General features: G+C 72.8%; 53 protein-coding genes and 1 tRNA gene (2 of these 54 cut by a window edge). 33 read left to right on the top strand and 21 right to left on the bottom strand.

Going from position 1 to position 54,855, the window contains the following annotated elements:
• On the top strand, window positions 1–1,146 hold the 3' portion of the coding sequence (locus tag GGE06_RS15065) for a MalY/PatB family protein (RefSeq protein WP_116160193.1). 15 nt of this gene lie to the left of the window's left edge; the window shows 1,146 of its 1,161 coding nt (coding positions 16–1,161); the start codon falls outside the window, past its left edge; the stop codon is at window positions 1,144–1,146.
• Window positions 1,147–1,563: 417 nt separating this feature from the next.
• Window positions 1,564–3,036 (top strand): MFS transporter, encoded by a 1,473-nt coding sequence (locus GGE06_RS15060; protein WP_184931057.1) that lies wholly within the window; start codon window positions 1,564–1,566, stop codon window positions 3,034–3,036.
• A 51-nt stretch (window positions 3,037–3,087) separates the two neighbouring features.
• Here GGE06_RS15060 and GGE06_RS15055 read toward each other — a convergent pair whose 3' ends face one another.
• Window positions 3,088–3,504: a DUF3151 domain-containing protein gene (locus GGE06_RS15055; protein WP_116160195.1), complete on the bottom strand. Its 417-nt coding sequence runs from the start codon at window positions 3,502–3,504 to the stop codon at window positions 3,088–3,090.
• 93 nt (window positions 3,505–3,597) lie between these two features.
• Here GGE06_RS15055 and GGE06_RS15050 point away from each other — a divergent pair, with 93 nt between their 5' ends.
• From GGE06_RS15050 to GGE06_RS15015, 8 genes are all read left to right on the top strand, one after another.
• Entirely contained in the window at window positions 3,598–4,449 is an 852-nt protein-coding gene (locus tag GGE06_RS15050) for a DUF3152 domain-containing protein (protein ID WP_312883144.1), read from the top strand.
• A gap of 119 nt (window positions 4,450–4,568) precedes the next feature.
• On the top strand, window positions 4,569–5,420 hold the full coding sequence (locus GGE06_RS15045; protein WP_116160197.1) for a tryptophan 2,3-dioxygenase family protein: 852 nt from the start codon (window positions 4,569–4,571) through the stop codon (window positions 5,418–5,420).
• On the top strand, window positions 5,413–6,609 hold the full coding sequence (kynU, locus tag GGE06_RS15040) for a kynureninase (RefSeq protein ID WP_116160198.1): 1,197 nt from the start codon (window positions 5,413–5,415) through the stop codon (window positions 6,607–6,609). The genes GGE06_RS15045 and kynU overlap by 8 nt, the downstream gene beginning before the upstream one ends.
• 98 nt (window positions 6,610–6,707) lie before the next feature.
• Complete coding sequence (locus GGE06_RS15035; protein WP_116160199.1) at window positions 6,708–7,577, top strand: alpha/beta hydrolase; 870 nt, start codon at window positions 6,708–6,710, stop codon at window positions 7,575–7,577.
• Window positions 7,578–7,702: 125 nt separating this feature from the next.
• Window positions 7,703–9,925 carry an FG-GAP repeat domain-containing protein gene (locus tag GGE06_RS15030; protein WP_116160200.1) on the top strand — a complete coding sequence of 741 codons (2,223 nt, stop codon included), beginning with the start codon at window positions 7,703–7,705 and terminating at the stop codon, window positions 9,923–9,925.
• 86 nt (window positions 9,926–10,011) lie between these two features.
• Entirely contained in the window at window positions 10,012–11,337 is a 1,326-nt protein-coding gene (locus GGE06_RS15025; protein WP_116160201.1) for a histidine kinase, read from the top strand.
• Window positions 11,334–11,993, top strand: coding sequence for a response regulator (locus GGE06_RS15020; protein ID WP_116160202.1), 660 nt, complete (start codon window positions 11,334–11,336; stop codon window positions 11,991–11,993). Before GGE06_RS15025 ends, GGE06_RS15020 begins: the two co-directional genes overlap by 4 nt.
• Window positions 11,994–12,041: 48 nt before the next feature.
• Window positions 12,042–13,238, top strand: coding sequence for a cytochrome P450 (locus GGE06_RS15015; RefSeq protein ID WP_184931055.1), 1,197 nt, complete (start codon window positions 12,042–12,044; stop codon window positions 13,236–13,238).
• Window positions 13,239–13,240: 2 nt separating this feature from the next.
• On the opposite strand, the gene GGE06_RS15010 is transcribed toward GGE06_RS15015, so the two are convergent.
• On the bottom strand, window positions 13,241–14,122 hold the full coding sequence (locus GGE06_RS15010) for an alpha/beta fold hydrolase (RefSeq protein ID WP_184931054.1): 882 nt from the start codon (window positions 14,120–14,122) through the stop codon (window positions 13,241–13,243).
• A 166-nt stretch (window positions 14,123–14,288) separates the two neighbouring features.
• On the opposite strand from GGE06_RS15010, the gene GGE06_RS15005 reads away from it, so the two are divergent.
• Window positions 14,289–14,696 carry a MarR family winged helix-turn-helix transcriptional regulator gene (locus GGE06_RS15005; RefSeq protein WP_220378595.1) on the top strand — a complete coding sequence of 136 codons (408 nt, stop codon included), beginning with the start codon at window positions 14,289–14,291 and terminating at the stop codon, window positions 14,694–14,696.
• 224 nt (window positions 14,697–14,920) lie between these two features.
• On the opposite strand, the gene GGE06_RS15000 is transcribed toward GGE06_RS15005, so the two are convergent.
• Window positions 14,921–16,486, bottom strand: a complete 1,566-nt coding sequence (locus GGE06_RS15000; protein WP_116160206.1) for an ABC transporter permease — start codon at window positions 16,484–16,486, stop codon at window positions 14,921–14,923.
• Window positions 16,483–17,433 carry an ABC transporter ATP-binding protein gene (locus GGE06_RS14995; RefSeq protein ID WP_184931053.1) on the bottom strand — a complete coding sequence of 317 codons (951 nt, stop codon included), beginning with the start codon at window positions 17,431–17,433 and terminating at the stop codon, window positions 16,483–16,485. The genes GGE06_RS15000 and GGE06_RS14995 overlap by 4 nt, the downstream gene beginning before the upstream one ends.
• Window positions 17,434–17,508: 75 nt before the next feature.
• On the opposite strand from GGE06_RS14995, the gene GGE06_RS14990 reads away from it, so the two are divergent.
• Window positions 17,509–18,006, top strand: coding sequence for a GbsR/MarR family transcriptional regulator (locus tag GGE06_RS14990; RefSeq protein WP_184931052.1), 498 nt, complete (start codon window positions 17,509–17,511; stop codon window positions 18,004–18,006).
• Here GGE06_RS14990 and GGE06_RS14985 read toward each other — a convergent pair.
• Both GGE06_RS14985 and GGE06_RS14980 read right to left on the bottom strand, forming a co-directional pair.
• Entirely contained in the window at window positions 18,003–19,466 is a 1,464-nt protein-coding gene (locus GGE06_RS14985) for a hypothetical protein (protein WP_184931051.1), read from the bottom strand. The genes GGE06_RS14990 and GGE06_RS14985 overlap by 4 nt on opposite strands.
• Before the next feature lie 38 nt (window positions 19,467–19,504).
• The gene (locus tag GGE06_RS14980; protein ID WP_116160210.1) at window positions 19,505–20,335 is read right to left on the bottom strand and encodes a diacylglycerol kinase; all 831 of its coding nucleotides are present in this window, start codon (window positions 20,333–20,335) and stop codon (window positions 19,505–19,507) included.
• Window positions 20,336–20,445: 110 nt separating this feature from the next.
• Between GGE06_RS14980 and GGE06_RS14975 the strand changes: the two genes are divergently transcribed.
• The gene (locus GGE06_RS14975) at window positions 20,446–21,729 is read left to right on the top strand and encodes an adenylosuccinate synthase (RefSeq protein WP_116160211.1); all 1,284 of its coding nucleotides are present in this window, start codon (window positions 20,446–20,448) and stop codon (window positions 21,727–21,729) included.
• Window positions 21,730–21,790: 61 nt separating this feature from the next.
• Here the strand turns inward: GGE06_RS14975 and GGE06_RS14970 are convergent, their stop codons facing one another.
• Complete coding sequence (locus tag GGE06_RS14970) at window positions 21,791–22,624, bottom strand: oxidoreductase (protein ID WP_116160212.1); 834 nt, start codon at window positions 22,622–22,624, stop codon at window positions 21,791–21,793.
• Between the two features lie 90 nt (window positions 22,625–22,714).
• Here GGE06_RS14970 and GGE06_RS14965 point away from each other — a divergent pair, with 90 nt between their 5' ends.
• The 3 genes from GGE06_RS14965 to GGE06_RS14955 all read left to right on the top strand — a co-directional run bounded on the left by GGE06_RS14965 (window position 22,715) and on the right by GGE06_RS14955 (window position 24,695).
• Complete coding sequence (locus GGE06_RS14965) at window positions 22,715–23,620, top strand: LysR family transcriptional regulator (RefSeq protein ID WP_184931050.1); 906 nt, start codon at window positions 22,715–22,717, stop codon at window positions 23,618–23,620.
• A gap of 74 nt (window positions 23,621–23,694) precedes the next feature.
• Complete coding sequence (locus tag GGE06_RS14960) at window positions 23,695–24,357, top strand: DUF6232 family protein (protein ID WP_221518119.1); 663 nt, start codon at window positions 23,695–23,697, stop codon at window positions 24,355–24,357.
• Window positions 24,357–24,695: a hypothetical protein gene (locus GGE06_RS14955; protein WP_184931049.1), complete on the top strand. Its 339-nt coding sequence runs from the start codon at window positions 24,357–24,359 to the stop codon at window positions 24,693–24,695. Before GGE06_RS14960 ends, GGE06_RS14955 begins: the two co-directional genes overlap by 1 nt.
• A 16-nt stretch (window positions 24,696–24,711) precedes the next feature.
• Here the strand turns inward: GGE06_RS14955 and GGE06_RS14950 are convergent, their stop codons facing one another.
• Both GGE06_RS14950 and GGE06_RS14945 read right to left on the bottom strand, forming a co-directional pair.
• Window positions 24,712–26,631 carry a serine/threonine-protein kinase gene (locus GGE06_RS14950; RefSeq protein WP_184931048.1) on the bottom strand — a complete coding sequence of 640 codons (1,920 nt, stop codon included), beginning with the start codon at window positions 26,629–26,631 and terminating at the stop codon, window positions 24,712–24,714.
• Window positions 26,632–26,658: 27 nt separating this feature from the next.
• Window positions 26,659–28,185 (bottom strand): substrate-binding domain-containing protein, encoded by a 1,527-nt coding sequence (locus tag GGE06_RS14945; RefSeq protein ID WP_184931047.1) that lies wholly within the window; start codon window positions 28,183–28,185, stop codon window positions 26,659–26,661.
• A 172-nt stretch (window positions 28,186–28,357) separates the two neighbouring features.
• On the opposite strand from GGE06_RS14945, the gene GGE06_RS14940 reads away from it, so the two are divergent.
• Together GGE06_RS14940 and GGE06_RS14935 are read left to right on the top strand one after the other, a co-directional pair.
• Window positions 28,358–29,308, top strand: a complete 951-nt coding sequence (locus GGE06_RS14940) for an NADP-dependent oxidoreductase (protein ID WP_246532571.1) — start codon at window positions 28,358–28,360, stop codon at window positions 29,306–29,308.
• 104 nt (window positions 29,309–29,412) lie between these two features.
• Window positions 29,413–30,036, top strand: a complete 624-nt coding sequence (locus GGE06_RS14935) for an FMN-dependent NADH-azoreductase (protein WP_116160217.1) — start codon at window positions 29,413–29,415, stop codon at window positions 30,034–30,036.
• Here the strand turns inward: GGE06_RS14935 and GGE06_RS14930 are convergent.
• Window positions 30,021–30,212: a DUF397 domain-containing protein gene (locus GGE06_RS14930; protein ID WP_116160218.1), complete on the bottom strand. Its 192-nt coding sequence runs from the start codon at window positions 30,210–30,212 to the stop codon at window positions 30,021–30,023. The two genes, GGE06_RS14935 and GGE06_RS14930, sit on opposite strands and share 16 nt — an antisense overlap.
• The gene (locus tag GGE06_RS14925) at window positions 30,209–31,045 is read right to left on the bottom strand and encodes a helix-turn-helix domain-containing protein (RefSeq protein ID WP_116160219.1); all 837 of its coding nucleotides are present in this window, start codon (window positions 31,043–31,045) and stop codon (window positions 30,209–30,211) included. Before GGE06_RS14925 ends, GGE06_RS14930 begins: the two co-directional genes overlap by 4 nt.
• 157 nt (window positions 31,046–31,202) lie before the next feature.
• On the opposite strand from GGE06_RS14925, the gene GGE06_RS14920 reads away from it, so the two are divergent.
• The 4 genes from GGE06_RS14920 to GGE06_RS14905 all read left to right on the top strand — a co-directional run bounded on the left by GGE06_RS14920 (window position 31,203) and on the right by GGE06_RS14905 (window position 35,192).
• Window positions 31,203–31,628 carry a hypothetical protein gene (locus tag GGE06_RS14920; RefSeq protein ID WP_184931046.1) on the top strand — a complete coding sequence of 142 codons (426 nt, stop codon included), beginning with the start codon at window positions 31,203–31,205 and terminating at the stop codon, window positions 31,626–31,628.
• Between the two features lie 660 nt (window positions 31,629–32,288).
• Window positions 32,289–33,653: an aspartate aminotransferase family protein gene (locus GGE06_RS14915; RefSeq protein ID WP_116160221.1), complete on the top strand. Its 1,365-nt coding sequence runs from the start codon at window positions 32,289–32,291 to the stop codon at window positions 33,651–33,653.
• A gap of 69 nt (window positions 33,654–33,722) precedes the next feature.
• On the top strand, window positions 33,723–34,418 hold the full coding sequence (locus GGE06_RS14910; protein ID WP_116160222.1) for a GntR family transcriptional regulator: 696 nt from the start codon (window positions 33,723–33,725) through the stop codon (window positions 34,416–34,418).
• Between the two features lie 123 nt (window positions 34,419–34,541).
• Complete coding sequence (locus tag GGE06_RS14905) at window positions 34,542–35,192, top strand: putative DNA-mimic protein (protein WP_116160223.1); 651 nt, start codon at window positions 34,542–34,544, stop codon at window positions 35,190–35,192.
• 30 nt (window positions 35,193–35,222) lie between these two features.
• Here GGE06_RS14905 and GGE06_RS14900 read toward each other — a convergent pair whose 3' ends face one another.
• A complete protein-coding gene (locus GGE06_RS14900; protein WP_221518170.1) occupies window positions 35,223–35,927 on the bottom strand; it encodes an SLATT domain-containing protein in 705 nt (234 codons plus the stop codon).
• 260 nt (window positions 35,928–36,187) lie between these two features.
• Between GGE06_RS14900 and GGE06_RS14895 the strand changes: the two genes are divergently transcribed.
• From GGE06_RS14895 to GGE06_RS14885, 3 genes are all read left to right on the top strand, one after another.
• Window positions 36,188–36,523, top strand: coding sequence for a YbaB/EbfC family nucleoid-associated protein (locus tag GGE06_RS14895; RefSeq protein ID WP_116165441.1), 336 nt, complete (start codon window positions 36,188–36,190; stop codon window positions 36,521–36,523).
• A gap of 89 nt (window positions 36,524–36,612) precedes the next feature.
• On the top strand, window positions 36,613–37,212 hold the full coding sequence (gene recR, locus GGE06_RS14890; protein WP_030747474.1) for a recombination mediator RecR: 600 nt from the start codon (window positions 36,613–36,615) through the stop codon (window positions 37,210–37,212).
• Window positions 37,213–37,259: 47 nt separating this feature from the next.
• The gene (locus GGE06_RS14885; RefSeq protein ID WP_116160225.1) at window positions 37,260–37,922 is read left to right on the top strand and encodes a DUF5063 domain-containing protein; all 663 of its coding nucleotides are present in this window, start codon (window positions 37,260–37,262) and stop codon (window positions 37,920–37,922) included.
• Here the strand turns inward: GGE06_RS14885 and GGE06_RS14880 are convergent.
• Entirely contained in the window at window positions 37,912–38,322 is a 411-nt protein-coding gene (locus GGE06_RS14880) for a hypothetical protein (RefSeq protein ID WP_116160226.1), read from the bottom strand. The genes GGE06_RS14885 and GGE06_RS14880 overlap by 11 nt on opposite strands.
• 206 nt (window positions 38,323–38,528) lie before the next feature.
• On the opposite strand from GGE06_RS14880, the gene GGE06_RS14875 reads away from it, so the two are divergent.
• The 4 genes from GGE06_RS14875 (at window position 38,529) to GGE06_RS14860 (ending at window position 43,105) form a co-directional block, all read left to right on the top strand.
• Window positions 38,529–39,800 (top strand): aspartate kinase, encoded by a 1,272-nt coding sequence (locus GGE06_RS14875; protein WP_116160227.1) that lies wholly within the window; start codon window positions 38,529–38,531, stop codon window positions 39,798–39,800.
• Entirely contained in the window at window positions 39,797–40,864 is a 1,068-nt protein-coding gene (locus GGE06_RS14870) for an aspartate-semialdehyde dehydrogenase (protein WP_184931045.1), read from the top strand. Before GGE06_RS14875 ends, GGE06_RS14870 begins: the two co-directional genes overlap by 4 nt.
• Before the next feature lie 253 nt (window positions 40,865–41,117).
• Window positions 41,118–41,846: a SigE family RNA polymerase sigma factor gene (locus tag GGE06_RS14865; RefSeq protein WP_181924594.1), complete on the top strand. Its 729-nt coding sequence runs from the start codon at window positions 41,118–41,120 to the stop codon at window positions 41,844–41,846.
• Window positions 41,843–43,105: a hypothetical protein gene (locus tag GGE06_RS14860; protein WP_246532570.1), complete on the top strand. Its 1,263-nt coding sequence runs from the start codon at window positions 41,843–41,845 to the stop codon at window positions 43,103–43,105. The genes GGE06_RS14865 and GGE06_RS14860 overlap by 4 nt, the downstream gene beginning before the upstream one ends.
• An 83-nt stretch (window positions 43,106–43,188) precedes the next feature.
• Here the strand turns inward: GGE06_RS14860 and GGE06_RS14855 are convergent, their stop codons facing one another.
• Both GGE06_RS14855 and GGE06_RS14850 read right to left on the bottom strand, forming a co-directional pair.
• On the bottom strand, window positions 43,189–43,929 hold the full coding sequence (locus GGE06_RS14855; RefSeq protein ID WP_116160229.1) for an SURF1 family protein: 741 nt from the start codon (window positions 43,927–43,929) through the stop codon (window positions 43,189–43,191).
• A gap of 140 nt (window positions 43,930–44,069) precedes the next feature.
• Window positions 44,070–45,890, bottom strand: coding sequence for a S9 family peptidase (locus GGE06_RS14850; protein ID WP_376773545.1), 1,821 nt, complete (start codon window positions 45,888–45,890; stop codon window positions 44,070–44,072).
• 62 nt (window positions 45,891–45,952) lie between these two features.
• Here GGE06_RS14850 and GGE06_RS14845 point away from each other — a divergent pair, with 62 nt between their 5' ends.
• The gene (locus tag GGE06_RS14845; protein WP_116160231.1) at window positions 45,953–46,783 is read left to right on the top strand and encodes a class I SAM-dependent methyltransferase; all 831 of its coding nucleotides are present in this window, start codon (window positions 45,953–45,955) and stop codon (window positions 46,781–46,783) included.
• A gap of 9 nt (window positions 46,784–46,792) precedes the next feature.
• Here GGE06_RS14845 and GGE06_RS14840 read toward each other — a convergent pair whose 3' ends face one another.
• Window positions 46,793–47,083: a DUF6191 domain-containing protein gene (locus GGE06_RS14840; protein ID WP_116160232.1), complete on the bottom strand. Its 291-nt coding sequence runs from the start codon at window positions 47,081–47,083 to the stop codon at window positions 46,793–46,795.
• A gap of 53 nt (window positions 47,084–47,136) precedes the next feature.
• Window positions 47,137–48,171: an Lrp/AsnC family transcriptional regulator gene (locus GGE06_RS14835; protein WP_116160233.1), complete on the bottom strand. Its 1,035-nt coding sequence runs from the start codon at window positions 48,169–48,171 to the stop codon at window positions 47,137–47,139.
• A 119-nt stretch (window positions 48,172–48,290) separates the two neighbouring features.
• Between GGE06_RS14835 and GGE06_RS14830 the strand changes: the two genes are divergently transcribed.
• Window positions 48,291–49,727, top strand: coding sequence for a tetratricopeptide repeat protein (locus tag GGE06_RS14830; protein ID WP_246532569.1), 1,437 nt, complete (start codon window positions 48,291–48,293; stop codon window positions 49,725–49,727).
• A gap of 18 nt (window positions 49,728–49,745) precedes the next feature.
• Here the strand turns inward: GGE06_RS14830 and GGE06_RS14825 are convergent, their stop codons facing one another.
• Window positions 49,746–51,590: an alkyl/aryl-sulfatase gene (locus GGE06_RS14825; protein ID WP_184931044.1), complete on the bottom strand. Its 1,845-nt coding sequence runs from the start codon at window positions 51,588–51,590 to the stop codon at window positions 49,746–49,748.
• A 170-nt stretch (window positions 51,591–51,760) separates the two neighbouring features.
• On the opposite strand from GGE06_RS14825, the gene GGE06_RS14820 reads away from it, so the two are divergent.
• Window positions 51,761–52,042 (top strand): hypothetical protein, encoded by a 282-nt coding sequence (locus GGE06_RS14820; RefSeq protein ID WP_116160236.1) that lies wholly within the window; start codon window positions 51,761–51,763, stop codon window positions 52,040–52,042.
• A 27-nt stretch (window positions 52,043–52,069) separates the two neighbouring features.
• Here GGE06_RS14820 and GGE06_RS14815 read toward each other — a convergent pair whose 3' ends face one another.
• Window positions 52,070–53,242, bottom strand: coding sequence for a serine/threonine-protein kinase (locus GGE06_RS14815; RefSeq protein ID WP_116160237.1), 1,173 nt, complete (start codon window positions 53,240–53,242; stop codon window positions 52,070–52,072).
• Window positions 53,243–53,442: 200 nt separating this feature from the next.
• Between GGE06_RS14815 and GGE06_RS14810 the strand changes: the two genes are divergently transcribed.
• A complete protein-coding gene (locus GGE06_RS14810; RefSeq protein ID WP_181924595.1) occupies window positions 53,443–54,321 on the top strand; it encodes a glycosyltransferase family 2 protein in 879 nt (292 codons plus the stop codon).
• Window positions 54,322–54,451: 130 nt separating this feature from the next.
• Here GGE06_RS14810 and GGE06_RS14805 read toward each other — a convergent pair.
• Both GGE06_RS14805 and GGE06_RS14800 read right to left on the bottom strand, forming a co-directional pair.
• Window positions 54,452–54,525: transfer RNA gene (locus GGE06_RS14805), tRNA-Pro, on the bottom strand.
• Window positions 54,526–54,563: 38 nt separating this feature from the next.
• On the bottom strand, window positions 54,564–54,855 hold the 3' end of the coding sequence (locus GGE06_RS14800; RefSeq protein WP_116160238.1) for a Pr6Pr family membrane protein. 446 nt of this gene lie beyond the right edge of the window; the window shows 292 of its 738 coding nt (coding positions 447–738); its start codon lies off the right edge, out of view; it ends in the stop codon at window positions 54,564–54,566.

The following is a 54,855-nucleotide window of genomic DNA, read 5'->3' as shown; positions in this document are numbered from 1 at the left end:
CGGGAGACAGACCGGCGCGGGACCTCGTCGGTCCAGTGGGACGGTGCCGCGGACCGCTTCGGCGTCCCCGACCTGCTGCCCTTCACCGTCTCCGACATGGACTTCGCCTCCCCGCCGGCGGTCCTCGCGGCCCTGCACGAGCGCGTCGACCACGGAGTCTTCGGCTACACGGACTGGCGGCTCGGGGAATTCCGGGAGGCGATCCGCCACTGGTACGCGAGCCGGCACGGCGCCGAGATCGACCCCGAGACCCTGGTGTACGCGCCCTCCGTGCTCTCCCAGCTCTCGCAGCTCCTCCAGATGTGGACGGAACCCGGCGACGGCGTGGTCGTCCACACCCCCACGTACGACGGCTTCCGCAAGGTCGTCACCGGGCTCGGGCGCGAGCTGCGGGGCGTCCCGGTCGGCGACCCGGAGGCCCTGGAGCGGGAGCTGGCCCGGCCGGACAGCCGGATGCTGCTGCTCTGCTCCCCGCACAACCCGACCGGCCGGGTGTGGACGGAGGAGGAACTCACGGTCTTCGCCGAGCTGGCCGAGCGGCACGGCGCGGCCGTCGTCAGCGACGAGATCCACGCCGACCTGACGAGCGAGGGCCACCGGCACGTCCCCTGGACCCGGATCGCCGAGCCGGGGCGGGGCCGGCGCTGGGCTCTGGTCACCTCCGGTACGAAGGCCTTCAATTTTCCGGCCCTCTCCGGCTCGTACGGCGTGGTCGGCGACCCCGACGAGCGCGAGGCCTTCGTCCGGCGCATGGAGACGGGCGAGGGACTCGGATCGCCCGCGGTGCTCTCCCTGACCGCTCACATAGCGGCGTACCGGCGGGGCGCGGACTGGCTGGACGAGCTGCGCGGCTATGTGGCGGGCACGATGGGCATGATCCGGAAGCGCCTCGCGGAAGGACTTCCGGAGGTCGACTGGACGCCCCCGCAGGCCGGCTACCTGGCCTGGATCGACCTGCGGCCGCTCGGCATCGAGGACAGCAGGCTCCAGGAGGAGCTGGTGACGACGGAGAAGGTCGCGGTCATGCCGGGCGGGGTGTACGGCACGCCGGGCTTCGTCCGGCTGAACGTGGGCTGCCCCCGGAGCAAGGCCGAGCGGGGCGTGGACGCGCTCGTCCGCGCGGCGGACCGGCTGCGCCGTACCTGACGGGCTCCGATACCGGGAGGCGAGCTGTCGATGACCCTGCGCATGACCCGCGACACCTGGGTGACCGCGGACTTCGCCGGTGACACGCGCTCCGGCAGGGCCCACGTCGGGTCCACCGTGGACACGCGGGCCGGTCTGACGACGGCGCCTGGCGCTCCGCCGCCGAGGACTACGTCACGCTGAACGGCGGCGGCACGGCGTACATCGCGTTCGACGGCGACGGAGCGGCCGGTGTCCGTGCCCGGGTCCGCACGGCGTACGTGGACGGCTCGTCCGGCGACCACGTGAACACCACGGTCCACGGTGCGTGGAAGTACCTCGACTTCACCCGTCGACCCGTCTGCCACCACGGCCCCGTCCACCGTTTCCTCGGATTCCGGTGGGCGGGGCCTCGGCGTTCGCGGGACCATGGCAGGCATGGACGTGCGGGACGTGCGGATGGCCTCGGGGACCGGCCGGTGGGTTCTGTTCACGACCGTCCTCGGGTCCGGGATGGCGCTGCTCGACTCGACCGTCGTCAACATCGCCCTGCCGCACATCGGCGAGGACCTGGGCGCCGACCTCGGCGCCCTGCAGTGGACGGTCAACGCCTACATGCTGACCCTGGCCGGGCTGATCCTGCTCGGCGGCTCGCTCGGCGACCGGTACGGACGGCGCCGGGTCTTCGTGATCGGCGTGGCCTGGTTCGCGGCGGCCTCGCTGCTCTGCGGGCTCGCCCCGAACGCCGGGGTGCTGATCGCCGCCCGCGCCCTCCAGGGCGTCGGCGGGGCGCTGCTCACGCCCGGCTCCCTCGCGCTGATCCAGGCGAGCTTCCACCCGGACGACCGGGCGCGGGCCGTCGGGCTCTGGTCGGGCTTCGGCGGTGTCGGCGCGGCGATCGGGCCGTTCGTGGGCGGCTGGCTGGTGGACGGGCCCGGCTGGCGGTGGGTCTTCCTGCTGAACGTGCCGCTCGCCGCCGTCTGCGTGCCGGTCGCCCTGCGGCACGTCCCGGAGTCGCGGGACGAGACCGCGCACGGCCGCTTCGACGTGCTCGGCGCGTTCCTGGGCGCGGCGGCGCTCGCACTCGTCACGTACGCGCTGATCGCCGCCACCTGGTGGGCCGGGGTCGCCGGCGTGATGGTCGGGGCCGGGTTCGTGCTGGTGGAGCGGCGGCGCGGGGAGCAGGCGATGGTGCCGCCGTCGATCTTCCGGTCGAAGATGTTCACCGCGGTCAACCTGGTCACCCTGTGCGTGTACGCGGCGTTCGGCGGCTTCTTCTTCCTGGCGGCCCTCCAGCTCCAGGTGGTCGCCGGCTACTCGGCGCTCGGCGCCGGCATGGCCCTGCTGCCGACGACCGTGCTCATGCTGCTGCTCTCGGCGAGGTCCGGGGAGCTGGGGGAGAAGATCGGGCCCCGGATCCCGCTCACGGTGGGGCCGCTGCTGTGCGCCGTGGGGATGCTGCTGATGCTGCGGGTCGGGGAGGACGCCTCGTACGTACGGGACGTGCTGCCGGCGATGCTCGTCCTCGGGCTCGGCATGACGGCCCTGGTCGCCCCGCTGACCGCGACCGTCCTGGCCTCGGTGGACGTCTCCCGGGCGGGCCTCGCGAGCGGCGTCAACAACGCGGCCGCCCGTGCGGCCGGTCTGATCGCGGTGGCCGCGCTGCCGCTGCTCGCCGGGATGGGCCCGGAGGCGTACCGCTCGGCGGACGAGTTCGCGTCGACGTTCCGGCGGGCGATGCCGATGTGCGCGGGGATCCTGGTGGTGGGCGCCGCCATCGCCTGGACGACGATGAGGACCCCGGCCGCGGCGGCCGACTGCCACCCGGAGTGCAAGGTCCACTGCGGGGTGCAGGCCCCGCCCCTGGACCCGGGGGAGCGGGACGCGGCCCCTCGGGCCGAGGGGCCCTGACCTGCGGGCCCGGGGGCCCGGGGCCGCGGGGCCCCGCGGCGCCGTTCGTCGTTACTTCGACAGCTCGGCGTACGCCTCCGCGCTGCTGTCCTTCAGGAACTGTCCGCAGCGCTCGGCCTCCTCCTGCTCACCGATCGCCCCGGCGGCGCGGGCGAGCGCGGCCAGGCAGCGCAGGAAGCCGCGGTTGGCCTCGTGCTCCCAGGGGATGGGGCCGTGGCCCTTCCAGCCCGCGCGGCGCAGCGCGTCGAGACCCCGGTGGTACCCGGTGCGGGCGTAGGCGTACGACTCGACCACGCGGCCCGCCTCCCAGGCCTCGTCGGCGAGCAGGGCCCAGGCCAGGGAGAAGGTGGGGTGCGCGGCGGCGACCTCGACGGCCGGCTTCGCCTCGGCGAGCAGGCGGTTCGCCTCCTCGTTCTCCGGCAGGTAGGTCGGGTTCGGCCCGCTCAGCAGGTTCTGGTGAATGTCCATGCGCGCAGTCTGCCACCCGGCGGCGAACGGACGGCGGGTACGATCCCCGGAATCGCAGAACCCAGGGGGGAGTCTGTCGTGGGGAAACGTGCCGTGCGCGCAGGACGGCGGGGGTTACAGAAGAAACGCAGGTCGGGGACCCGTTTCGTCCTGCCGGTCCTCGCTCTGGTGACGGTCTCGCTCGGCGCCGGAGCCACGCTCGCGCACCTGGAGGGCAAGGCCGGGGAGGGGACGGCGGCCGCCCTGGGTCCCCGGCCGACGACGGCGGAACCGACGCCGACGCGGACCCGGACGCCGTCACCGAAGCCGAAGCCGCCGCCGAAGCCGGCTCCCAAGAAGAAGCCGAGCCCCGAGCCCCCGCGGAAGAAGACCACCGTCCCGCAGTCCGGTGCCGGCACCTTCACCACCGCCCGCGCCTCCGGCGAGCCCGTCGGCCACAGCGGCGTCCTGCGCCGCTACCAGGTCCAGGTCGAGGACGGCGTCGACCTCTCGGCACGCGAGACGGCCGCCGAGATCCAGCGGATCCTGGCCCATCCGCGCAGCTGGGCCGCGCACGGCAGGGGCCGTTTCCAGCTGGTCTCGGAGAACGCCGACTTCGTCATACGGATCGCCACCCCGGACACCGCCGACGCGCTCTGCGCCCGGCAGGGCCTGCGCACCCACGGCGAGCTGAACTGCGAGACGGCCGACGGGGTCGTGGTGAACCTCAAGCGGTGGATGCTCGGCTCGCCGACCTTCGCGGGGGCGCCGGCCGAGTACCGGCACCTGATCATCAACCACGAGGTCGGGCACGAGATCGGCATCCGTTCGCACATGGACTGCCCGGGTCCGGGCAGGCTCGCGCCCGCGATGATGCAGCAGATCAAGGGCCTGAACGGCTGCCGGTCGAACGCTTTTCCGTATGACGAAGAGGGGAGCTACATCACGGGCCCGATCGTGTCATGATGCGCTTGGGACGCGCGCGAAGAAGCACGCCTCCCGAGGGGACCGGAGCTCCCGCGGCGCGGCAGCGCGCACGCGGTGGAGCGGACCGCTACCCGGTAGCACGTATCGAGGAGACAGAAATGTCAGCCTTTCCCGATGCCTCCGGAGCCGGCTCGGTCGTCGACGACCCGAACCTCGACTTCGCGGGCACGACGCCGTACGAGGACTACGTCCAGGCGGACGTCCTCACCCACCTCCAGCACCTGCGCTCGGACGACCCCGGCGAGATGGTCTTCCTGGTCACCACCCAGGTCATGGAGCTGTGGTTCACGGTGATCGTCCACGAGTGGGAGACCGCCAGCCGCGCCCTGCGCGAGGACCGGGTCCCCGTGGCGATGGACGCGCTCAAGCGCTCCGTGCGCGAACTGGAGGCGCTCAACCACTCCTGGCGTCCGCTCGCCCAGCTCACCCCCGGCCAGTTCAACGCCTACCGGGCGGCGCTCGGCGAGGGCTCCGGGTTCCAGTCGGCGATGTACCGGCGGATGGAGTTCCTGCTCGGCGAGAAGTCCGCGTCCATGCTGGTCCCGCACCGGGGCGCGCCCCGCGTCCACGCCGAGCTGGAGAAGGCGCTCCAGGAGCCGAGCCTGTACGACGAGGTCCTCGCGTTCCTCGCCCGGCGCGGCCTGCCCGTACCGCAGGAGGTCCTCGGCCGCGACCTGGCGCAGCGGTACGAGCCCTCGCCCGAGGTCGAGGCGGTCTGGGCCGGGATCTATGCGGACGCCGACCAGAACGGCGAGCTCGTCCGGCTCGGCGAGGCCCTCAGCGACGTCGCCGAACTGATCTGGCGCTGGCGCAACGACCACCTGGTGGCGACCCGGCGCGCGATGGGCGCGAAGACCGGCACCGGCGGCTCCGCCGGGGTGGCCTGGCTGGAGAAGCGGGCCCAGAAGAACGTGTTCCCCGAGCTCTGGACGGCCCGCAGCCATGTCTGAGTCGTACGAGGAGAAGGCCGCGCGGCTCGACGCCGCCGACGGACTGGCCGGTCACCGCGCGAAGTTCGCCCTGGACGAGGAGACCGTCTACCTCGACGGCAACTCGCTGGGCGCCCTTCCCGCGCACGTCCCGGCCCGCATGGCCGACGTCATCGCCCGCGAGTGGGGCGAGCTCCGCATCCGCTCCTGGGACGAGTCCGGCTGGTGGACCGCGCCGGAGCGGATCGGCGACCGGATAGCCCCGATCGTCGGCGCCGCCCCCGGGCAGATCGTGGTCGGCGACTCGACCAGCGTGAACGTCTTCAAGGCGGTCGTCGCGGCCGCCCGGCTGAACGGTGACGATCGGGACGAGATCCTCGTCGACGCGACGACCTTTCCCACGGACGGGTACATCGCGCAGTCCGCGGCGCGGATGACGGGTCACACCGTCGTGGCCTGCGATCCGGCCGGCATGGCGGCCGCGGTGAGCGACCGGACGGCCCTCGCGCTCGTCAACCACGTCGACTACCGCACGGGCCGCCTCCAGGACCTGCCCGGGCTCACCGCCGCGCTCCACGCGGCGGGCGCGCTCGCCGTCTGGGACCTGTGCCACAGCGCGGGCGCCCTGCCCGTCGGCCTGGACGAGCACGGGGTCGACCTGGCCGTCGGCTGCACCTACAAGTACCTGAACGGCGGCCCCGGTTCGCCCGCGTACCTGTACGTCGCCGAGCGGCACCAGGCCGCCTTCGACTCGCCGCTGCCCGGCTGGAACTCGCACGCCGACCCGTTCGGCATGACCCCCGGCTACGAGGCGGCGTCCGGTGCGCTCCGGGGCCGGGTCGGCACGCCCGACATCCTGTCCATGCTGGCGCTCGAAGCGGCCCTCGACGTCTGGGACGGGGTCGCGGTCGAGGACGTGCGCGCCAAGTCGCTCGCGCTGACGGACTTCTTCCTGGAGTGTGTCGAGGCGTACGTCCCCGAGGGCCGCGTCACCTCCGTGACCCCCGGGGCGCATGGCGAGCGCGGCAGCCAGGTGGCCCTGCGCTGCGCGGACGCGCCCGCCGTCATGGCGGAGCTGATCAAGCGCGGGGTCGTCGGGGACCTGCGCCGTCCGGACATCCTGCGGTTCGGCTTCACGCCGCTGTACGTGGGCTTCGCGGACGCGGAGCGGGCGGCGAGGACCCTCGCGGAGGTTCTTCGGCAGGCCTGATCTCGTCGGATGATCGCCTGATCTGCGGGGGTTCCGGTGCTGGTACCGTCCCCGCAGGTCAGGCCAATTCGGCCGCGTACCCGAGAGGTTGGAACAGCATGCCGGACCCCGCCGCGCGCGATGCCGCCGAAGAGGCGTCGGCCTTCTCGCACCCGGCCGTCGCCCCGGACGCCACCGCCGCGTACGGCGACCACCCGGACCAGGTGGTCGACTTCTACGCGCCGCGTGACGGCCGCACCCGGGCCCCGCTCGTCGTCGCCCTGCACGGCGGCGCCTGGCGGGCACCGTACGACCGGCAGCATCTGACCCCGTTCGTGGACTTCCTGGCCCGCCGGGGCTTCGCCGTGGCCAGCGTCGAGTACCGGCGCGGGCCCGGCCTCCCCCACCAGGGCGGTACGTCCCCGGTCGCCGGGCGCTGGCCGGAGACCTTCGACGACGTGGCGGCGGCGCTCGACGCCGTACCGGAGCTGGTCTCCGCGCACCTTCCACAGGCCGACCCGCGGCGGACCGTCCTCACCGGCCATTCGGCGGGCGGCCACCTCGCGCTGTGGGCCGCCGCCCGGCACGTCCTGCCCGCCGGCTCCCCGTGGCGCCTGCCGGACCCGCCGGAGCTGCGCGGGGTCGTGGCGCTCGCCCCGATCTCCCACTTCGGGCGGGCGGTGGAGCTCGGGGTGTGCGGCGGCGCGGTCACGGAACTCCTGGGCGGCGAGGCGGAGTACGCGGCGCGCGCGGCCGCGACGGACCCGTCCGTCCTCCTTCCGACCGGCATCGCGACCACGGTCGTCCAGGGCCGCGAGGACATCGTCGTGCCGTACGCGGTGGCGGAGGCCTACGCGGAGGCGGCGTCGAAGGCGGGCGAGGAGGTCGGCCTGACGCTCCTGGAGGGCATCGGCCACTTCCCGCTGATCGACCCGGCGGCGGACGCGTGCGCGGTGGTGGCGGAGGAGATCGCCCAGCTGGCCTGGTGAGCGGCGGAGTGAACGGCAGAACCGGAACATCGGATTCCCCGGGATTTCCGTACAACCCTTCGAACTGATCGCGAGTCTCATCGGGCACGGCACTCCCGTGTCCGATCTTCTCGTGGGGGTTCACCTTGCAGTTCCGCACCACCGGCAGCCGTCTCGCTCTGGCCGTCACGGTCGTCCTCGCCGCCACCGCCCTGGGCGCCGGCACCCTGGCCACCGCCCCGGCCGCCTTCGCGGCCACGTCGGCGACGGCCTCCGCCGACCAGGCCACCGCCGCTCCCGTCTTCCCCGAGGGCTCCACGCTCGGGGGCATGGGCGCCACCGGTTTCCTCAGCTGGTCCTTCGACCAGTCGTACAACCGGACCCTGCTCTGGACGCCGTACGACGGCGGGAAGTCCCACCGGATCCAGGAGCCCGAGGACGGCGGCTTCGCCATGTCCGGCGGCGACGTCGTCGTCCTCGGCGACGCGAGCTGGACCGTCCAGATGCGCAAGCTCACCCTGCGGAACACGGCCAGCCCGTTCGCCGCGGACGTCGACATCGACCTCACCGCGCTGAAGGGCAACTACGTCGCCGTCCTGAGCCCGACGAGCGTCCTCGCGCAGATCACGCACGACGACGGCACGGCGGAACTCCACGTCGTGACCAAGAACGGCACCACGACGACCAGCCGGAAGATCGCCGGTCTGCCCGCCGACGCCACCGAGTTCACCGGCTCGACGGTCAAGGACGGCCACATCCTCGTCGGGTACGCGACCGGCCCGGCGGACGCGCGGACCGGCGGCCGGGCGCTGATCGACCTGACCGCCGAGAAGGCGACCGAGACCTACGCCTCCGTCGAGTCCGGGTACGACTTCACCAGCCTGATGTTCTCCGGCTCCCACGTCGCCTGGCTCGACTACGCGGCCGGCACCGGCCTGTACGTGACGTCCGTCGACCGCACGACGCACGAGGTCAAGAAGACCGTCATCGGCTCCCGCCAGACCTCCTGGTACTACGAGCTCGTGGGCGGCTCGCTGGTCTACGGCAACGCGTCGACCCCCGCCAAGGCCGTCTCCCTCGCCACCGGCGCGGTCACCGACCTCGGCGTCACGGCCTCGGCCTCGGCCGCCTCGGCGGACGGCAGCGCGGTGCTCCAGGGCAGCCGGGCCGCCGACGGCAGCGGTCTGTTCCGCGTCGCGGCCGCCGCGGACGGCACCCCGGCCGTCACCAAGCTCGCCGCGACGGGCACGCCGGAGGTCTGGGAGCCGCTGGCGATCCAGCAGGTCCACGTCCCCGACACGGCGGATCTCGACAAGACCGGCGGCAAGGTGACCCTGGGCTGGACGCTGTCGCGCGCCGACGCCTACCTGGACGTCACCCTCACGCACACCGCCACCGGCAAGGAGTTCACCAAGCGCCTGACCGCCCCCACGAGCGGCACGCTGTTCTCCTTCGACTGGGACGGCGTCATCGCCGGCCTGGACGCGCCGAACGGCACGTACGCCGTCGAGGCCGAGGCGACGCCGGTCGACGGGATCGGCGAGCCCGCCTCCCAGGGCTGGCTCATGAACGTCGTCCGGACGGCCGACCCGCACGACTACACGAACAACGGCTCCACCGACGTCCTCGCCCGGGACGCCGCCGGCGTGCTGTGGCGCGACGACCTGCGGGACCGCCCGGTGAACGGCCAGGTCAAGCCCGCGCTGCGGACGAAGATCGGCAGCGGCTGGAACACGTACAAGCAGATCGAGTCCGTCGGGAACGTCGGCGGTGCCGCGACCGGCGACCTGATCGCGGTCGACACGGCCGGCGTGCAGTGGCTCTACCTCGGCAAGGGCGACGGCACCTTCGCCCCCCGCGTGAAGGTCGGCACGGGCTGGCAGATCTACAACAAGATCGCCGGCGGTTCGGACCTCGACGGCGACGGCCGTCCCGACCTGGTCGCCACGGACAGCGCCGGCACCCTGTGGTTCTACAAGGGCACGGGCAACTACGCGAAGCCGTACGCGGCCCGCGTGAGCCGCGGCGGCAGCTGGCAGGTCTACAACCAGCTCACCGCCGTCGGGAACATCGCCGGCTCGGCCGCCGGTGACCTGATCGCCCGCGACACCTCCGGCGTCCTCTGGCTCTACCAGGGCAACGGCAGCGGCGGCTTCTCGCTCCGCGTGCGGATCGGCGGCGGCTGGGGCGCCTTCTCCCAGCTCGTCGGCGCCGGCGACCTCGACAACGACGGCCGCCCGGACCTGATCGCCTACGGCTCCGGCGGCACCTACGTCTACCGCTCGACGGGCGTCGCCACCGCCCCCTTCAGCCGCCAGACGACGTCGCTGTACGCGGGCGAGGGCACCAAGTTCACCAGCGTCCTCTGAGGGCTGCCCTAGTCCTCAAGGGGGACCCGGAAGGATCCGCATCCAGCGGGACGACCGGGTCCCCCCGCCACCCGTACGGTTTCGGTGTGACCCAGACACAGTCCCCCGAGACGAGCCGCAGCCCCGAGTTCCGCCTGGTGCAGGTGGCGCTCGGCGGGCTGCGCCAGGAACTCTTCCACGACGCCTTCGCCTACCGGCCGCTCCCGCGCATGGACGTGAACAGCGGGCCGACGCGGTTCCTGCCGGAGCGGATACGGGCCTACGCCGGTCTGCTGCCGCACGCGGTCGTCGCCTTCGCGGCGCTGATCGTGTTCATGGTCGGCCTCGCGCGCTACAGCGGCGCCATCGGCCCCATCGGGCTCGTGTCCGCCCTCGCGCCGGCCGTGATCGTGCTGCTGACCCTGGTCCGGCCGGTCCTCTCCTTCTGGGCGTCGCTCGGCACGACGCCGTTCATCGGCTACCTCTCCGGCTTCCTCAGCGGCTGGCCCTGGGCGGCCAACTCGTTCGCCGCCCACCTCGTGGTCCTCGCCGTCGTCGCCGCCCGCACCCGGCCCCGTACCGCCGTGTGGATGTGGGTCGGGACGGCCGGCTACGCGGTCTTCGCCGAGACCTTCCTCGGGATGGGCAGCGGTACCGACGCCATCCCGATGCTGTTCGTCGCCGCCCTCGTCCTCCTCACCGTCACCGTCTTCCAGGTCCGCCGCCAGGCGACCCGCGAGGTCACCGCCCAGCAGACCGTCACCGCGCAGGAGCGTTCGAAGCGGACCCTCCTGGAGGAGCGGACGACCATCGCGCGGGAGCTGCACGACGTCGTCGCCCACCACATGTCGGTGGTCGCCATCCAGGCGGAGGCCGCGCCCTACCGCGTGGAGAACCCGCCGCCGGAGCTGGAGCAGGCCTTCCTCACGATCCGGGAGAACGCCGTCGCCGCGCTGACCGAGCTGCGCCGCATCCTCGGGGTCGTCCGCGCCGAGGACTACGAGGCGCCCGACGCCCCGCAGCCGACCCTCGCCGATCTGGACGCGCTCGTCGGCAACGTCCGCGAGGCCGGGCTCGACGTGGAGAAGACCGTGACCGGCGCGGTGCGGGAGCTGCCGCAGGGCGTGGAGCTCTCCGCGTACCGGATCGTCCAGGAGGCCCTGTCGAACGTGCTCCGGCACGCGCCCGGCGCGGCGGCGAAGGTCGAGGTCAGCTACGTCCTCGGGGGCCTCGGCCTGCGGGTCGCCAACGGCCCGGCGCGCGGTCTGGTGAAGCCTTCCCCGGGCGCAGGGCACGGCATCACCGGTATGCGGGAGCGTGTCACGATGCTCGGCGGGGAGATGACCGCCGAGGTCACCGACGACGGTGGGTACGAGGTGACGGCCTTCGTCCCCGTGAGCCGTGAGGACATCCGTGAGGGGGCCGGACAGTGATCCGCGTACTGATCGTCGACGACCAGATGATGGTCCGCGAGGGCTTCTCCGTGCTGCTCGGCGCGATGCCGGACATCGAGGTCGTCGGCGAGGCCGTCAACGGCCGGGAGGCGATCGCCCAGGTCGCCGCCCTCCGCCCCGACGTGGTCCTCATGGACATCCGGATGCCCGAGCTGAACGGCATCGAGGCCACACGGGAGATCGTCGCCGCCGACGCGGACGCGAAGGTGCTCGTCCTGACGACCTTCGACCTCGACGAGTACGTGTACCAGGCGCTGCGCGCCGGGGCCTCCGGCTTCCTCCTCAAGGACGCCTCGGCCCGGCAGCTCGCGGACGGCGTCCGGGTGGTCGCGGCCGGCGAGGCACTGCTCGCGCCGACCGTCACCAAGCGGCTGATCACCGAGTTCGCGAAGGCGCCGAGCGCCACGCGCCCGCCCGCGATGGCGCAGGTCGGGGAGCTGACCGAGCGGGAGACGGAGGTCCTCGTCCTCATCGCGCAGGGCCTGTCGAACGCCGAGATCGCCGACCACCTCGTCGTCGCCGAGTCGACGATCAAGACCCACGTCAGCCGGATCCTGGTGAAGCTGGGCCTGCGCGACCGCACGCAGGCGGCGGTCTTCGCGTACGAGGCGGGGCTGGTGCGGGTCGGCGGCTGAGGCGCCGGCACGGGGGCGGCGCCCGGGGTCCGGGGGTAGCGTCCGTCCATGGACGCTGTTGACGCTGTGTACGACCCCTGGTCGCCGGAGTTCGTCGCCGATCCCTATCCCGCCTACGCCCGGTTGCGCGCCGCCGGCCGCGCGCACTGGCACGGCCCCACCCGCCAGTGGCTGATCCCGCACTACGAGGACGTGTCGGCGCTCCTCCGGGACCGGCGCCTGGGCCGCACGTACACCCATCGCTTCACGCACGAGGAGTTCGGGCGGACGGCACCGGACGCCGCCTTCGAGCCGTTCCACACGCTCAACGACCACGGACTGCTCGACCTGGAGGCGGCCGACCACACGCGGATCCGGCGGCTCGTCTCGAAGGCGTTCACCCCGAAGACCGTGGAGAACCTGGCGCCGACGGTACGGCGCCTGGCCGCCGACCTCGTCGGGGGACTGGTCGCGGACGGCGGCGGCGACCTGCTCGCCCGGGTCGCCGAACCCCTGCCCGTCGCGGTGATCGCCGAGATGCTCGGCATCCCGGCGGAGGACGAGGAGCGGGGGCGGCTGCGGCCCTGGTCGGCGGCGATCTGCGGGATGTTCGAGCTGAATCCCTCGGAGGAGACGGCGCGGCGGGCGGTCCGGGCCTCGGTCGAGTTCTCGGACTATCTGCGGGAGCTCATCGCGCGGCGGCGGAAGAGCCCGGGGGAGGACCTGATCTCCTCCCTGATCGCGGTCGAGGAGCTGACGGAACAGGAGATGATCTCCACCTGCGTCCTGCTCCTGAACGCCGGCCACGAGGCCACCGTGAACACCACGGTCAACGGCTGGTGGACGCTGCTGCGGGAGGGCGTCCGTCCGGATCCCGAAAATCTGTCCACAGCTGTGGAAGAACTTCTGCGCTACGACACCCCGCTCCAGATGTTCGAGCGCTGGGTCCTCGACGACATCGAGCTCGGCGGCGTCACCCTCCCGCGCGGCTCCGAGGTCGCCCTCCTCTTCGGCTCCGCCAACCGCGACCCCGCCCGCTTCGGCCCCACCGCCGACGTCCTCGACCTCGAACGGGCCGACAATCCGCACATCACCTTCGGCGCCGGCATCCACTACTGCCTCGGCGCCCCGCTCGCCCGCCTCGAACTGCACGCCGTCTTCGGCGAGTTGCTGCGACAGGCGCCGGGCCTGAAGCTCGCGGCGGAACCGGTGTGGAAGCCCGGGTACGTCATCCGGGGCTTCGAGGAGCTGCTCGTGGAGGTGTGAGGTCATGACGCCTCCGCCAGGGCCTGGCGGAGGCGGGTCGCGTACGCCTCCGGGTGGCTGGTGTTGCCGTTGTGCCCGCCGGGGAACTCCACCAGCTCCTCGCCGACGAGCTCGGCCAGGGAGACCGCGCAGAGGTGGTCGAAGACGGTGCGCGGAGTGGTCCGGCCGACGGCGGGGACGATGCGCGTGCCGGAGTGCGCCAGTGCGGCGGGGTCCAGCGCGGCGGGGTCCAGGGTGTCGTGGACGATCGCGGTGAAGTCGTGGCGGATGAAGTGGTCGAAGTTGGCGACGCGCAGGGCGTTCAGCGGCTGGGGCGTCAGGCCCGGCTCGGCATCGGTGCGGGCCGGGTCTATGCCGAGGGTCCGGGCGATCTCCGGCAGCGCGACGGAGAGGCCGTCCCGGCGGTACAGCTCCTGGAGGGCGGTGAGCTCCCGCTCGTGGTGGGCGCGCTCCCGCGCGGGCAGCAGGCGCGGGGCGACCGGCTCGTGGGCGACGAGCATCCGGATCAGTCCGGGGTGGCGCACGGCGGTGTGCAGCCCGATGACGGCTCCCAGGCTGCAGCCGAGCATCAGGGCGGGCGTGTCCGTGAGGGCGGTGAGGAGGCGGTGGACGTCGTCGGCGTGCTCGACCAGCGTCGCCCCCCGCTCCGGTGCGTCGAGCCGGCTGCGGGAGAGGCCGCGACGGTCGTAGGTGATCACGCGGTAGGAGTCGGTGAGCCGGCGGACGAGGTCGGTGCTCCGGTCGGCGTCGCCCTCGCCGCTCTGCGAGATCAGCAGCGTCGGGCCGGCGCCCCGGACCTGGTAGTGCAGGACGGCCCCGGGGACGTCGAGCGTGCCGTCGATCGCGGTCGCGGTCGTGGTCGCCGTGGTCGTGGTGCCGGTCATGGTTCTCCCCCTCCATGTGCGGCGGGCGTCGCGCCCTCCGTCTCTCCTCGACGTTATTCCATCCAATTCGATACATCAACCCCGATGCATCAAGATGGATGAATCGAATCGGATGTAGTTTGGCGGGGTGAATGGAGCCGAACTGTTCCTGCTGGGCCGCGTCCTGATGAAGCTCGGTGAGGAGTCGCTGCCCGAGCCCCCCGGCGGCGAGGGCCGGTACGCCGGCAGCGCGCGCCTCGTGCTGATCGTCGCCGGTGACATCGCCGCCCACCCCGACAGCGCCGTCGGCGAGATCGCCGCACGGACCGGGCTGCCGCAGAGTCAGGTGTCCACGGCCGTGGCCCGATTGAAGGAGGCCGGTTCGGTGCTGGCCGTCCCCGACCCCGCCGACCGGCGCCGGGTGCTCGTCCGCCCGGCCGCGGAGGCGTCCGAGCGCGTGGCGGAGGTCAGGGCCACCCGGATCGAAGGCGCGCTCGCCGCGGCGCTGGGGTCGGACGACCCGCAGCGCCTCCGGGAGGTCACGGAGGCGCTGGAGGTACTGGCCCGCACGCTCATGCCGTCGTCGCGGGCCTGACGCGTACGGGCCTGAGGTGTACGGGCCGCCTCCGGCATCGCGGGCCTGAGCCGTACGTCACGGGCCTGAGCCGTACGTCGCGGGCCTGAGCCGTACGTCACGGGCCTGAGCCGTACGTCGCGGGCCTGAGCCGTACGTCGCGGGCCTGAGCCGTACGTCACGGCCTGAGCCGTGCCTCGCGGGCCTGAGCCGTACGTCGCAGGCCTGAGCCGGAGCAGGAGTTCTCAGCTCAGCATGTCCCGGCGTCGCAGCCCCGCGAGCCCCGCCGCCGTCAGGGCGGCCGCCAGGGCCGTCAGGATCAGGACCGGGGTCCAGGCCGTCTCCGGGCCCGGCAGCTTCGGCAGGTGGCCGAAGGGGGAGGCGTCGAGGACGGCCTGCGGCAGGCCGAGGGCCGGGCCGATCCAGCCGAGGGCCAGGCAGAGGCCGGCCACGCCCCACGCGGCGGTCGCGGCCTTCGGGGCGACGCCCCAGAGGAGCACGGCGAGCCCGGCGAGCGTCCACACGGCGGGCAGCTGGACGAGTGCGGCGCCCAGGACGGGGCCGAGGTCGTGCCCGTACGAGAGGGCGAGGCCGAGTCCGGCGAGGACCAGGATCAGGGCCGAGCCGCCGAGGGCGATGACCAGGTGCCCGGCGGCCCAGCGGAGCCGGCCGAGGGCGCCCGCGAGGAGCGGTTCGGCCCGGCCGGAGGTCTCCTCGCCGTGCGGCCGCAGCACGGAGCCGACGGCGTACAGCGCGGCGAGCATCCCGAACAGGGACACCATGGTGGCGAGGAAGGCGTCGGTCAGCGCGCTCTGGCCGCCCATCCGCTCGAAGATCTCCCGGGCCCGTTCGTTGTCGCCGACGATGTCCGCCGCGCCCTCGACCATCCCGCCGAAGACGAGCCCGCCGAGCAGGAAGCCGAGCGACCAGCCGAGGAGCGTGCCGCGCTGGAGCCGCCAGGCGAGCGCCCCGGCCGTCGCGAGCCGCCCCCGGGCGGGGCCGGGCCGGGTCGCGAGGAAGCTCGCTCCGACGTCCCGGCGGGCGGTCAGCGCGTACGCGACGGCCGTCTGGATCAGGACGGCCCCGGCGATGACGAGCAGCACCCACCAGCGCTCGCCGGCGAAGGCGCGGACGTGTTCGGCCCAGCCGATCGGGGAGACCCAGGTCAGGACCGATTCCCCACCCGCCGTCCCCGCGTCGCCGGCCGCCCGCAGCGCGAACGCCAGGCCCAGGACGGCCGCCGACAGGCCCTTCGCGAGCCGGGCGCTCTCCGTGAGCTGGGCGGCGAGCGCGGCCGTGGTCGCGAAGACCATGCCGGTGCCGCCGATCGCCAGACCGAGCGCGAGCGCCCCGGCCGTTCCCTGCCCGGCGAGGCCGGCGGTGACGACGAGGGCGACGGCGGCATTCATCACGAGCGCGGCGAGGAGCGCCGCCGTCAGCGGGGCCCGGCGGCCCACCGCCCCGGCGGACAGCATCTCCTGACGGCCCGTCTCCTCCTCCTCGCGGGTGTGCCGGACCACCACGATCAGGCTCGCGACGGCGGCGAGGACCGCGCCGAAGGTGCCGAAGCGCCAGGCGACGAGCCCGCCGAGGGAGTCGCCGAAGACGGGCCCGTACATCGCGCGCATCGAGCTGTTGGCGGTCATGGAGGCGGCGAGCTCGGCCCGCTCGGCGGCCGTGCCGTACAGACCCTGCAGGGAGCCGGCGCCGCTCGCGACCATGCCGCCGGTGACGAGCGCCCAGACGGGGAGCATCAGCCGGTCGCGGCGCAGCGCGAGCCGGGTGAGGACGCCGGTGCCGGCGAGGTTCATGACGCCACCTCGTCCGTGTAGTGCCGGAGGAAGAGCTCTTCCAGGGTGGGTGGGGTGGAGGTCAGGGAGCGGACGCCGGACGCGGTCAGGGAGCGGAGGACGGCGTCGAGCTTGTCGGTGTCCACCTGGAACTTCACGCGGCCGCCCTGCGCGTCGAAGCCGTGGACGCCGGGCAGGTGGGCGAGGCCGTTGGGCGGTCCGGCGAGTTCGGCGGTGACGCTGGTACGGGTCAGGTGGCGCAGCTCCGCGAGCGAACCCGACTCCACCGTCCGGCCCTTGCGGACGATGCTGACCCGGTCGCAGAGCGCCTCGACCTCGCTGAGGATGTGGGAGGACAGCAGCACCGTCCGCCCCTGCTGCCGGGCCTCCTCCACGCAGCTCTGGAAGACCTCCTCCATCAGCGGGTCGAGGCCGCTGGTCGGCTCGTCGAGGACGAGCAGGTCGACGTCGGCGGCGAAGGCGGCGACGAGTGCGACCTTCTGCCGGTTGCCCTTGGAGTAGGTGCGGCCCTTCTTGGTGGGGTCGAGTTCGAAGCGCTCGATCAGCTCGGCGCGCCGGGCCTTGTCGAGTCCGCCCGCCCGTCGCCCGCCACCACCCTGCCTGACGCGCTTCGCGCGGCCGCTACCCTCCCCGCGCAGCCGTCCGTACAGGTCGATGACCTCGCCGCCGGACAGGTTGCGCCAGAGCGTCACGTCGCCGGGGACGTACGCGATCCGGCGGTGCAGCTCGACGGCGTCCCGCCAGGGGTCGCGGCCGAGGAGCCGGGCGGCGCCGGCGTCGGGCCGCAGCAGGCCCAGGAGGACGCGGATGGCGGTCGACTTGCCGGCGCCGTTGGGGCCGAGGAAACCGTGGACCTCGCCGGTCTCGACAGTGAGGTCGAGGCCGTCGAGGGCGTGGGTGCGCCCGAAGGACTTGTGGAGTCCGACGACGCTGATTGCCTTCGTCATGCTTCAGAACGTACGCTCATTTCACAAATTTGTGAAGTTAAGGAAACGCGTGAATCCGCGCTTAGAGTGGGGAACATGACGACGACGCCCAAGGAAACGACCGGGGAAGAGGCGGTCTCCCGCTTCGTCGAGCGCTTCGCGGCCGAGATGACCGCCGCCGGCATGCAGCGGATGGCGAGCCGCGTCTTCGCCGCGCTCCTCGCCTCGGAGACGGCCTCCATGACCTCGGCCGAGCTGGCCGACCAGCTGCGGATCAGCCCGGCCGCCGTCTCCGGCGCGATCCGCTACCTCTCCCAGGTCAGCATGGTCAGCCGCGAGCGCGACCCCGGCACCCGCCGCGAGCGGTACGTCCTCCACAGCGAGCTCTGGTACGAGACGTTCACCCGCCGCGACCAGACCCTCACCCGCTGGGAGAAGGTCCTCGACGAGGGCGCCGCGACCCTCGGGACGGACAGCGCGGCGGGCCGCCGCGTCGCGGAGACGGCCGAGTTCTTCGCCTTCCTGCACGGCGAGATGGCCGGGATCATGGACCGCTGGCGCGCCCACAAGGACGCGCAGGAGAGCTCCTCCTAGGTTTCCAGCGGCGGGGCGAGCCGCTCCAGGAGCGTGGCGAACTCCGGCCGGCCGTCGTCCCCCCAGAGCGGTCCCGCCGGCCACAGGGGGCGCCCGCCGATCCAGGGCACGACGAACGGCCTGCGGCCGTCCGGGGTGGAGTCCTGCCAGCCGTGCAGGCGGACGGTGCCGACGGGCAGGGCCGGAAGCCCGCGGCGCGGCTCCTTCCGCGGACCGGGCGGAACCAGTGCGAGCACCGCGTCGGGCCGGGCGTGCAGGCCGCCGAGCGCCGGGAACAGCACGAGGACGGGCGCGCCGCCCTCGGGGTGGTACAGCAGGACGTACCGGCGGAGGTGGGGCGGGTAGGAGACCGCGGCCCGGGCCAGCACCCGCGCGGCGGGCAGGCCGACGGTCAGCAGCCGGTAGCAGGAGTACACGAGGGCGCCCAGGACGAGGACGCCCACGGCGCCCAGCTTCAGGGCGTCCGACCCCGTGGGCCCGGTCAGCGCGACCGCGCCCACGGCCGCGCAGAACGTGAACGCGACCACCACCGGAGGCACCCCGGCGGCCCGCCGCAGCCCCCGCACCCGCCACCACGGCACCTTGCGCACGTCCGCCTCGGGGCGGAGCGCCTTGTCCTGGGGCCTGGCCTGCCGCTGCGCGTGCGTGGCGAGCACGGCGTAGGTCGGCAGGTCGAGCCGTACGGGACGGGGGCCCAGGGGGACACCGTCCGCGGTGACGGGCCCCGGGCCGTGGACGGGGCTGTCGTCGGAGCCGTCGGCGGGGCTGTCGTCGGCGTCGGGGTTGTCGTAGGGGCCGTCGTAGGGGGCGGCGTGGATGCGGTCGTAGGGGTCGTAGAGGTCGTCCACCGCGGCGGGCGCGGGCAGCGGCTCCTGCGGCTGCCGGGGCGCCGCCCGCCGCATCAGCCCCTCCGACTCCGCCTGCGCGACGAGCCGCCGCCGCACGCGGTCGCCGCGCAGCGGCTTCGCCCAGATCAGCGGCCCGCCGCCGGGCGGCGTGATGACCCCGCCCACGCGCGGGTCGCCGCACCACCACAGCACGCCGTCCGGACCGGGCCGCACCAGCTCGTACCGCTGCCGCGTCGCGATCACCGTCAGCGGCCACGCCTCGGAGCCGTCCGGGGCGCGCAGGACGAGGCTCGTCGCGTGCCCGGTGCGGGCGACCGCCGCGGCGGGGTGCGCCGACCAGACGCCCGCGCCGAGGGCCCGCCGCATCCGCCGCGCGTTGAACCGCGAGCCGGTCCCGAAGCCCAGACAGAGGATTCCGAGCACGAAGAGCCAGGAGGCCACGTCGGAGGCCCAGGTGTCGGTGACCGGCGACGAAGCGCCGACGGCCAGGACGAGCGTCACCACCCCCGCGCCGATCAGCCCGTCGGCTCTTCGCCGGTACCGCTCCAGTTCCGCCGCCGTCGCCTCGACGTCCAGCGCAGACGCCGTCGCAGACGTCGTTCCACCCGCCATCGCACTTCCCCCACCCCACCGGTCAATGTGCCTCGACCCTAGGCGGCATCCAGGGGCAGCGTCAGCCCCCAGGCCCCCGGCCTGACCGTCCACGTCCGCCGCCGCACCGGCCCCGAGAGGCGGCCGTCGGCGCGGTAGCGGAAGTCGGGGCCCGAGACGGTGAGGGTGCGGGCGGTCGCGTGCCGCGCGGGGGACGCGAGCGGGCGGACGGTCACCTCCGCCGTACCGCCCGTCGAGCGGACCGACAGGCCCTCCACCGGGGCGTCGACATCGGCGAGCAGCACCCCGTCCGCCTCCACCCGGAGCCGGGTCGCGGCCGCGACCGCGGGCGCCGGGCGGACCAGCGTGCGGACGAGGGAGCGGCAGGTCCCCCAGACGGACGGCGCCGCCGGGGCGAGCGCGGGCACGCCCGGCACCAGGAGGTCGCCGAGGACGACGCCGTCGCTGTCGTCGACGAGCAGGTCGAGGCGGCGCACCGCACCGTGCAGGACCGCGCGGGCCGCTGCCGGCGTGGCGCGCGGCACGCCGAGCGCGTGAGCCACTTCCAGGGCGTCCGGGGCACCGATGGGGACGAGCGAGAGGGCCCCCTCGGCGAGCTCCCGCTCGCGGTGCAGCAGGGCCACCGCGCGCAGCAGCGCGCGGTCGTCGCCGAGGACGACGGGGCGCCGGGAGCCGCGCCTGGCCAGGGCCCGGGAGAATTCCTCGGGGCCGTCCGGCAGGCAGATCTTCGCTTCCGCGCCCGCGGACAGGACATCCTTCGCGATCCGTACGGACTCGCCGTCACTTCGGCGGGCGACCGGGTCGACGATGACCAGCAGCTGGTCGTGATCCGACACCTCGGTCCTTCCTCGGGTAGCATCTTTGTGCAAGAGCCCCTTGCGCTATTGCGCCAGGGGCTTCGTCTATTCCGGGGCACACCGGTGAGGCGGCGTACGCCCCCTGACCTTGGACATGCCCCGCCCGGAAGGGGTGTACGCCTGTGCCCGCACTTGTGCTGCTCGGTGCTCAGTGGGGTGACGAGGGCAAGGGAAAGGCCACCGACCTGCTCGGTGGATCCGTGGACTACGTGGTGCGTTACCAGGGCGGCAACAATGCCGGCCACACGGTCGTCGTCGGCGACCAGAAGTACGCACTGCATCTCCTCCCTTCCGGAATCCTCTCCCCGGGGTGCACCCCGGTGATCGGAAACGGTGTCGTCGTCGACCCGGCGGTCCTGCTCTCCGAGCTGAGCGGACTGAACGAGCGCGGCGTCGACACGTCGAAGCTCCTGATCAGCGGCAACGCCCACCTGATCACCCCGTACAACGTCACGCTCGACAAGGTGACGGAACGGTTCCTCGGCAAGCGCAAGATCGGCACCACGGGCCGCGGCATCGGCCCGACCTACGCCGACAAGATCAACCGCGTCGGCATCCGGGTCCAGGACCTGTACGACGAGTCGATCCTCACCCAGAAGGTCGAGGCGGCGCTCGAGGGCAAGAACCAGCTGCTCGCGAAGCTGTACAACCGCCGCGCCATCGACGTGTCGCAGATCGTCGAGGAGATGCTCCAGTACGCGGAGCAGATCAAGCCGTACGTCGCGGACACCACCCTGATCCTGAACGACGCGCTCGACCAGGACAAGGTCGTGCTGTTCGAGGGCGGCCAGGGCACCCTGCTCGACGTCGACCACGGCACGTACCCCTTCGTCACCTCCTCGAACCCGACCGCGGGCGGCGCCTGCACGGGTGCGGGCGTGGGCCCGACGAAGATCAGCCGCGTCATCGGCATCCTCAAGGCGTACACGACCCGCGTCGGCGCCGGCCCGTTCCCGACGGAGCTGTTCGACGAGGACGGCGAGGCGCTGCGCCGCATCGGTGGCGAGCGCGGTGTCACCACCGGCCGTGACCGCCGCTGCGGCTGGTTCGACGCGGTCATCGCCCGCTACGCGACCCGCGTGAACGGCCTGACGGACTTCTTCCTCACCAAGCTCGACGTGCTCACCGGCTGGGAGCAGATCCCGGTCTGCGTCGCGTACGAGATCGACGGCAAGCGCGTCGAGGAGCTGCCCTACTCGCAGTCCGACTTCCACCACGCGAAGCCGATCTACGAGATGCTCCCGGGCTGGTCGGAGGACATCACGAAGGCCAAGACCTTCGCGGACCTCCCGAAGAACGCCCAGGCCTACGTGAAGGCCCTGGAGGAGATGTCGGGCGCCCCGATCTCCGCGATCGGCGTCGGCCCCGGCCGCACGGAGACGATCGAGATCAACTCCTTCCTGTAGGAGCACGCGACGAAGGGCCCGCACCCCGGTTCACCGGGGTGCGGGCCCTTCCGCGTGTCCGTCAGCCGTCCAGCTTCGTGTCCCGTCCCACCTTGTCCCATGCGGTCAGGTCCGCGCGGACCTGGTCCAGGTGGGCGTGGATGGCGTCGATCGAGTCGTCGCCGAGGGCGAGGCGGAGGGGGGTCTCGTCGGCGGCGAGGGCCGTGAGGACCGCGGCCGCGGCCTTCGCCGGGTCGCCCGCCTGGGTGCCGGCGCCGGTCTCGACGTAGGCGCGGGTGGCGCCGACCGTGTCGGCGTAGTCGGCGACGGTGTCGGCGCTGAAGCTCTTGCCGGTGCCGAAGAGGCTCGTGCGGAAGGCGCCGGGCTCGACGATCAGGACCTTGATGCCGAGCGGGCCGACCTCGGCGGCGAGCGCCTCCGACATGCCCTCCAGGGCGAACTTCGTCGCGCTGTACGCGCCGAAGCCGGCCAGCGACATCTGGCCGCCGACGCTGCTGAGCTGCACGATCGCGCCGGAGCGGCGGGCCCGCATGTGGGGCAGGACGGCGCGGGTGAGGGCGGCGGGGCCGAAGACGTGGACGTCGAAGAGGGAGCGCAGGTCCTCGTCGGAGGTCTCCTCGACCGAGCCGACGTGGGTGCGGCCCGCGTTGTTGACGAGGACGTCGACGCGGCCGTGGCGCTCGACCAGCGCGGTGACGACCCGGTCGACGGCGGCCGTGTCGGTGACGTCCAGGGCGACCGGGTCGACCTGGTCGGGGTGGGCGGCGACCAGGTCGTCCAGGCTCTCGGTGCGTCGGGCCGCGGCGACGACGACGTCGCCCGCGGCGATCGCCGCCTCGGCGAAGGCGCGTCCGAAGCCGCTGTTGGCGCCGGTGATCAGCCAGACCTTGCTCATGTTCGTTTTCCCCTGCTGTTCGTTCGCTCGCTGTCCCAACAAGCTTGGGACGGCGTGGCGTTGTTAGTCCAAGATCCGGCGTGATAGCCCATGGTTATGGATGTGCACGGGCGGGACCTCCGGTACTTCGTCGCGGTCGCCGAGGAGCTCCACTTCACGCGCGCCGCCGAGCGGCTGTACGTCTCGCAGCCCGCGCTCAGCAAGCAGGTCCGCGCCCTGGAACGGCAGCTCGGTGCGCCCCTCTTCGACCGGGACCGGCAGGGCGTGGCCCTCACCCCCGTCGGTACGGCCCTGCTGCCGCACGCGCGGGCCGTGCTCGCCGCCTGGGAGGAGGGCGAGGCGGCCGTGGGCCGGGCCAGGGCGGCCGCCGACGGCACCCTCGTCGTCGGGATGAGCACCAGCCCGGGCCGCGGCGGGCTGCTGCCCGCGATCCGGTCCCGGTTCACCGAGGCGCGCCCGGAGGCCCGGCTGCGGCTGCGCCAGGTGGGCTGGGAGGACCCGACGGCCGGCCTGGCGGACGACACCAGCGACGTGGCCTTCGTGTGGCTGCCGCTGCCCGGCGCGGACCGTTTCCGCTGGGTCGTCGTCGCCACCGAGCCCCGGCTCGTCGCCCTCCCCGAGTCCCATCCGCTGGCAGCCCGCGACGGCCTGGACTTCTCCGAGCTCCTCGACGAGCCCTTCCTCGCCCTCCCCGCGACCGGTCCCGAACTCCGCGACCACTGGCTGGCCGTGGACGCCCGGGGCGGCCGCCCGCCGGTCGTCGGCGCCGAGATCGCCAGCGCGGACGAGACGTACGAGGCGCTGGTCGACGGCCTCGGTATCTGCCTGGTCGCCGCCGGGAACGCGCCGGTCCTCACCCGCGGCGGCGTCGTCACCCGCCCCGTCCGAGGCGTCGCCCCGAGCCGCTTCGCCCTCGCCTGGCGCGCGGCCGACCCCCGCCCCCTGGTCCACGACTACGCCCGCGCGGTGTCCGAAGTCGTCTCCCGCGAGGCCTGAACTCGCCTTGTGGGGCGGGTGGTTCGGCTGCGTAATGAGGGGCACGTCACAGCGGTTCCATCTCGGGGGGACGCATGGGAACGAACGAAACGCCGCCGCCGAAGCCGACGCGGCCGCCGAATCCGGCGTCGCCGCCGTCGAGACCGTGGCAGGAGCCGGAGCGGGCGCTCGCCTCCCGGGCCGCCTCGGCCGCCCTGCCGCCCCGGCAGGGTCTCGTCATCAGCAAGCGGCTGCTCTGGGTGCACGGCGGCGCCTATCCGCTGGAGAACATCGTCCGCGTCTACACATTCGTGCTCCGGCCCCGGCGCGGCGAGGCCTTCTTCCGCTTCCTGAAGCGGGGCGGTGCGACGATCGCGCTGTTCCTGTTCCTGCTGTACGTCTCGGACTCGTCGTCGAGCTCGTACAGCAGCAGCGACGCCGAGGGCTTCCTCGGGATCGCCCGGGTCCTCGTCCTGGCCCTGCTGATCTACCTCTTCGCCGACATGGCCTCCGTGGTCTTCGCCCGGTCCCACTACGTCCTCGCCATCGAGACGAACGGGCGGTCCACGGCCCTGGTGACCGGGGAACGTGACTACCTGAACCAGCTCGTCCGCTCGATCGCCGAGGCGATCGACCAGCCGGACGCCGAGTTCCAGGCGTCGGTGGGGACGCTGATGGTCTCCAACTACGGCAACTACTTCTTCGGAGACGCCGTGAACATGTACGGCGGCAGCGGCAACACGGGGGTGGCGAAGTGATGGCCGGGGACGACTACTACGGCGACGTCGTGAACATGAACCAGACCCACAACAGCGTCGGCATCGACAAGCGGACCGTCGTCACGGGCGGCTCCGGCGCCGAAGTCGAGCGGGCCGTGCGGGAGTTGCTGCCGCTGCTCCAGGAGCTGCGGGGCGGCCTGGGGCCGTTCGCGACGCAGGTCGTGGAGGCCGCCGAGCCGGAGATCGAGGGCTCCGCGGGCCCGGAGGCGCGCCGCGGCGCCCTGGAGCGGGTCGGCGGGATCCTGGAGTCGGTGGGTCCGGCCGGCGCGGCCGCGCTCGCCCTGGTCCACCAGATCCTGGGAATGCTCGGCGGCTGAGCGGCACAGGAGAGCCTCAGGACCGGTAGTACTCGTTCGGTTCGCCGTCGAGCATCGGGTAGAGGAGGAGCCGGTCCTTGCCCTTCAGCTTGTCGACGACCATGAAGCGGGAGAGGCCCTCCTGGCATTCGCGGTCCCAGGCCGTCGTGTCCCGCTGGCTGGGGCCGAGGACCAGCAGGTCGCCGGAGCCTCCGAGGACGGCCGTGGTGCCGCAGGACCAGTCCTCGGAGGTGTTCACGCCGTCGATCGTGCGGGGGTAGCCGTCGATGACGCTGATCACGGGCGCGCCGACCGGGCCTTGGGTGATCGTCACCTCCGAGGTGAACCGGCCGTCGTCGGCGCCGTACATCTCGGGCGCGGGGATGCGCGACCAGTGGCCGAGGAAGCGGGCGGGGACGGCCGCCGGTCCGCTCCGGGCCTTGCGGAGGGTGGTCTTCACGGTGCCCGAGGTCCATTCCAGGACCTCGGGGGAGCGCAGGGTGAGGGTCTGGCGGGCGGCGGCGGTGCAGCCCGTGGCGGGGACGCTGGTGGTCACGACGGACTCGCCGTAGACGACCTTGTCCTCGTCGGCCGAGACGAGCCGCGAGCGGCCCATGCACAGCCGGTTCTCGGCGACCTGGACGTAGATGCCGCTCTTGGAGCCCGCGGCGCCCTGGGTGATCTCGATCCGGGTGGTCTCCCGGGGGGACTCGGGCGAGCCCTGGAGGACACCCTCCCAGGCGCCGAGGAAGGCGGTGGGGACGATCCCGTGGGGACGGCCTCCGCCGCCCTTCCCGTCGCCGCCGCCGCCGGGCCAGTAGGTGTACGCGGCGGTGGCCGCCGCCGCGACGGCGAGGCCCGTGACGGCGGCGAGGAGTGCGGTACGGCCCCGGCGCCGGCGCGGGGCGGGCGCGGAGGGCTCGGTGTCGGCGGCCCCGGAAGGCCCGGTCCCAGAGGCCCCAGCCGTCCCAGAGGTCCCAGCCGTCCCACCCGTCCCCGAAGGCCCGGTGTCGCCGGGACCGGCCGCGCCGCCCACCCCCGCGGGAGCCCTCTCGGCGAGCGCCGCCCCCTCTGCCTCCAGCAACTGCGCCGCATGCCGCCCCAGCCGCGCCAGGACGTCCGCCGGGAGCCAGGGATCCGCGACCGGGAGGGTCTCGACGATCTCGGTCGCCGTGGGCCGGGCGGCCGGGTCCTTGGCGAGGCAGGCCCGGATGAGTCCGGTGAGCTCGGCCGGAAGGTCCGTCAGGTCGGGCTCGTCGTGGGCGATGCGGAACATCGTGGCGTGGACGCCGCTGTCCGCCGTACCGAAGGGAGCGCGGCCGGTCGCGGCGTACACGAGCACGGAACCGAGGCAGAAGACGTCCGACGCGGGGCCGACGTCGTCGCCGCGGACCTGCTCGGGCGACATGTAGCCGGGGGAGCCGACGACCGCGCCGGTGGTGGTCAGGTTGCCGCCGTCGGCGACGGTGTCGACGGCGCGGGCGATGCCGAAGTCGATGATCCGCGGCCCGTCGACGGTGAGGAGCACGTTGGACGGCTTGAGGTCGCGGTGGACGAGTCCGGCGGTGTGGATGTGGTCGAGGGCGCGGGCGAGTCCGGAGGCCAGGGCCCGTACGGTCGCGGGCGGCAGCGGCCCGAACTCGTCGCCGACGACGGTCCGCAGCGAGGGCCCGGGTACGTATCCGATGGCGACCCACGGCGAGTCGGCGGTGGTGTCCGAGCCGAGGACGGGCGCGGTGCCGGTGCCGCCGACCCGTTCGAGCGCGGCGACCTCGCGGGCGAAACGGCGCCGGAACTCGTCCTGGGCGGCCAGCTCCGCGTGCACGACCTTGACCGCGACGGTCCGCCCGCCGGCCGAGCGGGCCAGGAACACCCGGCCCATGCCGCCGACCCCGAGGCGGCCGATCAGACGGAACGGCCCGACGCTGACCGGATCTTGCGGGTTCAAAGGCTCCACGTCGCCAGAGCATGCCAGACGGCCGCGTCAGCCGTCTGCGCAGACCTTCAGCCCCTTCGGCGTCGCGCAGGGCAGGTGCCCGTGCGCGCTGATGACGTCCTGGCCGCGCCCGGACCTGAGGTAGGTGAGGAAGCTGGAGGTCAGGGAGTCGGCCGGCGGCAGGCCCCGGGTGTAGGCGTACTCGATCTCCCGGTAGGGATAGCTGGACTCGCCGAGCTCCTCCACGACGGGCCGCCGCCGGTCGACGGCCACCCGGTGCAGGCCCTTGCGCCCGTCGGTGGCGCGGAGTTCGGAGTAGCCGAGGGCGCCGGGGAGTTCGGCGACGGTGGTGAGGACCTGTTCGGTGGAGTCGAGTTCGCAGCGGATGACCTTCGACTCGGGGTCGTCGGAGGTCCGGCAGTCCTGGGAGGAGTTGGCGGGTTCGTTGCGGTCGAGGACCCGGCGCTGGAAGACCTGCCGGGTGCCGGAGTTGGCGTCGCGGCTGACGAGGAGGACCGGCTGGTCGACGCCGGGGACGAGCTGCCCCCAGTTGTGGATCTCGCCCCGGTAGATGCCGCGGATCTCGTCCAGGGTGAGGTCGTCGAGGGGGATCCCGTCGTTCACGACGAGGGTGAAGAGGGAGACGGCGACCATGTTCTCCCGCAGTTCGGGGAAGCCGCCGGGCTTGCGCCCGTCGGAGAGGGCGATGATCGCGCCCTTGTCCTTCCCGGCCTGGGCGAGCTCCCGGATCCCGGCGGTGGAGCCGTGCACGTCCACGGTCACCGTGGAGCCCTCGCAGTCCTCCTCGTACTGCTTCGCCGCCGCCCGCAGCGCGGGGGCGAAGGCCGTGGAGCCGGTGACGGTGAGGGTGCCCCGGGCGCAGCCGATGGGCGGCGGGGTCTGCTCGCGGACGATGATCGCGGCCAGGACCATGACGCAGGCGGTGAGGACGACGGTGACGTTCCGCGCGGTGGGGCTGAACCTGGCGGGCTTCTCGTCGGGCGTGGTGCTGCGGTTGCGTCGGATGGTGCCGCCGTGGAGGCTTCCGTCGATCTTGATGTCGCGGTCGGCGACGCCGCCGGAGAGCTGGACGAGCAGCTTGAAGTACTGCCCGCGTTCGAGGGCCACCTTGGGGACGAGGACGGCGTTCGCGTTCCGGCCGAGCTTCGGGGTGCGCTCCAGGTCGTCCCGTACGGACTCCCAGCCGGCCGGGATGGTGGCGACGACGCCCTGGACGGTCCGCTCGCCGAAGGTGATCTTCAGGCCGTGGGGGTCGGTCGAGGCGCCGTAGTCGTCGGAGCTGATGTCGAGCTCGCGGTCGTTCTCGATGCGGAGGAGGACGAGCGTGGATCCGTTCTCGGGCGGGGTGATGCCGACGACCTGGCCCTCCCGCACGGTCATGACCTCGCTGTCCTGGTTCTCCTCGCGGTGCAGCGGGGTGTTGAGCTGCACGCGGTAGCCGAGCCGCTTGCGCTGCGGCGAGAACCGGTCGATCCAGACGACGGCGAAGGTGACCAGGACACCGATGAGGGCCGTCCCCACGGCGATGAGGTTCTCGGGAGTTATCCACTGCATGGCCGGGACGGTACGGACGCCTGTGCGAGGGCGGGGGCGGCGTAGCGGGCGGCCACCTGGACTTCGCCCTTCGTTCAGGGAGGGCTACTCGGGTGGGCGGACAGAGGTTGCCCGGGGCCGGGGAGCGTGGATGTAATGGCCACGAGGGGGCCTTCGGTGTGAGGAGAACCCCATGCGCCACATGCGTGTCGTCGAAGTGACCGAGTACGGAGGACCCGAGGTCCTCAGGATGGCGCGCCGCCCCGTTCCGGAGGCCGGGGCCGTCCCGGGCAAGGTGCGGGTGGCCCTGAAGGCGGCCGGGGTGAACCAGGCCGACCTGCGGATCCGCGCCGGCCGGTACGCCGACGCGGTCGGCGACCTCACGCCCCCGTTCGTCCTGGGGACCGACTTCGCCGGCAGGCTGCTCGATCCCGTGCCCGGGATGGAGAAGGACACCCGTGTGGCCGGCTTCGTGCCCTGGTTCGAGATGCTGACGGGCGACGGCACGTACGCGGAGATCATCTGGGCCGACCCGGAGTGGCTGGCCCCGATCCCGGACGACGTGGACTTCACGGTGGCCGCGTCCCTCCCGCTGGCCTCGGCGACCGCCCAGCAGGGCCTCGAACGGCTCGACCTCCCGGCGGGCGCGACACTCCTCGTGACCGGCGCCAGCGCGGTGGTGGGCCGTCTGGCCGTCCAGTACGCCCACGCGGCCGGACTGCGGGTCGTGGCCGTCGCCTACGAGGGCGACGAGCCCGAACTGAGGGTCCTCGGCGTGGACCACGTCGTCACGCGCGGCCTTCCCGGGGACGTGGTCGCGAAGGTGATCGCGGGCGATCCGGACGGGGTCGACGGGGTCTTCGACGGGGCGCTCATCGGCGCCGAACTGCTCCCGGTGGTCAAGGACGGCGGCGTGTTCGCGGCGCTGGCCCCCGACCGGGTGCCGGTCGCCGAGCGGGACATCCGCGTCGAGACGGTACGGGCCGTGCCGGACGCCGCCCGGCTCGCGGAGAGCCTGCGGAAGGTCGCCGACCGGGAGCTGATCACCCGGGTGGCCGACGTCATGCCGCTGGAGGAGGTCGCGGAGGCGCACCGCAGGGCGGAGGCGGGACACCGGCCGGGCCGGATCATCCTGATGATCTGAGTGAGTGAACTGGGTCACAGGGGCGGGAAAAGGGCTGGACCTCAACTTTGGTTGAGGAAACAGGATCTCTCTCACCAGCCCCTGCGACTCAGGAGACGATCCCCATGGCCACGCTGCTCCACATCGACACGTCCTTCAGCGGCGAGAACTCCCACTCCCGTGCCGTCACCGCCGCCTTCCGCAAGACCTGGGAGGCGGAGCACCCCGAGGGGACGGTGATCTACCGCGACCTCGCCGCGGAACCGATCCCGCACCTGGAGGCGGACGCCTACTACGCCGACAGCGAGGCGCCCGCGTTCGCGCTGCGCAGGCAGCTGATCGAGGAGGCCGAGCAGGCGGACGTGATCCTGCTCGGCGCCCCGATGTACAACTACACGATCCCCTCCACGCTGAAGGCCTGGCTGGACCACGTCTTCCTCGTGGGCCGCACCTCGATCACCGAGAACCCCTCGCTCGCCGGCAAGCGCGCCGTCGTCGTCGCCAGCCGCGGCGGCTCGTACCGCGAGGGCACGCCGATGCACGGCAACGACTACGTCGAGAGCTACCTGCGGCTGACCCTCGGCGAGGTCTTCGGCCTGGACGTCACCTTCATCGTCCCGGAGCTGACCCTGGCGCCGAACGTCCCGACGATGGCCGGGCTCGTCCCGCTGTACGAGGCCTCCGCCGCCGAGTCCCGCGCGACGGCGGAGTCCCTGGCGAAGGAACTGGCGGTTCAGGCGGCCGCGTAGCCGAGGAAGGCGCTCCAGGAGGACGGCTCCACGGTGAGGGTGGGGCCGTCCGGGACCTTGGAGTCACGGAGGTGGACGGCGGCGCCTTCCGGGCGGTGGTCGTGGGCGACCTCGATGCAGTTGCCCCCGCCGTCGTCGCTGTAGCTGGACTTGAACCAGTGCAGGGTCTCGTTCATCTCCGTACTCCCGCCAACTCCTCGATGACGCCCAGCGACCTGCGCGGATCCAGGGCCTGTGCCCGGATCTTCGCATATCGCTGCCGATGGACACTGACCTTCGTCCGGTCGGTGATCAGCAGGCTCTCCCCCTGGATCTCCAGGTACGTCACGTGGTCGTGGGCCGGAGTCTCCACGATGTTCAGGTCGCCTCGGGCACCCGCGTACTCACCCCCCAACCCCGCGTCCAGCGGGAGTACCTGCAGGTTCACGTTGCTCCTCCGGGCGCATTCCGCCAAGTACACCAACTGCTCCCGCATGACCTCCTCGCCCCCGAACGGACGCCGCAGTACGGACTCGTCGAGGATGAGCTCGATCTCGCACACCGGCTTGCGATCGAAGAGCTGCTTCCGGGCCATGCGTCCGGTGACGAGCTCGTCGACCCGCTCAGGCGTCGGCTTCGGGTGCCCGCCCGCGATCAACGCCCGTGCGTACGCCTCGGTTTGGAACAGGCCATGCACCACGTGATTCGCGTACAGCCACAACGCCACCGCCTTCTGCTCGATCGGCGCGTACCCCCGGAACTGCTCCGGAAGCTTCTCCAGGCGTACGAGCTCCCGCATCTCCTCGAAGATGCCCGTGCCGCCGCCCAGGACGCGTTCGAGCTGGACCAGCATGTCGTCGCTCACCGGATGGATGAGGCGCTCCATCGCGCTGATCGCCGCGCCCGTAAATCCCATCTGGGCGCCCTCGTACTCCTGTGTCCAGCCCTTCTTCTGGCGCAATCGCTTCGCCACGGCGGCCGCCATGCGGGCCGCAGGGCCGACCGTTTCCTTGTTTTCCGCTCGTGCCATTCATGCTCCCCATTCGGACTCAACCGATCTCAACCGGTCTCAACTGCTCCCCGCCGAATTCGACTGCATGCGGGGTGCGTTGACGCAGGTCAAGGGGTTGCCGACGCGCCCGCTTCAGTCGTGGAAAACGCTAGCGTCGACGCGGGAACATGGTCTCGTGAATGCAGAGAATCGGGAAGTGAAGGTGGATTGGATTCCTGTTTCCGGATTCCAACTCCGTAAGGCGGGCGTACAATTCGACGCCGTTCGTGTGGACGGTGACGAAGGGCGGCGACTTGCCGACTGGATGGAGGCGCTGACCGGGGGAGACCCGGGTCCCGTCGTCATCGAGGCGAACGGCCGTCGGGGGGTCTATTTCCTCGTCCCGCCCGGCACCACGGCGCACAAGTCCTGGCCGCGCGGGGTGACGCGCTTCAACGCGGGCCCGGCGCACGTCAGTTACGTACCGGTCCCGGCGCTCACCGGTCGGACCTGGCCGCTGGCGTGGCGCTTCCCGCCCACGTGCCCCGGTCGCTTCGTCCATCCGCTGCTCCTGCGGAGCGCCGTGTCGGAGCTCTTCGCGGGTCAGGCAAGTAGGCCATGAGGTGACCTGGTCCCTCCCTGGCCTCGTCCCCATGAGCGACAAGGAGGACAGGACGGCGGTCAAGGCGGTCCCCGACGGCTGCACGACGGTCACGCCTTGGGTCATCGGCAGCGACACGGCCGGCCTCATCGACTATCTGGAGCGGGCCTTCGGGGCCGAGGAGCTGGGACGCTTCGTCATGGAGGACGGCCGCGTCGGGCATGCGGAGCTGCGGGACCTCGGTGACCGAGGTGACGCACCTGTTCTTCGGCGGCGAGGTCGGCCGGGTCCGCGACCCGTACGGAAACCTCTGGTGGATCCAGACCCACATCGAGGACGTCTCCGGGGAGGAGATGACCCGCCGGCTGACCGACCCGGAGTTCACCCGGGCGATGGAGTACGTGTCGGGGGCGCTGGCCGAGGGGAAGCGAACCCGCCGAGGCCTTCTACCCGGACGGTTCGGCGTATCAGGGCGAGGGTCCGAAGGGAAACGACGCGTTCGTGACCGGCGGCATGTCCGGCCACTCCGTTCTTCCCCGGCACGAGTGCGTGGACGTGCGACAGGTCACCTCCTGGTGAGGGGCCCGCCGACCCGGACCGGCAACGTGTCGGGTCCGCCCCGGTCTCGGTGGACAAGATGGTGATGGCCCGTCCCACCTGCGGTTCCTTACCCTCGACCGCATGACCCCTCATGTCATCGAACCCGATCCCCAGGCCGGGGCCGCCGTCAAGGCCGCCGACCGCGCGCACGTGTTCCACTCCTGGTCCGCCCAGGGCCTGATCGACCCGCTCGCCGTGGCCGGCGCGGAGGGTTCGTACTTCTGGGACTACGACGGCAACCGCTACCTCGACTTCACCAGCGGTCTCGTCTACACGAACATCGGCTACCAGCACCCGAAGGTCGTCGCCGCGATCCAGGAGCAGGCCGGGAAGCTCGCGACCTTCGCGCCCGCCTTCGCCGTGGACGTCCGCTCCGAGGCCGCGCGCCTGATCGCCGAGCGCACCCCGGGCGACCTGGACAAGATCTTCTTCACCAACGGCGGTGCCGAGGCCGTCGAGAACGCCGTCCGCATGGCCCGGCTGCACACCGGCCGTACGAAGGTGCTCTCCGCCTACCGCTCGTACCACGGCGCCACCTCCACCGCGATCAACCTGACCGGTGACCCGCGCCGCTGGCCCTCCGACACCGCCTCCGCGGGCGTCGTGCACTTCTGGGCGCCGTTCCTCTACCGCTCGCCCTTCTACTCCGCCACCGAGGCGGAGGAGTGCCAGCGGGCGCTGCAGCACCTCGAGGACACCATCGCCTTCGAGGGTCCGGCGACGATCGCCGCGATCATCCTGGAGACCGTGCCCGGCACCGCCGGCATCATGACCCCGCCGCCCGGCTACCTCGCCGGCGTCCGCGAGATCTGCGACAAGTACGGCATCGTCTTCGTCCTGGACGAGGTCATGGCCGGCTTCGGCCGCACCGGCAAGTGGTTCGCCGCCGAGCACTTCGACGTCGTGCCCGACCTGATGACCTTCGCCAAGGGCGTGAACTCCGGCTACGTGCCGCTCGGCGGCGTCGCCATCAGCGAGAAGATCGCCGCGACCTTCGACAAGCGGCCCTACCCCGGCGGCCTGACCTACTCCGGTCACCCGCTGGCCTGCGCCGCCGCCGTCGCCACCATCAACGTGATGGCCGACGAGAAGGTCGTCGAGAACGCCGCCCACATCGGCGAGACCGTCCTCGGCCCCGGCCTGCGCGAGCTCGCCGAGCGCCACCCGTCGGTCGGCGAGGTCCGCGGCATGGGCGTCTTCTGGGCGCTGGAGCTCGTGAAGAACCGCGAGACCCGCGAGCCGCTCGTCCCGTACAACGCCGCCGGCGAGGCAGCCGCGCCGATGGCCGCCCTCGGCGCCGCGGCGAAGAAGAACGGCCTGTGGCCCTTCATCAACATGAACCGCACCCACGCCGTTCCCGCCTGCAACGTCTCCGAGGCCGAGGCCAAGGAGGGCCTGGCGGCCCTCGACGCGGCCCTGTCGGTCGCCGACGAGTACACCGCGTAACCCGCGCTACCGGGGGGTTCCCTCCGTCTGGACTAGGGTGTCCGGAACCGGACGGAGGGGACCTGCCACATGCCCGCGAGCGGAGCTGTCACACGCAACACCTTGCGACAGCAGATCGCGGACGCGCTGCGTGACGAAGTGCTCGCAGGCCGTCTCGAGCCGGGCCAGGAGTTCACCGTCAAGCAGATCGCCGAGCAGTACGGAGTCTCCGCGACGCCCGTGCGCGAAGCCCTCGTCGACCTCTGCGCGCAGGGCCTCCTCGACTCCGACCAGCACCGCGGCTTCCGCGTCCACCAGTACTCGATCGACGACTACCGGGGCATGGTCGAGGCCCGGATGCTCGTCGTCGACGGCATCTTCCGCCGCCACACGCCGGGGACCGCGCCCGGGGAGCCCGACCTGTCGTACGGCGTCGCGCTCGTCTCGATACGGCGCCGCGGCGAGGCCGCCGCCCGCGCCGCCCGCGCCGGGGACCTCGACGTCCTCATCGGCTACGACATCCGCTACTGGCGCGAGCTGGGCCGCCTGGTCTCCGCCAACGACTACATCGCCGACTTCCTGCACCGGCTCCGCGTCCAGGCCTGGGTCTTCTCCGTGCCCTACCTGCGCTCCGAGAGGGACGTCCTCGGCTGGCTGTGGAGCGGGCACGTGGACCTGGTCGACGCGATCACCCTGGGCGACGCGGACGCGGCCGTCGCGCTCGTACGGGCCTACAACGCGCACTCCCTGGAGTGGGCCGACCGCCTGGAGGCGCGGGCCCGCTGACGTCCGGCCGACGCCTCATCGGGTTGAGGCCGGGCCTTCGGGGGCAGGTCCTCAGCGGGTGGGCGTCGTCGGCCGAGCCGACTACCCTGGCCGTCCCTGCAACTGACGGAGAGCGAGCCTCCCTTGGCCTGTGACCTGTGGCTGGTCCCCCTCGTCGACGTGCTGTGCCACAGCCCCGACAATCCCTTCGCCGAAGAGATAGCCGCCTACGACGCCGTGCTGACCGCCTCCGGCATGCCGACCGTGCCGGTCTACGCGTACATGCCGGGGCTCTCCGGCGACGTCGCCCCGGTCGCCGGCTTCGACTACGAGGCCCTGCACTTCCTGCGCCGCGCCTACCTGCTCCAGATGTGCGGACTGCCGGTCGAGCCCGTCGGCGAGCTCGGGGGGGACTACGAGCAGCTCCTGGAGATGTTCGAGGCGACCGCCCAGCAGTCCCATCTGGTCTGGCACTACGACCACGCCGGCGCGTACGTGCCGGTGGAGTTCCCGGTGCCGCTCGCCAACGACCAGCTCCTCGAAGGCGGCGGCCCGCTCGGCTCCTCGTACGGGCTGCTTCGCGAGCTGGAGTTCGTGGCGCCCGCCATCGGCATCGACCCGGCGAACCCGCCCGCGGCCCCGCTGCCGCCGGAGCGGCCCACCACCCTGGAGGAGCCGGCCGTGGCCGTGCCGTACGACGGCCACCCCTTCGCCCGGGAGCGGCACGTCTGGCTGGGGCTGCACGCGGCGGCGACCCGGAGCCTCGCCCAGGGGTCGATGATCATCCTGAGCTGAGGCCGCCCGGCTCTTCGCCGGAGGTCCGCTTCAGCGGGCCTCCGGGGGCCGCTGGCGCGGCATGTTCGGACGGGTGCCCGGCGGCAGCGGGAAGCGGCCGGCCGGATGGACGGTCTCCGGCCGGGCCGGTACGACCCCGACCGACTGGAGCGCGAGCGGCGCCGGGCCCGAGCGGAACTCGACCATCCAGTCGGCGGTCTCCGCCCGTACCAGCTCCGTCACGTCCTCCGAGAAGCGGCGCAGTACGCCCAGGCAGCGCTCGGCCGCCTCGCTGGCGGTGCCCTCCGTGGGGCCCAGGACCTCCCGGACGCTCTCCGAGGCCCAGTCGAACTGGAGGGCCTGGAGGCGGCGCTGCACGGCCTGTGCCGTCGCCACGTCCCTTATCCAGCCGGACGTGAGCCCGAAGTACCGGTCGCAGGCCAGGCAGGCGGCACCGAGCAGCAGCGACAGATAGCCCCAGCCGGCCGTGCCGGCGGCGACGCCGGTCAGGTCGAGCAGCGGGAGCGCGGCGCCCGCGATCACCCCCAGGGCCGTGCCGATCCGCAGGATCCGGGCGGCCCGGCGCTTCCAGACGCGGTCGGAGAGGTACCACTCGGCGGTGCGCAGGGCGTTCCCCTCCACCCAGCGGTACAGCTCGTCGAGCCGTTCGGCCGGCTCGCCCCAGTCGCCCAGGGGGAACGGCGTACCGGTCAGATCGCGGGTGACGTCTCCCCCGGGGGGCCCCGGCGGCTGCATCTCCGGCTGCTGGCTCACCGGGGGACTCCTCTGTTCAGCTCAGTGCTCATGTCCTTCTGTGACGTGCGGTGCACGTGGTGCCTGCCCTTCCTACCGCCGAATGGTGGGCGATGGGCCCGGAATCCCGGGATTTCCGCCCGCAAGAGGGTGTTGATCAGGTAGAGGAGCCCGCAGTTTCTCACTCGAAAGAGTTGCGTCGGCGCCCCGGTCGGTGACCACGTAGGCTCGGCATACCGACATATCGAACCTGAGGAGTGACCGTGATCCCCGGTGGTGGCCAGCCCAACATGCAGCAGCTTCTCCAGCAGGCCCAGAAGATGCAGCAGGACCTCGCCCGGGCCCAGGAGGAGCTCGCCGCGACCCTGGTCGACGGCCAGGCGGGCGGCGGCCTGGTCAAGGCCACCGTCACCGGCTCCGGCGAGCTGCGCGGCCTGGAGATCGACCCCAAGGCGGTCGACCCCGAGGACACCGAGACGCTCGCCGATCTGATCGTCGCCGCCGTCCAGGCCGCCAACGAGAACGCGCAGCAGCTCCAGCAGACCAAGCTCGGCCCGCTCGCCCAGGGCATGGGCGGCATGCCGGGCCTGGGCTTCTGAGCCCTTTCCAGGCTCGCTCCCAGCGCCCCTTCTAAGGCTCGCTTCCAGCCACTACCGTAAGAATCAAGCACTCCGAGAGAGGCGTTCCGTTGTACGAAGGCGTGGTTCAGGACCTCATCGACGAACTGGGCAGGCTGCCCGGCGTCGGTCCCAAGAGCGCGCAGCGGATCGCCTTCCACGTCCTCCAGGCGGAGCCCACGGACGTCCGGCGCCTCGCGCACGCCCTCCTGGAGGTCAAGGAGAAGGTCAGGTTCTGCGCGGTCTGCGGGAACGTGGCACAGCAGGAGCAGTGCAACATCTGCCGCGACCCGCGCCGCGACCTCACCGTCATCTGCGTGGTCGAGGAGCCCAAGGACGTCGTGGCGATCGAGCGGACCCGCGAGTTCCGCGGCCGGTACCACGTCCTCGGCGGCGCGATCAGCCCCATCGAGGGCGTCGGCCCCGACGACCTGCGCATCCGCGAGCTGCTCGCCCGGCTCGCCGACGGCACCGTCACGGAGCTGATCCTCGCGACCGACCCCAACCTGGAGGGCGAGGCCACCGCGACGTACCTGGCGCGGATGATCAAGCCCATGGGGCTCAAGGTGACCCGGCTCGCCAGCGGACTCCCCGTCGGCGGCGACCTGGAGTACGCCGACGAGGTGACCCTCGGCCGTGCCTTCGAGGGGCGGAGGCTGCTAGATGTATGACGACAGGGTCGGCGCGCTCGCCCGCGCGCTCTCAGGGAGGCTGCTCGATGTCTGATCCCACACTGCACTCCGTCACGCAGGACCCGGACGACTTCGCCGTCCAGATCGCCGACTCGATCGAGAGCTTCATCGTCGCGACGACCGAGGTCGCCAAGGGCGACGAGCCGGACAGCGCGGTGCCCTTCCTGCTCCTGGAGATCTCCCAGCTGCTCCTGGCGGGCGGCCGGCTCGGCGCGCACGAGGACATCGTCCCGGACGAGCGGTACGAGCCGGACACGGGCCCGGAGCCGGACGTGGACGAGCTCCGCGAGCGGTTCGCGGTGATGCTGGAGCCGGTCGACGTCTTCTCCGAGGTCTTCGACCCGTACGAGCCGCGCAAGGCCCCGGTCCCGGCCCGGATCTCCGACAACCTCGCCGACATCGTCACCGACCTGCGCCACGGCCTCGCCCACTACCGCGCGGGCCGCACCAGCGAGGCGCTGTGGTGGTGGCAGTTCTCGTACTTCTCCAACTGGGGCCCCACCGCCTCGGCCACCCTCCGCGCCCTCCAGTCCCTCGTCGCCCACGTGCGCCTCGACCAGCCGCTGGCCGAGCTCGACGGTCTGGACACCGACGAGGACCTCACCGAGGACGACCTGGCGGAGGCGGCCGGCCGCGTGATGCTGGAGGAGATCGCGACCCCGCTGGGCCTGCGGTCCCTCAAGAAGTAGCCGCCTCCATGAGCCGTACGAGGTGGCTGATGTCCTTCTCGTACGTGAACTCGCGCAGCAGCGTCCCCCAGCCGCCGTGGGGGGCGCGCTGCCAGACGAAGGTGTAGAGGACGGGCAGGCCGTCCTTCACCCGGTGCACGACGATCGAGCCGTACTCGCCGTAGGTGCTGGTGATGAGGAACGTCGCGTCGTCGACGGACTCCCCGACGCTCACGCCCTGCTCCCGCAGCGCGCGGAACCGGCTCATGAACATGTCCTTCGTGAGGGTCACGGTCAGGCCCTCCTCGTCGCAGCGGACGTTCTCGAAGGCGGGGTCGTACAGCGCGTCCAGTGCCTCGACGTCCATCGCGAGGCCGGCGTCCAGGTAGGTGCGCATCCGGTCCACCAGGGTCTGGTCCATGATCGGCTCCTCTGCTCTCCGTGGGTGGTGCCCCCACCGTGGCGGGGCTCACCGACAGATCACCGACCGATCACCGACAGGAACGGCGTGATCATTCCCTGAGCGGCGCGTCTCACCATCCGATATCACACGGGCGTTTTCGGGTCCCTCGATAGACTGAGCCGATCGCAGCGCCGGCTGCGGCACAGACTGAGCGAGGAGCGCACGTGGGCCTTGTCGTGCAGAAGTACGGAGGCTCCTCCGTTGCCGATGCCGAAGGCATCAAGCGCGTCGCCAAGCGGATCGTGGACACCAAGAAGGACGGCCATCAGGTCGTCGTCGTGGTCTCCGCGATGGGCGACACGACGGACGAGCTGATCGATCTCGCCGAGCAGGTATCCCCGATGCCTGCCGGACGTGAGTTCGACATGCTGCTGACCGCCGGAGAGCGGATCTCCATGGCCCTGCTGGCCATGGCGATCAAAAACCTGGGCCACGAGGCCCAGTCGTTCACCGGTAGCCAGGCAGGCGTCATCACCGACTCGGTCCACAACAAAGCGCGCATCATCGATGTCACGCCGGGCCGGATCCGTACCGCCCTCGACGAGGGCAACATCGCCATCGTCGCCGGCTTCCAGGGCGTGTCCCAGGACAAGAAGGACATCACCACGCTGGGCCGTGGCGGTTCCGACACCACCGCCGTGGCGCTCGCCGCGGCGCTCGACGCCGAGGTCTGCGAGATCTACACCGACGTCGACGGTGTGTTCACGGCCGACCCGCGCGTCGTGAAGAAGGCGAAGAAGATCGACTGGATCTCCTTCGAGGACATGCTGGAGCTCGCCGCCTCCGGCTCCAAGGTGCTGCTGCACCGCTGCGTCGAGTACGCACGCCGTTACAACATCCCGATCCACGTCCGCTCGTCCTTCTCGGGGCTGCAGGGCACCTGGGTCAGCAACGAGCCGCAAGGGGACCGCAAGGTGGAGCAGGCCATCATCTCGGGCGTCGCCCACGACACCTCCGAGGCGAAGATCACCGTCGTCGGCGTGCCGGACAAGCCGGGCGAGGCGGCGGCCATCTTCCGCGCCGTCGCGGACGCCGAGATCAACATCGACATGATCGTGCAGAACGTGTCCGCGGCCGCCACCGGCCTCACGGACATCTCCTTCACCCTCCCCAAGGCCGAGGGCCGCAAGGCCATCGACGAGCTGGAGAAGGCGAAGACCGCGATCGGCTTCGACTCGCTGCGCTACGACGACCAGATCGGCAAGATCTCCCTGGTCGGCGCGGGCATGAAGACGAACCCGGGCGTCACCGCCGACTTCTTCAAGGCGCTGTCCGACGCGGGCGTGAACATCGAGCTCATCTCGACCTCCGAGATCCGCATCTCGGTCGTCACCCGCGCCGACGACGTCAACGAGGCCGTGCGCGCCGTCCACACCGCCTTCGGCCTGGACAGCGACTCGGACGAGGCCGTCGTCTACGGAGGCACCGGACGATGACCACCAAGCCGACGCTCGCGGTCGTGGGAGCGACCGGGGCGGTCGGCTCGGTGATGCTCCAGATGCTCACGCACCACGCGGACGTCTGGGGCGAGATCCGCCTTCTCGCCTCCCCCCGCTCGGCCGGTCGCAAGACCGCCGTGCGGGGGGAGGAGTGCGAGATCCTCGCGCTGAGCGAGGAGGCCTTCGAGGGCGTCGACCTGGCCCTCTTCCTCGTGCCCGAGACCGTCGCCGCCCAGTGGGCGCCGATCGCCGTCTCCAAGGGCGCCGTCGTCGTGGACACCTCCGCCGCCTACCGCGGCGACCCCGACGTGCCCCTCGTCGTCCCCGAGCTCAACGGCCACGCCGCGCGGGTGCGCCCCCGGGGCATCGTCGCCGGACCCGGCTCCACCACCCTCGCGCTGATCGTCACCGTGGGCTCCCTGCACGCCGAGTTCGGCCTCGCCGAACTGGTCGTCACCGCCCTGCAGGCCGCCAGCGGCGCCGGTGCGGGACAGGCCGGCGTCGACGCGCTCCGCGCCCAGCTCGGCCTGGTCGCCGCCGACGGCGACCTCGGCACCCACCCCGGAGACGTACGGCGGGCCGTCGGCGAGAACACAGGCCCCTTCCCCGGGCCCCTCGCGCTCAACGTCCTGCCCTGGTCGGGCGCCCCCGGCGCCGACGGCGCCTCCTCAGCGGAGGAGCACGTCCGCGACGAGACCCGCCGGATCCTCGGCCTGCCCGGCCTCCGGATCGCCACCACCTGTGTGCGCGTCCCCGTCGTCACCGGACACTCCGTCTCCGTGCACGCGCGCTTCGAGCACCCCGTCCCCCTCGGCCGCGCCCACGAGATCCTGGCCACCGCGCCGGGGGTCGTCCTCTGCGACGACCCGGCCGCGGGCGACTTCCCCACCCCCGCCGACGTCGTCGGCACCGACCCCGCCTGGGTCGGCCGGGTCCGCCGCTCCCTCGACGACGAGCGCGCCCTCGACCTCTTCGTCTGCGCCGACAACCTGCGCAAGGGCGCCGCCCTGAACGCCCTTCAGATCGCGGAATCCCTTGTCACGGATTTGCGTGATCTGTGAACGACCTGTGAGCAAAAAGGCGTCAGATACCCCTTGAACTGCGGCGATGCCGTGTTCGACGATGCACTTCCCCCGTACTGCAACCAGAGTTGGGGCGGGGCGCGTCTCTGCGTGCACCCACGACCGTGTGGCGCGGGACACGCTGAAAGCGGGGCATCGGGGGAGAACGGTTACGCATGAGGACGAACAACCCGCCGTCGAAAAGAACGGCGTACGCGTACAACCCTCCCGGGGTGACGTGTGTCCAACAAGCGTGGCAGAGGTACTCGACATCGCGACCATCGCCCCGCTGCGCGGCGCGGGCATGGCGGTGCTCCCCGTGCGGAGCGGCGCCGTCGTCCCCGTGCGCGGCTCCGCGGTCCGTCCGCTCCGGCGCCCGCGCGGACTCGGCGGCATGCCGGTGATCGCCCCCGTGCCCACCGGAGCCCGCACCGGCGGCGTGGACGGCATCCCGTCGCCCCGCAAGAGCGCCGAGGCCGGACCGGCCTCCGGCACCACCGTCGACCACCTGACCGAGACCTACCGCGCCCACTACCGGTCGCTGCTCGGTCTCGCCGCGCTTCTCCTCGACGACACCGCCTCCTGCGAGGACGTCGTCCAGGAGGCCTTCATCCGCGTCCACTCGGCGCGCAAGCGGGTGCGCGAGCCCGAGAAGACGCTCGCCTACCTGCGCCAGACCGTGGTGAACCTCTCCCGGTCCGCGCTGCGCCGCCGCATCCTCGGCCTCAAGCTGCTCTCCAAGCCGATGCCGGACATGGCCAGTGCCGAGGAGGGGGCGTACGAGCAGCTGGAGCGCGAGGACCTGATCAAGGCCATGCGCGGACTCCAGCGGCGCCAGCGCGAGGTGCTCGCCCTGCGGTACTTCTCCGACATGACCGAGGTCCAGGTCGCCGAGACGCTCGGCATATCCCTGGGTTCGGTGAAGGCGTACGGTTCGCGGGGCATCGCGGCGCTGCGCGTCGCGATGGGAGCGACGACATGACCGAGGTACCCGGCGGGGACGGCGTGGCCCACGAGAACCGTGACGGCGACGACGTCCCCGAGCAGAGGCATGCCGCCGGAACGGCACGAGAGGACGACACCCCTGCCTCCTCCGCCTCCTCCGTTTCGGAGAAGCCCGATGCCCTGGATGAACGTGACGAGCTGAGTGGACAGCGCATGGTGAAGATCGAGCCCGGGCCCGGCGAGGGCGACGACGAGCTCGCGCTGCGACGGCTCTTCCAGGGCGCCGTCGGCGGCCTGGAGCCCTCCCTCGGCTCGCTGGAGCACCTGCGCCGTGCCGTGCCCGCGCGGCGCGCCCGCAAGCGGCAGGCCATCGTCGGCGCCGCGGCCGCCGCCGTCCTCATCGGCACGGCCGTCCCCGCCTTCGTGCACGTCGCCGCCTCCGGCGGCATCTCCGACCCCAACCCGGCGAACGCCGCCCACGGCGAGCAGTCCCAGGGCGGCACCGGCACCGCGACCGGCGTCGAGGGCGGCCAGAGCTCCAAGGGCCCCGCGAGCAGCGTCTCGCCCAGCCCCGACCCGACCGACAGCGCCTCCGGCAAGCCGCAGCAGCCCGGGACCGGGGCCACCGCCACCGGCCCGCAGCAGTCGGCGGGCGCCGACCCCGGCTCCACCCCGCGGTGCTCCGCCGGCCAGCTCGCCGTCGCCCAGTCGGGCGCCGGCGGGATGGAGAGCGACGGCAAGGTCCACGGCACCTTCCGCATCGCCAACGTCTCCGGCTCGAACTGCCTGGTCGACGGCGCGGGCATCGTCTCCTTCGAGGCCCGCGGCGCGGCCGACCCGGGCAGCATCTCGGTCGTCCGGCACACCTCGGGCGACGGCAGCGGACTGCCCGACCCCTCGCAGGAGTCGTTCGCGCTGGTCCTGAAGCCGAACGGCAGCTACGAGGTGAAGTTCGCCTGGGTGCCGAGCGAGACCTGCCCGACGACCAGCACGCCGACGCCCACGCCGACCGACCCGACCGACCCGCCCGTCACCCCGACGCCGACCCCGACCCCGACGCCGACCCCGACGGACGACCCGACGAGCGGGGCGGGCGGCAGCGAGACCGGCGGAGGCGCCGGCACGGAAGCGGGCACGGGCTCGGGCGCGGCGCCCCAGCTGCTCCTCGAGGGCCAGGCGGACGGCAGCGTCGTCGTCACCCACACCGCGGAGTCGGGCGGCCCCACGGCCTCGGCCGTCGTCACGAACGCCTGCGCCGGCACGATCTACCGCACGGGAATCCTGCCGGGCTCCTGAGCCGGCACCGGCCTGTGGGACGGACGGTCTGTGGGACGAGCGGCCTGTGGGACGAGCGGCCTGTGGGACGAGAAGGGGAAGTCCTACAGGCCGAGCGCCTCGTCGCGGGAGGCCTCCGCCTCGCGGCGGACGAGGCGGAACCACATGAAGACGACGAAGCCCGCGAAGACGAACCACTCCGCCGTGTAGCCGAGGTTCTGGAAGGCCTTCGCGTCCAGACCCGTGCCCGCCGCGGCCGCGGCCGGGACCGGCGTGAGCCCGGCGGGGGAGTCCGCCAGGGTGATCCACGCGTCGTACACGTCGTCCGTGACCACGTTCACCAGGGACGCCGCGCTGATCATGCCGAGCTGGCCCTCGGGCAGCCCGCCCGCCGTGTGGACGCCCTTCGTGCCCGGGTTCTCCGAGGCCTGGAGCGCACCCACCACCGTCACCTCGCCGGACGGCGGGGCGGGCGCCTTCGCGCCCGTGGGGAGCCAGCCCCGGACCACCGGAAGCGACCGGCCTCCGTCCGTCTTCAGCAGCGTCAGGACGTACGAGCCGGTGCGGCCGTCCAGCTCGCGGTCCGGCACGAGGAACTGCTCCCCGAACCGGCCGCGCGCCTGCGCCGAGCGGCCCGAGGTCTCCTGGTCCACCGGCAGCAGGGAGTCCAGCGGCTCGGCCTTCTCCGCACTCGCGGGGGGCCGCTCCTCGGCCTCCTGGTGGGAGGCGACGCGGTCCTCGAACTTGCCGAGCTGCCAGGTCCCCATGAAGACGCAGAACGGGATCGCGAGGAGGACGAAGACGTTGATCCCCCACCAGCGGGGCGTTCTCAGGAACCGGTACACGCCCCCCACGGTACGCAAGCGGCCTCAGCCCCCCGCAGCCCGGGTCCCCGCGCCGCAGCCCGGGTCCTCAAGCCCGCCGCCGGGGCCCCGTGCCTCGCCGCCCGGGCCCCCGCGCCCCGCCGGTCGGCCGGGCTCGTCCGTCAGGCCTGGGCGCCCCCCAGGTGTCTCGCCGCGAAGTCCAGGTCCAGGGCGACCTGCTTGATCCGCTCCTCCACCACCAGCGAACCGTGGCCCGCGTCGTACCGGTACACCTCGTGGACCGCGCCCCGGGCCGCCAGCCGGTCGACGTAGTTGTCGATCTGCCGGATCGGGCAGCGCGGGTCGTTGACGCCGGCCGTCACGTGCACCGGGGCCTTCACCGCGTCCACGTACGTCAGCGGCGACGAGGCCGCGTACCGCTCGGGCACCTCCTCCGGGGAGCCGCCCAGGAGCGTCCGGTCCATCGCCTTGAGGGCCTCCATCTCGTCCTCGTACGCCGTGACGTAGTCCGCGACGGGCACGGCCGCGAGACCGACCGCCCAGTCGTCCGGCTGCGTGCCCAGACCGAGCAGCGTCAGGTAACCGCCCCAGGAGCCGCCGGAGAGGACCAGGCGCGCCGGGTCCGCGAGGCCGCTGTCCACCGCCCAGGCGCGAACCGCCGCGATGTCCTCCAGCTCGATCAGACCGACCCGGTGCTTCAGCGCGTCGGTCCACTCCCGGCCGTATCCCGTGGAGCCCCGGTAGTTGACCCGCACCACCGCGTACCCGTGGTCCACCCAGGCCGCCGGGCCCGACGCGAAGGCGTCGCTGTCGTGCCAGGTGGGGCCGCCGTGCACCTCGAAGACCGTCGGGAAGGGGCCCTCGCCCTCCGCCGGGCGCTGCACGAGCGCGTGGACCCTGCCGCCGGGGCCGTCCACCCACACGTCCTCCACGGGCACCGACGGCGGCGCCTTCGGGCCGGGCGGGTCGAGGACGACACCGCCGGCCGTGGACCGCACCACCGGCGGCTCGGCTGCCGAGGACCACAGGTACTCCACGGAGCCGTCCGGCCGGGCCGTCGCGCTCGACACCGAACCGGCCGGGGTCTCCACCCGCACCAGCGCGCCGGTCGCGATCTCGTACCGCCACAGCTCGCTGCGGGCCTCGAAGCCGTGCACGATCAGCAGACCCGAGCCGTCCGGGTACCACTCGGCCGACACGTCGCCCGGCAGGTCGAGCCGCAGGTCGGTCTCGGTGCCCGTCGCCACGTCCCACAGCATCGGCTCCCAGCGGCCGCGCCGCTGGTGCCCGACGAGCAGCCGGGTGTCCCCGGCCAGCGGGGCGAAGCCGAGGACCGTGAGCCCCAGCTCCTCCGTGCCGCCCTTGGTGTCGTCGAGCTCGGCCACCACGCCCGCGTCCGAGGCGCGCAGCACGCGCAGCGCCGAGTGCATCGCGTCCCCGTGCTCGGTGTGCTCGATCGCGACCAGCGAGCCGTCGTACGACAGGTCGCCGACGCCGGCCGACTCCCGGTGCCGGTAGATCTCGACCGGTTCGGCGGCCCCGGGCCGTACGAGATGCACCGTCGAGCCGTCCTCGTCCGTGGAGCGGCCCACCACGAGCGTGCCCTCCCGGCCGATGGCGAGCCCGGCCGGATAGGAGGGGGCGAGACCGGGCACGGCCGGCTCGTCCGCGCCGCCCTCGAACGGCTGGCGCATCCACACCCCGAACTCGTCCCCGTCGGTGTCCGCGAACCACCAGATCGAGGCGCCGTCCGGCGACAGCGTGCCGTCCGTCGTGCCGTTCGGCCGGTCCGTGACCTGCCGCTGCCCGCCGCTCGCCCGGTCCCAGGCGTACAGCTCGTACGTCCCCGTCGCGTTGGACACGAAGAGTGAGCGGTCAGGGGCCTCCTCAGCCCACTCGGGCAGGGAGACGCGGGGGGCCCGGAAGCGCTGCTCCCAGACGGGGGTGTCGCTGTGCTTGCTCTCGGTAGTCATGGCATCCATCATGCTCCGCGCCGCCGACAATGTGGTCGCGTCGTCCGCGGCCTGTGGATAACCTCCCCGACATGTACTCTCCGACGCCTGAGGACTGGCACGAGGCCAACCGCGCGAAGTGGGACGAGCGCGTCCCGATCCACGTCGCCAGCGAGTTCTACGACCTCGACACCTTCCGCGAGGGCAAGGACGCCCTGCGGGACTTCGAGCTCGCGGAGGTCGGCGACGTCAGCGGACGCTCCCTCCTCCACCTCCAGTGCCACATCGGCCTGGACACCCTCTCCTGGGCCCGGCACGGCGCCTCGCGCGTCGTCGGCCTGGACTTCTCCGAGCCGGCCGTCGAGACCGCGCGCTCGCTCGCCGCAGACCTGGGCCTGTCGCAGGACCGGGCCGCCTTCGTCGCCGCCGACGTGTACGACGCCGCGGAGGCCGTCCCGGACGGCTCGTACGACATCGTCTACACCGGCGGCGGGGCGCTGTGCTGGCTGCCCGACATCGAGCGCTGGGCGGAGACCGCCGCCTCCCTCGTCGCCCCGGGCGGCTTCCTCTACGTGGCCGAGTTCCACCCGCTGACCGACTCGCTCGACGACGAGACCGGCAGCCGGGTCGTGCACGACTACTTCGTCCGCGACCCGTGGGTGGACACCCACCCGGGGACGTACGCCGATCTGGACGCCGTCACCGTCCACAACCGCAGCGTGGAGTGGGTGCACCCGGTCGGCGAGGTCGTCACGGCACTCGCGAAGGCGGGCCTGCGCATCGAGTTCCTGCACGAGCACGACGCCTCGCTCTTCCCCCGCTACGGCGCCCTCCAGCGGCACGAGGACGGCTACTACCGCTTCCCCGCGGACCGCCCCCGCGTCCCCCTGATGTACTCGGTCAAGGCGTCCCGCCCGGCCTGACGCCGAGGGTCAGGACGGCCTGATCCTGATGACGGCCCGCCCGCCGCCGAGATCCACCGTCGAGTGGCGCGGCGGGGCGCCGTCCTCCTCGTCGTCGCGCAGCACCAGGGCGCTCTGCCGCTCCTTGAGCTCGTTCTGCTTGCCCTGCGAGAAGGTGGCGTGCAGCTGCTCGAAGCCCGTCGAGGAGACCGTTCCGGTCCGCTTGCCGCGTCCGGTCATGCGGAGGAACTGGTCGGCGAAGGCGATCACGGTCAGCAGGATCACCAGACCGGGCAGCGTCACGAACACGGCGAACTCCATACGGCCATCAGAACACGCCCCGGTCGCCCTGTCAGGAGCCGGTCGCGGCCGTCTCAGGGGCCGACGTCGGGCCGTATGTGGTGGGTGCGCCGGCCGTCCGGGCCCAGGACCTGCGCGCCGATCTTGTGCGTCCGCAGGGCCACGGCGGTGCCCGTGATCCGCAGCGCCGGCGCGGCCCGTACCAGCGCCGCCGTCACGTCGTGGAGCTCCTCGACCGTACGCAGCCACATGGCGAGGGCCAGGTTGTTCGGGCCGGTGACGGAGGTGACCACGCGGGTCTGGCGCAGCCGGGTCAGCGAGGCCACCGACTCGGCCACTTCGAGGGGCGGTACGCACGCGGTGACCAGCGCCCACACCGGCCGCCCGGAGAACCGCGGGGCCGGCAGGCAGTGGTGGTGGACGGCGCCGGCCGCGCCGAGGGCGTCCAGCCTGCGGCGCACGGTCGACTCGCTCGTGCCGCACCGCCGGGCCAGTTCGGCGGCGCTGCGCCGGGCGTCCCCCGCGAGCTCCGCGACGATCCGCTGGTCGAGTTCCGTGACGGGTGGGTACGCGCGCGCGGGGGCCCGGCCCCGCCGGTCGGCGCCGGTGATCTCGCCGAGGTGCTGCGCCTGCGCCGGGGTGAGCTGCTCGATCCGCGAGCGGTACGGGCGGTTGTGCAGCTGGGTGACGACCTGGGTGCGGGCCCTGAGCACTCCGGGGAGCCGCCGCACCCGCCCGGCGAGGTAGCCGTCGAGGGCGTACAGGTCCGGGCAGTTGACGAGCAGAACCAGATCGGCGTCGCCGGTCACCTGGTGGACGCCGAGGGTGTACGGATCGCCGGCGACCTCGGTCGCGGTGGCCTCGGCGGCCCCGGCGAAGCACTCCAGCTCGACCCAGGCGTACAGGGTGGCCTCCGTGCCGCGCCGGGCGGCGAGCAGCGAACTCCAGGCGTATCCGCCGGTGGTGAGGGTCTCCCAGCGCCGGGCGAGGGTGTCCGGGCTCGCGTCGAGCACGCCCGCGAGCTGGGTCCAACTGGCGCGCGGGGCGATCTGCAGTGCGTGGATCAGCGCCAGATCCACCTCCCCGAGGACGGATTCCCTGGTATGCATGTGCCTCCTTGGTCGATCCCGGGGAAACCCTGGGCGCGGGCACGGGAAGGGCCCAGGATGTGGACCAGGGCAAAGGCATTCAAGCCGCGACGCCGTCCGATTTCCATCAGATCCGTCCTATGTCACAGGAGAAGGGCGGAGAAGCGACCCGGGGGCTGGAGTACATGTGGGCAGCGGAACCACCGGAGACCGAACGTCTGTGGGGCGAACACGTCGGCCTTGACCACGTCGCCGCGGCCGAGCGGGGCTACGAGGGCTGCGGCCCGGCCGAACGGCTCCTGTGGGAACGGCTGTCCGTCTTCGAGGGCGCCTTCGGCCGGGAGGCCGTCCGCGAGGTCTGCGCCTCCGGGTCGCTGCCCGCGGGGGAGATCCAGGCGGTCCTCGACCGGCTCGCGCCGCTCGCCCTGCTCCCCGTGGACGACCTGTTCGACGGCGAGGACGGTCTGCCCCGCTACTGGATGCCGCACCCGATGCGGGCCGTCGGCGCCCGCCGGCTCACCGCGCGCGGGGACCGCTGGGCCGTCCTGCTGCACCACCGCAGGTGGTGCGTGAAGGTGGCCAGGCGGGCCGCCGACTGGTGGCAGCGGGGCCGTCAGCTCGACGCCCGTGACCTGGCCCTGCGCGAACTCCCGGACCTGGCGGCCGCCATGGACCCGACGACCGCGCCGCTCTCGCCGAGCGCCGAGGCCGAGACGTCCGTCGAGATCGCGGTCGCCCTGTGGTTCCTGTGGGTGTCCTGCGGGCGGATCGCCGAGGGCCGCTCCCGGCTGCGGCACGCCCTCAGCCTGCACGCGGGACCGCCGTCCGCCCGCGCCCTGTGGCTCGCGGCCTTCCTGGAGCTGGAGTCGGGCCGCCCCGAGGACGCCGACCCGCTCCTCGCCCAGGCCTGGGTGGCGGCCGTACGCGACGGTGACGAGCACTGCCTGTCGCTCCTCGCCCATCTGCGCGGCTCGACCGCCCTCTACCAGGGGCGTACGCGCGCGGCGGCGGCCGAGTTCCGGGAGGCCCTGGCCCTGATGGAGGAGCACCCGGAGTTCGGGCCGAGCCGGCAGGCGTGCTGGGTCGGGCTCGCGCTCTCGCTGTGCCGCTCCGACCCGGAGGGCGCGCAGGAGGCGCTGGACGAGGCGGACACGGACCGCGAGAGCCGGCGGGCCTGGGTGGGCCGCGACCTGTACGCCGAGGCCTGGGCGTACCACGTACGGGCCGAACTGGGCGCCTGGGACGGGGACCGGGGGCGGGCCGCGGAGTACGCCCGGCGGGCCCTGCGCGAGCATCTGCGGCTCGGCTCCGCCGTGGGCGCGGCCTGCGCGGCGGAACTCCTGGCCCAGATGCGGGCGATGGACGGGCAGCACGACGCGGCGGCCCATCTCCTGGGCGCGGTCGACCTGTTGCGGACCTCGGTCTTCGACTCCTCGTACCGGCCCTCGGAGTACTGCGTCGCCACGCGCGCGCGTGGCGAGGAGGCCCTCGGGGCGCTCCTCGCCGACCCGGAGCTGCGCAGCGCCTACGAGGAGGGCGCCAGGCGCGGCCTGTTCGCGCTGTCGTGCGAGGTGTAGGGGCTCAGACGGCCGGGGTCACGGGGTGACGATCGGGAACTGGGCTTCGGGCTTCGTCACGTACGAGAAGAGCCGGGCGAGCAGGGTGGGATCGCCCTCCACGCCGATCCCGAGCTCCTGCGGGCTCTTCCCGGCGAGGAGCCCGAGGAGCTGGACCTTCCCGAGGGTGAGGGTGAGCCCGGCGGGCGTCCGGGGCTCGGCGACCACCCGGTGGGTGAGGGCGCCGTTGTGGAGGGTGAGGCGGTGCCGCTCGCCCGCGTCGGTGGGCGGGCCCGTGTCGGTCAGGACGAGGTCGATCGTCAGGTCGTCGTCCCAGGCGCGCGGCCCGTCGATCCCGATGGCGATCGAGTCGATCAGCATGGGGACGGTGAGGGCCATCGACATCTCGGGGTTGGTCATGTCGACCATCTCGCCGGTGACGCCCTGGCGGAGCTCCTGGGCGCCGCGCAGGTAGAAGTTCCGCCAGGTGGCGTTCTCGGCGCCGTACCCGAGGTTCTCGTACACCCCGGCGAGGACCTCCTTCGCCTCCGTGTTCCCGGGGTCGGCGAAGACCACGTGGTTGAGCAGGGTCACGGCGAAGCGCGGGTCCCCGGCCTCGATGTAGGCGCGGGCCTTCGCGACGGCCTCGGCGGGGCCGCCGGCCACGTCCACGTACCGCCGCGCGAGCTCCACCGGCGGGTGCTCCCACAGATGGGCCGGGTTGCCGTCGTACCAGCCGAGGTACCGCTGGTAGACCGCCTTGCTGTTGTGGCTGAGCGAGCCGTAGTAGCCGCGCGCGTGCCAGGCCTTCTCCAGGGCGGGCGGCAGCTCGATCCGCTCGGCGATCTCGGGGCCCGTCCAGCCCTCGTTGAGGAGCCGGAGCGTCTGGTCGTGCAGGTACGCGTAGAGGTCGCGCTGTTCGGCCAGGAACCGCACCACGTTGTCGTGGCCCCAGGTCGGCCAGTGGTGGGAGGCGAAGCCGACGTCGTACTGCCCGTGGAAGTACTCGATCGCCTCGTCCAGGTAGTGCGCCCAGATCCGGGAGTCGCGGACGACCGCGCCGCGCAGGGTGAGCACGTTGTGCATGTTGTGCGTGGCGTTCTCCGCCAGGCACAGGGCGCGCAGGTCGGGGAAGAGGAAGTTCATCTCGGCCGGGGCCTCGGTGCCCGGCGTCAGCTGGAAGACGATCCGCACGCCGTCGACGGTCTCCTGCTGCCCGGTCTCCGTGATGTCGACGGTCGGCGGGATCAGGCTGATGGTGCCGGTGGAGGTGGCCTGGCCGAGGCCCACCCCGATCTGGCCGTCCGGGGCCTTCGGGAGGCCGACGCCGTACATGTAGCTCGCCCGGCGGGTCATCGCGTTCCCCGCGTACACGTTCTCGCTGACCGCGTGCTCCAGGAAGCCGACGGGCGCGAGGATCGGCACGCCCTCCTCGGTGCGGTGCGGGAGGACGCCGCGGACGCCGCCGAAGTGGTCGCCGTGCGAGTGGGTGTAGATCACGCCGGTGACCGGCCGGTCGCCGCGGTGCTCCCGGTAGAGCGCGAGCGCGGCGGCCGCCGTCTCCACGGAGATCAGCGGGTCGATGACGATCACCCCGCGCTCGCCCTCGACGAGCGTCATGTTGGAGATGTCGAGGCCGCGGACCTGGTAGACGCCCCCGGTGACCTCGTACAGGCCCTGGCGGGCGGAGAGCTGCCCCTGCCGCCACAGACTGGGGTGCGCGGTGTCCGGGCACTCCGCCTTGAGGAAGGCGTACGCGTCGTTGTCCCAGATCACGCGGCCGTCCTCGGCCTTCACCACACCGGGGACCAGCGAACCCAGGAAGCCACGGTCGGCGTTCTCGAAGTCGGTCGTGTCGTCGAAGGAGGGCAGGGTGTCGCTCATGTGCCAGGTGCTCCGTTCCGCGCATGCGCTGGTCGGCGTACCGGACCATCTGAACACCGGGGTCCTACGGCCGCACGTCGGAGCGGCGGGGGCGCCGGACCGTGCCTACGCTGGAGGTACGCGTCCCGCTCGGGCGGCACGTGTCCTTCGCGGCGGGACGGAGGTGGCCCATGAGGTCACGCCACCACTTCCACATCGACCACCTCGGGCACTCGGTCTCCGCGACCGTGCAGACCGGGCACACGCCGGTGGTCGAGGTCCTCGTCGACGGCAAGTCGACCGGCTACGCCACGGGCAGGAACGACCGGCCGGTCACCGTCGCGATCGAGCTGCCGACCGACCCGCCGACGGCGGCGACCGTCCGCGCGACCCCGGGGCCGGGCGTGCCGCGCTGCCTGCTGCTCATGACCGAGGACGAGGAGCCGCACGTGATGGCACCGCGGCTGTACTGACCGCTGTGCCGCGCCGGGGTGGGGCCGCTACGACAGCCAGGCCATCCCGATGATCAGGAAGACCACGAAGGCGATGACCCCGGCGACGGCCGCCGTCTTGCGCGGGCGGCGCCGGGAGAGCTCCGCGAGCGCGCCGCCGCTGCTGCTCGGCGGGGCCTGGCGCCGCCGGGTGGCGGGCGCGGGGCGGGTCACCGGCGGCCGGTTCATCGGCGGCGGGGTGGGCGCGGGCGTGTGCACCGGCGCGGGCATGGGCAGGGAGGCGGCGGGCCCGGTGGGCTGACGGGGCGCGTGGGACTGAACTGACTGGCGGGGCGCGTGGGGCGTGTGAGGTGCATGGTGAGACGCGTGGGGCGGGCTCGCGACCGGTCCCGCCCCGGGGTACCCGCCCGTCCCGCGCCAGGCCCCGGACGAGAACCAGTCCGCGATCGCCTGCGCCGGAGGCCGCTGCTCCGGCTGCTTGGCGAGCAGGCTCAGCAGGTACGCCTCGAAGTCGGGCGGCAGCGCGGCCCCGAGCCGGCTCGGCGGCACCGGCGGGGTGTCGATGTGCTGGTACAGCAGGGCCGTCGCGGTGTCCGCGCGGAACGGTGGACGTCCGGTGAGCAGTTGGTACAGCACGCAGCCCAGCGAGTACACGTCGGAGGCGGGCGAGGCGGGCTGCCCGAGGGCCCGCTCGGGCGCGAGGTACAGCCCCGTGCCGACGATCTGACCCGTCGTCGTGAGCGCGGCCGAGGGGTCGTCGACGAACCGCGCGATGCCGAAGTCGGCCAGCTTGACCGTGCCTTCGCCGTCGACGAGCAGGTTCCCCGGCTTGATGTCCCGGTGCACGACGCCCTGCCGGTGCGCGGCCGCGAGCCCGGCGGCGGCGTGCGCGGCGACGAGCGCGACCCGCTCGGCGGGCAGGACCATCGGGGCGGAGGGGCTCCCCTGGAGGCTGTCCCCCTCCACCAACTCCATGACGAGGAACAGCTTTCCGTCCCACGTGCCGAAGTCGAAGACGCCCACCACGTGCGGGTGGCTCAGCCGCGCGGCGGTCTGCGCCTCGAGACGGAAGCGGTCGCCGGCGGACGGGTCGGCCGCCTGGGCCAGCATCAGCTTCACGGCCACGGACCGGCCGAGGACCTCGTCGGTGGCCTGCCACACCTCGCCCATGCCGCCCCGGCCGATACACACATGAAGCCGATATCGGTCCGCGACCAGCACCTGGAGACCACCCTTTCGACGATCGATCAACCTGACGGAAGAGAACCAGCGTAGAGCCGCCCGTCCCGGCTCCTCGCCGCGCTCCCCCCTCCGCGCCCCCGACCGGTGCACGACACCCGTGGTCCGGGTGAACGGAGGGTGTCACCGGACGGTTAGCATCGCGGCGTTCGGTGGACATGGGTGAGGAAACGGAGTGGGCCGTGGCGCGACCGCGTGTAGGTGTGGCGGTACTGACGATGGGCACGCGCCCCGCCGAGCTGCGGGCACTGCTCGACGCCGTGGCGGGCCAGGACGAGCCCGCCGCGCGGATCGTCGTCGTCGGCAACGGCACCGGGTCGCTCCCGGCCCTGCCCGAGGGCGTGACCGGGGTCGAACTCCCCGAGAACCGAGGCGTCTCGGGCGGGCGGAACGTCGCGATCGAGACGCTGCGCTCCTTCGGCGACGTCGACATCGTGGTGGACCTCGACGACGACGGCCTGCTCGTCGACACGGACGTCTTCCGCCGCCTGGCGGACCTGTACGACGGGGACCCGACGCTCGGCGTCGTGTCGTTCCGCATCGCCGACGAGACCGGCGAGACGCAGCGCCGGCACATCCCGCGCCTCGGCGCGAAGGACCCGCTGCGGGGCGGTGAGGTCACCACCTTCCTCGGCGGCGGCCACGGCCTGTCGATGCGGATGCTGGACGAGATCGGCGGCTGGCCGGAGGACTTCTTCTTCACCCACGAGGAGACCGACCTCGCCTGGCGGGCCCTCGACGCGGGCTGGAAGGTCATCTACGAGCCGAAGCTGCTGCTCCAGCACCCGAAGACCAGCCCGGCCCGGCACGCCGTCTACTACCGGATGACCGCCCGCAACCGCGTCTGGCTGGCCAAGCGCAACCTGCCGGCCCTCCTCGTCCCCGTCTACCTGGGCGTGTGGACCCTCCTGACCCTGGCCCGCACCCGCTCCCTGCCGGGCCTCGGCGCCTGGTTCGCCGGCTTCGCCGAGGGCGTCCGCCGCTCCTGCGGCCCCCGCACCCCGATGCGCTGGACCACCGTCCTCCGCATGACCCGCCTGGGCCGCCCGCCGGTGATCTAGAGACCTCCGCCCGGGGGTGACCGGCCACGCGCCGGGAGCCCCCAGGGGGCCGCCGCGCGGATGCCTCCCGGAAACGCCTCAGGGGCCAGACCCGCTTTCGCGGATCAGGCCCCTGAGGGTCTTGCGGCTGTCGGGGTGGCGGGATTTGAACCCACGACCTCTTCGTCCCGAACGAAGCGCGCTGCCAAGCTGCGCTACACCCCGATGTCGCTGGTTTGTTCTTCACTTCCCGGCGACATCGATTACTTTAGCCCACGCGCGCGCTCAGACGAAATCCGGTATCCGCGGGGCCTCGGCGCGGGGCGGATGCGGTCCAGGCCGACGATCGCGAGGCCGAGGACGTAGAAGGCCGCGCCGAGCACGACGGCGTTGACCAGGACGCCTCCGTAGCCGTGGACGGTGACGTCGAGGAACGGGTACGTGTAGCGGGTGGGCGCGTCGGGGGAGAGCAGCGCGCCGCGGACCAGGGCGAAGGCGAAGTAGAGGCCCGGGGCCGCCAGCCACTGGGCGGCGTGGCGCCACCGGAGGGCGCCG

It is taken from the genome of Streptomyces nymphaeiformis, assembly GCF_014203895.1.
GTDB lineage: Bacteria > Actinomycetota > Actinomycetes > Streptomycetales > Streptomycetaceae > Streptomyces > Streptomyces nymphaeiformis.
The sequence above is the reverse complement of the archived record's forward strand: the minus strand, read 5'-3'. Positions and strand labels throughout refer to the sequence as shown.

What these genes read in the sequence shown, in the direction of transcription:
- GGE06_RS15060 (WP_184931057.1), top strand. Translation starts at nt 1,564, where the DNA reads ATGGACGTGCGGGACGTGCGGATGGCCTCGGGGACCGGCCGGTGGGTT.
- GGE06_RS15055 (WP_116160195.1), bottom strand. Translation starts at nt 3,504, where the DNA reads ATGGACATTCACCAGAACCTGCTGAGCGGGCCGAACCCGACCTACCTG.
- GGE06_RS15045 (WP_116160197.1), top strand. Translation starts at nt 4,569, where the DNA reads ATGTCAGCCTTTCCCGATGCCTCCGGAGCCGGCTCGGTCGTCGACGAC.
- kynU (WP_116160198.1), top strand. Translation starts at nt 5,413, where the DNA reads ATGTCTGAGTCGTACGAGGAGAAGGCCGCGCGGCTCGACGCCGCCGAC.
- GGE06_RS15035 (WP_116160199.1), top strand. Translation starts at nt 6,708, where the DNA reads ATGCCGGACCCCGCCGCGCGCGATGCCGCCGAAGAGGCGTCGGCCTTC.
- GGE06_RS15015 (WP_184931055.1), top strand. Translation starts at nt 12,042, where the DNA reads ATGGACGCTGTTGACGCTGTGTACGACCCCTGGTCGCCGGAGTTCGTC.
- GGE06_RS15010 (WP_184931054.1), bottom strand. Translation starts at nt 14,122, where the DNA reads ATGACCGGCACCACGACCACGGCGACCACGACCGCGACCGCGATCGAC.
- GGE06_RS15005 (WP_220378595.1), top strand. Translation starts at nt 14,289, where the DNA reads ATGAAGCTCGGTGAGGAGTCGCTGCCCGAGCCCCCCGGCGGCGAGGGC.
- GGE06_RS15000 (WP_116160206.1), bottom strand. Translation starts at nt 16,486, where the DNA reads ATGAACCTCGCCGGCACCGGCGTCCTCACCCGGCTCGCGCTGCGCCGC.
- GGE06_RS14995 (WP_184931053.1), bottom strand. Translation starts at nt 17,433, where the DNA reads ATGACGAAGGCAATCAGCGTCGTCGGACTCCACAAGTCCTTCGGGCGC.
- GGE06_RS14990 (WP_184931052.1), top strand. Translation starts at nt 17,509, where the DNA reads ATGACGACGACGCCCAAGGAAACGACCGGGGAAGAGGCGGTCTCCCGC.
- GGE06_RS14985 (WP_184931051.1), bottom strand. Translation starts at nt 19,466, where the DNA reads ATGGCGGGTGGAACGACGTCTGCGACGGCGTCTGCGCTGGACGTCGAG.
- GGE06_RS14970 (WP_116160212.1), bottom strand. Translation starts at nt 22,624, where the DNA reads ATGAGCAAGGTCTGGCTGATCACCGGCGCCAACAGCGGCTTCGGACGC.
- GGE06_RS14965 (WP_184931050.1), top strand. Translation starts at nt 22,715, where the DNA reads ATGGTTATGGATGTGCACGGGCGGGACCTCCGGTACTTCGTCGCGGTC.
- GGE06_RS14960 (WP_221518119.1), top strand. Translation starts at nt 23,695, where the DNA reads ATGGGAACGAACGAAACGCCGCCGCCGAAGCCGACGCGGCCGCCGAAT.
- GGE06_RS14955 (WP_184931049.1), top strand. Translation starts at nt 24,357, where the DNA reads ATGGCCGGGGACGACTACTACGGCGACGTCGTGAACATGAACCAGACC.
- GGE06_RS14945 (WP_184931047.1), bottom strand. Translation starts at nt 28,185, where the DNA reads ATGCAGTGGATAACTCCCGAGAACCTCATCGCCGTGGGGACGGCCCTC.
- GGE06_RS14940 (WP_246532571.1), top strand. Translation starts at nt 28,358, where the DNA reads ATGCGCCACATGCGTGTCGTCGAAGTGACCGAGTACGGAGGACCCGAG.
- GGE06_RS14935 (WP_116160217.1), top strand. Translation starts at nt 29,413, where the DNA reads ATGGCCACGCTGCTCCACATCGACACGTCCTTCAGCGGCGAGAACTCC.
- GGE06_RS14930 (WP_116160218.1), bottom strand. Translation starts at nt 30,212, where the DNA reads ATGAACGAGACCCTGCACTGGTTCAAGTCCAGCTACAGCGACGACGGC.
- GGE06_RS14925 (WP_116160219.1), bottom strand. Translation starts at nt 31,045, where the DNA reads ATGGCACGAGCGGAAAACAAGGAAACGGTCGGCCCTGCGGCCCGCATG.
- GGE06_RS14915 (WP_116160221.1), top strand. Translation starts at nt 32,289, where the DNA reads ATGACCCCTCATGTCATCGAACCCGATCCCCAGGCCGGGGCCGCCGTC.
- GGE06_RS14910 (WP_116160222.1), top strand. Translation starts at nt 33,723, where the DNA reads ATGCCCGCGAGCGGAGCTGTCACACGCAACACCTTGCGACAGCAGATC.
- GGE06_RS14900 (WP_221518170.1), bottom strand. Translation starts at nt 35,927, where the DNA reads ATGCAGCCGCCGGGGCCCCCCGGGGGAGACGTCACCCGCGATCTGACC.
- GGE06_RS14885 (WP_116160225.1), top strand. Translation starts at nt 37,260, where the DNA reads ATGTCTGATCCCACACTGCACTCCGTCACGCAGGACCCGGACGACTTC.
- GGE06_RS14880 (WP_116160226.1), bottom strand. Translation starts at nt 38,322, where the DNA reads ATGGACCAGACCCTGGTGGACCGGATGCGCACCTACCTGGACGCCGGC.
- GGE06_RS14870 (WP_184931045.1), top strand. Translation starts at nt 39,797, where the DNA reads ATGACCACCAAGCCGACGCTCGCGGTCGTGGGAGCGACCGGGGCGGTC.
- GGE06_RS14860 (WP_246532570.1), top strand. Translation starts at nt 41,843, where the DNA reads ATGACCGAGGTACCCGGCGGGGACGGCGTGGCCCACGAGAACCGTGAC.
- GGE06_RS14850 (WP_376773545.1), bottom strand. Translation starts at nt 45,890, where the DNA reads ATGGATGCCATGACTACCGAGAGCAAGCACAGCGACACCCCCGTCTGG.
- GGE06_RS14845 (WP_116160231.1), top strand. Translation starts at nt 45,953, where the DNA reads ATGTACTCTCCGACGCCTGAGGACTGGCACGAGGCCAACCGCGCGAAG.
- GGE06_RS14840 (WP_116160232.1), bottom strand. Translation starts at nt 47,083, where the DNA reads ATGGAGTTCGCCGTGTTCGTGACGCTGCCCGGTCTGGTGATCCTGCTG.
- GGE06_RS14835 (WP_116160233.1), bottom strand. Translation starts at nt 48,171, where the DNA reads ATGCATACCAGGGAATCCGTCCTCGGGGAGGTGGATCTGGCGCTGATC.
- GGE06_RS14830 (WP_246532569.1), top strand. Translation starts at nt 48,291, where the DNA reads ATGTCACAGGAGAAGGGCGGAGAAGCGACCCGGGGGCTGGAGTACATG.
- GGE06_RS14825 (WP_184931044.1), bottom strand. Translation starts at nt 51,590, where the DNA reads ATGAGCGACACCCTGCCCTCCTTCGACGACACGACCGACTTCGAGAAC.
- GGE06_RS14820 (WP_116160236.1), top strand. Translation starts at nt 51,761, where the DNA reads ATGAGGTCACGCCACCACTTCCACATCGACCACCTCGGGCACTCGGTC.